This window comes from Nocardioides sp. CPCC 206347, assembly GCF_048654605.1.
In the GTDB taxonomy this organism is placed as follows: domain Bacteria; phylum Actinomycetota; class Actinomycetes; order Propionibacteriales; family Nocardioidaceae; genus Nocardioides.
The window spans coordinates 1,238,836-1,283,651 of record NZ_JBMCYZ010000001.1 but is presented as its reverse complement, the minus strand read 5'-3'; the positions used below and the strand labels follow the sequence as shown (position 1 = coordinate 1,283,651).

The window sequence follows — 44,816 nt, the reverse complement described above, 5'->3', positions numbered from 1 at the left end:
AAGCGGTGAACTAGACAGCTCCACTTCACAACCGGGGGCCCTCACCTGTCAGCCCGACTCACCGCCGGAGGGCGGGACAACCTCCCTGGGCATCACAGCTAGTCGCCCTTCACGTTCACGATCTGCCGCAGCGTGTGCCGGATCTCGACCAGCTCGGTGGCGTCCGCCATGACCTGGTCGATGTCCTTGTACGCCGCCGGGATCTCGTCGATGAACGCGTCGGTGTCGCGGTACTCGATGCCGGCCATCGCCTCCTGCAGCTGCTCACGCGTGAAGGTGCGCCGGGCCCGAGAGCGCGAGTACTCCCGGCCCGCACCGTGCGGCGCGGAGTGGAGCGCCAGCTTGTTGCCGAGCCCGCTGACGACGTACGACGCCGTCCCCATCGAACCCGGGATCAGCCCCGGCCGCCCGAGCTCGGCGTTGATCGCGCCCTTGCGGGAGAGCCACACCTGCTTGTTGAAGTGGGTCTCCTGCTCGGTGTAGTTGTGGTGGCAGTTGATCTCCTCGCACCGCTCCACGTCGTCGACCGACCCGAGTCCGACCCAGTCGGCGAACTGCCGCACGACCCGGTCCATCATCTCCTCGCGGTTGAGCAGCGCGTAGAGCTGCGCCCACCGCATCTCGCGGATGTAGGCCCAGAACTCGTCGGTGCCCTCGGCCAGGTAGGCGAGGTCCTTGTCGGGCAGCGGGATCCACCACTTCTCGCACAGGTCGCGCGCGACCTTGATGTGCTTCTGGGCGATCTTGTTGCCCACCCCTCGCGAGCCCGAGTGCAGGAACAGCCAGACCCGCTGCTCCTCGTCGACGGTGACCTCGATGAAGTGATTGCCGGATCCGAGCGTTCCCAGCTGCAGCTCCCACCGGCTCGCGTAGCGGCCCGGCTCGAAGCCGGCTTCGCTCGCCGCGGCAGCGAGCTGCTCGAGCCGCTGCTCGGTGTGGGGTCGGCTGACCTTGCGGTTGGCCGCGCCGGCTGAGAGCGGGATCGCCCGCTCGATGGCTTCGCGCAGCGGACGCCGATCGGTCGGCAGCTGGTCGGCGGTGAACTGGGTGCGCACGGCGATCATGCCGCAGCCGATGTCGACGCCGACCGCGGCCGGGATGATGGCGCCGAGGGTCGGAATGACCGAACCCACCGTCGCCCCCAGGCCCAGGTGGGCGTCGGGCATCAGCGCGAGGTGCGGGAAGATGAACGGCATCGTCGCCGTCGTCACCGCCTGGTCGCGCGTGCCCTGCTCGAGGATCGAAGCCCAGTTGATGAGCTTCGGCGTGATCTTCTCCATCGTGGTTTCCTCTGGTCTGCCTTTCTGGTTCTCGTCGACCCGCGCACGCGGGCCAACCGATCACGTTAGGTCCGCGGAAATGCCTTGCACACGGCATTTACCGACGCGTACGGCAGGATGGAGCCCGTGAGTGCAGAAGAAGCGCGGGCCGAGCTCCACCGTCTCCGGTCGAGCATCGACAACCTCGACGCCGCCCTCGTGCACCTGCTCGCGGAGCGGTTCAAGTGCACCGAGCAGGTGGGCCAGCTGAAGGCGAAGGCCGGCATGCCGCCTGCGGACCCGGCGCGCGAGTCGGTGCAGATCGCCCGCCTCCGTTCGATGGCGGAGAGCTCCGGTCTGGACCCGCACTTCGCCGAGAAGATCCTCAACGTGATCATCGCGGAGGTCATCCGCAACCACGAGCAGTTCGCCGAGGACGCCGAGGTCTGATCGTTCAGCGCGTCTCGTCGAGCACCCCGCGGATCCACTCGGGCGTCGCCGCGAACGATGACGGGTGCTGCGGGTCGATGACGAGTACGTCGTACTGCTCGGCCACCAGGGCGAGGACGCCGGCTGCCGGACGCTGCTGTACGTCGACGGCCTTTCCCTCGTAGAAGGCGGCGAGCCGGGTGCTGTCGGTGAAGGCCAGTGCGACGCGCTCGCCCCGGCCGTTGCGGATGTGGGTCGGTGCCGTGCCGTCGCCGCCGGGGTCGACCACGACCAGCAGGTCGGCCGTGAGCAGGAGGCGCAGCACGTGGGTGTACGTGTCGTCGTTCTGCTCGGCGCGGTACGCGTCCATCGCGGGTTGCACGTCGGGGGCGGCGATGACCACCTTCGTCGTGATCAGTGCCTGTCCGGCAGGGACCCAGCGCTTGAGGTAGGAGAGGTTGGCCAGCGGAATCCAGGCGCCGATGCCCGGGTGGTCCAGCACGATGCCGCTGACCCCTCGTTGGGCGTACGACGCCAGCCAGTCGAGTGCAGCCGGCATCGGAACGCCCAGGACCGTGCCCTCGCCAGCCGCCGCCTGCGCCCGTGCCTGGTTGCTGTAGACGGCGATGAGCGAGCCGACGCCCTCGAGCTGCAGGCCCGTCGGCCGCGGCTCCTCGGTCGTGCCGTTGTTCACGACGAACCAGAGGCCGAGCCGGGCAGCGGCCTCCCACAGCGCCATCTCGGCCGCCTGGTCCCCGGGAGCGGCGCGACGGGCGTCGTTGCGGCGGTCGAGTTCCTCGATCAGGACGGGTGCGTTGTCGGTCATGCGGACCACCGTGCCCACGAGCCGCGGCGTCAATCTGCTCCGTCGCGCACGTCCGCCAACCGTCCACAGGCATTCCTGTGGCGGTTCCTCCTCCACAGGACCGGTGGCGCCGTGGTTCGGATGTCCGACCTGTCGGCGAACGTCCCTGGTCCGGCACGCGGAGCAGGAGGAGCAGATGACAGATCGGCATGACGTACGGGCGGTGCGTGAGGCATGGCAACGGCTGCTGTGGCGGGCGACGGAAGTGAGACGGCAGCCGACCGCGGAGTCAGACCGGCTGGCGCTGTGGTCGGTGTCAGTCGTTGATCCCGCCGGGGAGCAGATCCTGCTCGAGGTGATCGCTGGCGCCTGGTCGCAGGGCTGGCAACCCGGCGAACTGGTGCACGTCGTGGCGCGGAAGGCCGACCGGATCGCGGCGCGACTCGTCGATCTCGCGATCGTTGCCGACCACGACCGCCGCACGTCCCAGGTGATCGACCCGCGCTGGCAGGCCCAGATCGACCGGCTGGACAGCCGGGGCGAGTCGACCCGCCACGACTGGCTGCGCCAGTGGCGACGGCGGGAAGGACTGGATCGGCGGCGGTGCTACGACGCGGTCGGGGCTGCATGGCGAGTGCTCTCCCGGTTGCCGCAACTTCCCCTGCTCATCCCGCCGCCCGGGGTCGATCCCTCGTTGGTCGCGACGGGTGCCCCGATGCTTGCCGCCGCGGCGGACCCCCTGCTCGACCGGATTCGCAAGCTCCTGGCCAAGGCGGAGTCGACCACCTTCGAGGCCGAAGCAGAACTGTTGACGGCGAAGGCCCAGGAGTTGATGGCCAGGCACGCCGTGGATCGAGTCCGGCTCGAACAGTGCCCGGCGGGAGATGAGCCGTGCATGACGCGAGTGCTGCTCGAACCGCCGTATGTCGTGGTGAAGGGGGCGCTGCTTGCTGCCGTTGCTGATGCCAACAGGTGCCGGGCGATCGGGATCAACGGCCTCGACCTGAGCGTCGTCGTCGGTCATGCCGACGACCTCGCTGCCGTCGAGGTCCTGTTCACCTCGCTGCTCGTGCAGGTCGGCCGTGCGCTCGCCGAGGCCGCCCGCAACGCCGTTGCAGGGGACCGGTCCCGGACCTCTGCCTTCCGTCGCTCCTTCCATCTCGGATTCGCGTCGAGGATCGCGGAGCGTCTGGCCGCGGCGAACGGCGCTGTCCTGGCCGAGGCCGGGGCCGTCGCGTCGCTCCCCGTGCTCCGGAGCCGGGCGCGGGCGGTCGGTGACACGGTCGAGCGCCTGTTCGGAGGCGCATTGACCGAGAGCAGGATCGGCGGCCGCCATGACGCATGGGGTGCGGCCCAAGGACGGTCGGCCGCTGATCTCGCCCTACTCAACGCTGGCGAGCTGTCTGCGTGAGGAGGCACCATGGAACCCATGACCACCCCGACTCTCGGCCCGGGGCACACGCGCGACGACTACTACGCGTTGCCCGACGACGGACTGCGCTACGAACTGCTCGAGGGTGAGATCACCGTGGTCCCCGCACCCTCCTACGACCACCAGCGGATGTCGGCTGAGCTCCACATGGCTCTGCACGCGGCCCGGCCCGAGGGCCTGGTCGTGCTCGCGGCGCCCTTCGATGTCGAGCTCGAGGTCACGTCCGTCGTCCAGCCCGACCTGATGGTGGTGGGACGCCACGTGCCGGAGCAGCGCGGACTGATGGAGCCACCGTTGCTCGTCGTCGAGATCCTCTCGCCGAGCGGGCGTGGCCGCGACCAGGTGCGGAAGAAGCGGCTCTACGAACGTGCCGGTGTGCCGTCGTACTGGATCGTGGACCCCGAGGTTCCCAGCCTGACGGCGTGGGAGCTGCGCGACGGGCGCTACGAGGTCGCGGCGCTGGTCTCTGGCGACGAGGAGTGGATCGCACGGGCGCCGTACGCCGTCCGGATCGTTCCGGCGGAGTTGTACGCCTGAAAGTTCCCGGGTTCGCCATCCGCGAACAACGGAACAGCACGAACCCGGAATGCATTGGAAGGTGCATGACGAACCCTGTGCAGCTTCCCGTGCTGTTCCTCTCCGACGTGGTGGTGCTTCCCGGGATGGTGGTGCGCGTCGAGCTCGACGAGCCGGCCCGGGCCGCCATCGACGCCGCCCAGCTCGCCGCCCGTGAGTCGGGCGACCCCGCCCAGGTCCTGGTCGCCCCGCGCCTCGAGGACCGCTACGCGTCGTACGGCGTCGTGGCGAGCATCGAGAAGGTCGGCCGGTTCTCCGGCGGCGAGCCCGCGGCGGTCCTGAAGGCCGGCGGTCGCGCCCGGATCGGGAGCGGTGTGACCGGTCCCGGTGCGGCCCTGTGGGTCGAGGTGGAGACCGTCGACGGCGGCGTGGTCGACGACGCCGTGCGTGCGCTGGCCGACGAGTACAAGCAGCTCGTCGTCGGTCTCCTGCACCGCCGCGAGGCCTGGCAGGTCGCGGACAACGTGACCCGGATCGAGGACCCGGCGACGCTCGCCGACACGGCCGGGTACGCGCCGTACCTCAGCGACGACCGCAAGCGGCAGCTGCTCGAGACGCCTGCCGTGGCCGAGCGCCTGCAGCTCCTCGTCGACTGGACCCGTGACTTCGTCACCGAGTCCGAGGTCAGCGAGAAGATCGAGTCGGACGTCCGGGAGTCCCTGGAGAAGTCGCAGCGGGACTACCTGCTGCGCCAACAGCTCGCCGCGATCCGCAAGGAGCTCGGTGAGGGCGAGGCCGACACCGATGACTACCGCAGCCGGGTCGAGGCCGCCGACGTGCCCGACCACGTTCGCGAGGCGCTGCTGCGCGAGGTCGACAAGCTCGAACGGGCCAGCGACCAGAACCCCGAGGCCGGCTGGATCCGGACCTGGCTCGACACGGTGCTCGACCTGCCGTGGTCGGTCCGGACCGAGGACGACACGGACGTCGTCGCTGCTCGCGCGGTCCTCGACGCCGACCACCACGGGCTCGACGAGGTGAAGGACCGGATCACGGAGTACCTCGCCGTTCGTGCCCGTCGGGAGGAGCGTGGCCTCGATGTCGTCGGCGGCCGCGGCTCCGGTGCCGTGATCCTGCTGGCCGGTCCTCCGGGAGTCGGCAAGACGTCGCTCGGTGAGTCCGTCGCCCGTGCCCTCGGGCGCAACTTCGTCCGCGTCGCCCTCGGCGGTGTCCGGGACGAGGCCGAGATCCGGGGCCACCGGCGGACGTACGTCGGCGCCCTGCCCGGTCGCGTCGTACGCGCCATCAAGGAGGCCGGTTCGATGAACCCGGTCGTGCTCCTCGACGAGATCGACAAGGTCGGTTCGGACTACCGCGGTGACCCCGCGGCGGCGCTGCTCGAGGTCCTGGACCCCGCGCAGAACCACACGTTCCGCGACCACTACCTCGAGCTCGACCTCGACCTGTCGAACGTGCTGTTCATCGCGACCGCCAACGACATCGGCCAGATCCCCGCGGCGTTGCTGGACCGGATGGAGCTGGTCACCCTCGACGGCTACACCGAGGACGACAAGGTCGCGATCGCCCGGGACTTCCTGGTGCCGCGGCAGCTCGAGCGCGCCGCGCTCGGCACCGACGAGGTGACCATCAGCGACGAGGCACTGCGCGAGATCGCGTCGAACTACACCCGCGAAGCCGGTGTCCGCCAGGTCGAGCGGCTGCTCGCCAAGGCCTTCCGCAAGGCCACCGCCCGTCTCGCGTCTGGCGAGGTGGACCGCGTCGACATCGGCCTCGACCAGCTCAACGACCTCATCGGGCGTCCCCGGTTCACGCCGGACGTCCAGGAGCGGACCTCCGTCCCCGGTGTCGCCACCGGTCTCGCCGTGACCGGCATGGGCGGTGACGTGCTGTACGTCGAGACGTCGGTCGCCGAGGGCGAGGCCGGTCTGACGGTCACCGGTCAGCTCGGTGACGTGATGAAGGAATCGGCCCGGATCGCGCTCTCCTGGGTGCGCTCGCACGCCGCCGAGCTCGGTGTCCCGGCCTCCGCCTTCGAGCGGTCGCTGCACGTGCACTTCCCGGCGGGTGCGATCCCGAAGGACGGCCCGTCCGCCGGCGTCACGATGGTGACGGCGCTGGTGTCGCTGCTGACCGGCCGCCCCGTGCGGTCCGACGTGGCGATGACCGGCGAGGTCACCCTCTCCGGTCGCGTGCTCCCGATCGGCGGCGTGAAGCAGAAGCTGCTCGCCGCGCAGCGGGCCGGGGTCACGGACGTGTTCATTCCCGAACGCAACCGGCCCGACCTGGACGACGTACCGGCGGAGATCCTGGAGCAGCTGACGGTGCACCCGGTCGGCCACGTGACCGAGATCCTCGGCCTGGCGCTGGTCGCCGCGGAGGAACAGGCCGTCAGCGCGGCCTGATCAGACCTGGTCCGCTGACGCGTCCAGGTCGTCGGCGTCGACGATCCGGTACGCGTACCCCTGCTCGGCCAGGAACCGCTGGCGGTTCTGGGCGAAGTCGGCGTCGACGGTGTCGCGGGAGACGATCGTGTAGAACCGCGCGATCTTCCGCTCACCGTCGGGGCCGGGTTCCCCGGGCCGCAGCAGGCGGCCGAGGCGCTGGGCCTCCTCCTGGCGGGAACCGAACGAGCCGGAGACCTGGATGGCGACCTCGGCGCTGGGCAGGTCGATCGAGAAGTTCGCGACCTTCGACACGACCAGCAGTCCGACCTCACCGCTGCGGAACGCCTCGAACAGTCGCTGGCGTTCCTTGACCGGGGTGGCGCCCGTGATGACGGGGGCGTCGAGGGCCTGGGACAGCTCCTCGATCTGGTCGAGGTACTGGCCGATCACGAGCGTCGGCTGGTTGGCGTGGCGCGCGACCAGGTCGCGGACGACCCGGATCTTCTCCGGCGTGCACGCGGCCAGGCGGTAGCGCTCCTCGGCCTCTGACGTCGCGTAGACCATCCGCGCGGAGTCGGTCAGGCTGACGCGCACCTCGATGCAGTCGGCCGGGGCGATCCAGCCCTGTGCCTCGATGTCCTTCCACGGGGCGTCGTACCGTTTCGGGCCGATCAGCGAGAACACGTCGCCCTCGCGGCCGTCCTCGCGCACGAGTGTGGCGGTCAGGCCGATCCGGCGACGCGCCTGGAGGTTGGCCGTCATCCGGAAGATCGGTGCGGGCAGCAGGTGCACCTCGTCGTACACGATCAGGCCCCAGTCGCGGGCGTCGAAGAGCTCGAGGTGCGGGTAGATGCCCTTCCGCTTGGTCGTGATGACCTGGTACGTCGCGATGGTGACCGGCCGGATCTCCTTGACGGTGCCGGAGTACTCGCCGATCTCGTCGGCCGTCAGCGACGTGCGCTTGACCAGCTCGTCCTTCCACTGCCGCGCGCTGACCGTGTTGGTGACCAGGATCAGCGTGGTGGCCTGCGCCTGCGCCATGGCGGCCGCGCCGACGATGGTCTTGCCCGCTCCGCACGGCAGTACGACGACCCCGGAGCCGCCGTTCCAGAACGACTCGGCGGCCTCGCGCTGGTAGGTGCGCAGCTCCCAGTCGTCCTCGGTGAGGTCGATCGCGTGGGCCTCGCCGTCGACGTACCCGGCATAGTCCTCGGCCGGCCAGCCGAGCTTCAGCAGCGCCTGCTTGAGGTTGCCCCGCTCGGAGGGGTGGACTGCCACGGAGTCGGGGTCGAGGCGCTCGCCGAGCATCCCGGCGATCTTCTTGGCGCGCAGGACCTCTTCGAGCACGGGTCGATCGGTCGACGTCAGCACGAGGCCGTGGACGGGGTGCTTCTCGAGCTTCAGCCGGCCGTAGCGCGCCATCGTCTCCGCGACGTCGACCAGCAACGCGTGCGGGACGGCGTAGCGCGAGAAGCTGAGCAGGGTGTCGACGACCTGCTCGGCGTCGTGACCGGCGGCGCGGGCGTTCCACAGGCCGAGCGGCGTGAGCCGGTAGGTGTGGATGTGTTCGGGGGAGCGCTCGAGCTCTGCGAAGGGGGCGATCGCCTTGCGGCACTCGGCCGCCTGCGGATGGTCGACCTCCAGCAGCAGGGACTTGTCCGACTGCACGATCAACGGTCCGTCTGTCACCGCACGAGACTACGCGACCGGAACGACCCGACTGATCCGGTGCACGGCGTAGGTCCGCTCGGCGTCGGGGTCGTCGGCCTCCGCGTCCTGGTCGCGAGCGGTCAGCCGGCCGCCTTCGACGGCGAGGGGTGCGACGGCGCGCTCGCTCACGACGCCCTGGTTGTCGGTGAACCCGATGAGTACGACGCCGCGCCGCTCGATGGCTTCCCGGAGGGCGGACAGCACGCCACCGCCGGGCGCCGAGGCCGAGGCGGGCCGGTTGCGGGCCGCTGCATCGCCCTCCCGCAGGTTCGACACGGCCGTGACCACGTGGGCCGACTGGCGAGCCGCGGCGCGCGCCGGGTCCGCCGAGTCACGGGTCCGTGGTGACCGGGCCCGGAGCGGCTCCGCCGCGCCGACGCGGACGACTCCGTCCGGTCCTTCGACGACCGGCGCGACACCGAGGTCGCGCAGCCGGGGCAGCAGGACGTCGATCGGCACGTTCGAGACCAGCACCGTCGGCGCGATCCGCTGGAGGCCCAGCCCGACGGCGCGCGGGTCGCCGATCAGCCCGGCGAGGGCAGCCTCGTCCTCGGACCTGATGAACGACGACGCGACCCCGACGCGCAGTCGGCCGAAGCTGCGCACGACGTCATCGATCAGGTAGCTCAGCGGCTGGGGCACGGGCGTCCGGGACGCCGCGAGCAGGAAGGCCTGGAGCTCGGCGCCGGTCCAGCCGACGTCCAGTCCGCGCCGCACCGAGTCCGGCGTGAACCGGTAGACCGTCGCCGCTCCGTGGGACTCGATGTCCGCGACCTGGTTGAGGCGGCGGGCGAGGTCCGGTTCGAGCGGCCCGGGGGCCACGGCGGTCAGGTCGGCCTGGATGAGGACGTGGTCGACGGGCGGCGGCAACAGGGCGGCCAGCTCCGGGGCGGGGTCGTCCCCCGTGACCAGTGCCCGGCCGAACGGCGCGAGGACGTCGGCGCCGGTGACGCCGATGACCGCTGCCTCCGTGATCGCCCACGCAACCAGGTCGGGTCGGGTGCGGGGACGGCGCGGTCGTTCCCACGCCAGCCGGGCGACCAGCGACGGCAGTCCGGTACCGGCGGCCAGGCCGTGCCCCTCGGGGAGCTCGGCCAGTGCAGCGAGCGCCATCGCCTTGGCCTCGGGCATGCCGGAGGCCGACAGCTCGGGCGTCAGCGCGTTCCACGGCTTCTGGTCCGGACCGCGTTCGCCGACCAGCGACGGCAGTCGTGCACTCGTCAGCCAGGCACGGGCGATCACGGACCACTTCTCGGCGGTCGGCAGCTCGCGCCACAGGTCGAACTGCTCCGTCGGCACCCACACCGGGTTGCCGTCGGAGTCGGCGCGGGTGCCGAGCAGGCCGGCCTCGGCCGCCACCTCCACCAGCAGTGCCGCGACCGTGTCGGAGACCTGGAGGTACGTCGCCGTCGCCTTCAGCTCCCGCACGCCGAGTCCGGTGGTGCGCAGGGCGGCCGCCGGTCGCACGCCCCACCACTCGAGCAACGTCTCCATCCGTCGTACGACGTCCGTCGCCGCACCGACGGCAGCGCCCTGCGCCAGGCGGGGGGACCGGGCCTCGGCCGCCACGGGCGGTGGCTCGTCGATGGGGGTGGTCGTCGTCCGACCGTTGCGCAGCACGAGGCCGACCTCGCCCGGCACCATCAGCAGGCCCGGCTGCAGGGACCCGCCGGGCAGCAGCAGGCGGTGCGCGATCAGCAGCTCGGCGGGGGTCTCGGTGTCCTCGGGACGCAAGCCGATCCGGGCAGTGCCGGGCTTCGCCGTACCCCCGTTCGCCACGACGTGGTCCAGGAGCGCGCGGGCCTCCGGGGGCAGCGCGGCGACGACCGGTTCGAGCGCGACGGGGTCCCGGCGGCCGGGGGAGCGGGGCCGCAGGCCGCTCACTCCGGCCTCGCCGCCGCCGAGCATGCTGTCGGCGACACCGGTGAGCGGGCGCAGCCCCTCGGGCGACTCCCAGGCGAGCGCCAGGTCCAGGAGCCGAGTGATCGTCGCGGCCACGAAGGACGGGTCGGCCCACACGATCGAGATCAGTTCGGATTCGGTGGTTTGACCGGCCACCACGAGGGCATCAAGCACGGAGAGTTCGCCCCGGGTGAGTCCATCGAGTGTTCGCGCAATCGAGTTCCTCACCGCGGCGCGCGAGGCGAGTTGACCGAAGTCGTGAGGGGCAGGGGTGGCAAGGTCGGGACGTGCTGCGAGCAGGCGTTGGAGCCGCTCGTCGGGCCACGACCGCAGTTGGTCGGCCAACGACCGGTGTCCGATCGGTCCTGGTGCCACGCTGCTCAAACTACCGACCCCGGGCGCGCTCGCATGACCGGGCGCATGATCGGCGTCGACCAGGTCGAGCTGCACCACGGCTCCGCCACCGATGTCGGGCTCGTCCGCTCGGCCAATGAGGACGCCTACCTGGCGAATCCTCCGGTCTTCGTCGTCGCTGACGGCATGGGCGGACACGACCGCGGCGACGTGGCCAGCGGGATCGTCATCGAGGAGTTCGCCCGCCTCGCCGCCGACGGGTACGACGCAGCGCGCGGCGCCGAGGTGATCGCCTCCACCCTGCAGGCGGTCCAGGACCGGATCCTTGCGTACGACGCCGAGCAGCGCGCCAACGGCGCGCCCGCGTCGTTCTCCGCCGGGACGACTGCTGTGGTCGCCCTGCTGGTCGATTCCGACGACGGCCCGCGCTGGCTGCTGGCCAACGTCGGTGACTCGCGGATCTACCGCCACACCGACGGAGTCCTCGAGCAGGTCAGCGTCGACCACAGCCTCGTCCAGGAGATGGTCGACGCCGGCCAGATCAGTGCCGCGGCAGCCGCCGTGCACCCGAGCCGCAACGTCATCACGCGCGCGCTGGGCGGATCGGCCCTGCCGGGCAGCGTGAGTGGCGAGGCCGACTTCTTCCTGATGCCACTGGCCGCGGCCGAGCGGCTGCTGCTGTGTTCCGACGGGGTCAGCGGGATGGTCTCCGACGAGCAGATCGGGGCGATCCTGGGCGGCTGTGAGGACCCCCGGGACGCTGCCGAACAGCTCGTCGCGGCGGCCCTGAGTGCGGGTGGCCACGACAACGCCACCGCAGTCGTCGTGGATGTGGTGGGATTGACCCACACAGATCCGTACGACTCCGATGCGCAGCGGGTGAGTCTGGAGCAGAAGTTGGGAGCTCTCCCATGAGCGAGATCGCCACGGGCGCCACCGGCGCCTGGTCCTACCGAGCTGGATCCTGGTTCGCGGTGTTCGGGAGCAAGGTCACGATCCTGCTGCCCGAGTCGCAGAAGGACCAGGTTGTTTCCCTGTGGTCCCTGGTCGACGGCGGCGCCGGTTTCGACGAGGTGCTCGACGGTCTGCTCGCCTCCGGCTTGAGCAGGATCCCGGGCTTCGTCCTGGTGAGTACCGACGACGGCCCCACCCGGATCCTGCTGCGCGGCCAGGGCGTCACGGCGTCGCTCACAGGTGCCGGCGAGGACGTCGCGCTGGACGGCGCCGCGAGCCACACGTGGGTGGAGCGCGCTGTCGAGGGCGTCACCGCACTGACCGTGACCGTTCCCGGCGACGCCGACGACGACTCCGCAGACTTCCCGATCCTCGGTGGACTGGTCCGCGTCGGGCGCATCGACCGGCCGGCAGCGCAGGCCCCGTCGACCGGCAGCGCGATGACCGACGCCGCCGAGGACGTGCCGATGGTTGCTGCCGTGGACGGGCACGCCGACGACTCCCCGGTCGAGACGCCGGAGGAGATGGCCGAGGAGGACATGGTGGCCGAGGGCGGCCCGGTGGACGGAGGGCCGGTCGACCACGCTCACGGCGACTCGCTTGCCGGTGGACTGGTGGCTGGTGGACTGGTGGCCGGTGGACTGGTGGCCGGTGGCGCCGCCCCCGACGTCGAGGCACCCTGGGAGCCGCCGCCGCCCCCGTCCTTCGGTGGTGCCCACCTGGCCCCCGAACCCGAGACCACGATGGAGCCGGCCGACGCGGACCTGGACGACGCCCCCGTCGAGGGCGACGTCATGGACGAGTCCCTCGCCGATGCCGCGATGGCCGAAGAGGCCGTGGGCGACGACGCGATGGACAGCGCGATGGACAGCGAGATGGGCAGCGAGATGGACAGCGCTGCGCAGGACGTGGGGGCCGAGGCCTCGCCGTTCGACGAAGGTCCGGCCACCGAGGTCATGGACCCCGTGGCCGGCAACCCGCTGACCGATCCGCTGGCCGATCCGCTGGCCGATCCGCTGAGCGACCCGCTGGGCGAGGTCCCGCCGTCCCTCGACGTGCCCGTGGAGGCGCCGGCGGATGCTCCGGACCACGCGGCACCCGACGGGTGGGTCACCCCCTGGGACAACCCGGCCCCGTCCGATGCTCCCGCCGCTCCGCCTGCCGCGGTCGAGCCCGACCCGCTCGCCGAGCCCGACACCCCCGCCGTTCCGCCGCCGCCGTTCCCGCCCCTCGGCGGGGCCACCGAGGTGGCTCCTCCCGGATGGACGCCGCCTCCGCCGCCGATCGACGCCGGTGTGGCCGACGCTCCGCCGCTGCCGATCGGGTCGTGGGAGCCCGTGGGTGGGGCCGTGCCGCCGCCGCCGGGCTTCCCGCTCGAGCACGACGGCCTGACCGTCGCAGGTGGAGGCGAGCCGGCGGTTCCCCCGTCGGGCATCCCCGGCCAGCCGCAGGCTCCGGCGATCACCGCGCCGGTGGCGACCCTCCTCATCTCCGACGGGCAGACCATCGTCGTCGACCGCGCCGTCCTCATCGGTCGCGCGCCGGAGGCACGCCGGTTCACCTCGACCGAGCAGCCCACGCTGGTCACCGTGCCGAGCCGTCTCCACGAGATCTCCTCGACCCATGTGGAGGTCCGCCCGGGCACCGGCGCCGACCACGGCACCGCTGTCGTGACCGACATGGGTTCGACCAATGGCACCGTCCTGGTGCAGCCGGGGCTGGGGCCGGAGGACCTCAAGCCCGGTATCGCTGTCCAGCTGATTCCTGGCGCCATCATCAACCTGGGCGATGGAGTCACCATCCAGGTCACCCGGCCCTGACGGGCCACCGCTACTCGGAGCACATTCATGTCCCTCGTCCCGCCCACGGCGGAGCCGGTGATGTTTCCACCGGCCGAGCTCGATCGACGCTTCTCGGCGTTCGTGCTGGACCGCACGATCGGCTGGGGGATCGCGGCCGGAATCGGCGTCGCGGTCTGGCGCTTCGCTGCGCGTGACGAGGTCTGGATCGCCCTCGCCTCATTCCTCGGTGCGGTGATCCTGATCGGCCTCGTCACGGCCGTGGTCGTGGGGTCGACCGGGCTCACCCCGGGCAAGGCTGTGGTCGGCCTTCGCGTCGTACGACGCACCACTGGTCGCCCGATCGGCGTGATGCCCGCGATCGGGCGCTCGCTGGCGCTGGGTGTGGCGGGGATCCCCACTGTCGGCCTCGGCCTGGCCACGCTGGCCTGGACGGCCGCGGCCGACCCCACGAGGCAGCGGCGTGCCCTGCACGACCAGATCGGCGACGCCGTCGTGGTCGACGTCCGGCCGATGCCGGTCGTGACCGACGAGGTCGACGACCGCCCGCAGCAGATCGTGAACCTCACCGCGATGCGCCTGGTGCCCGTCCCGGCGCCTGAGTCGATCCCGGTACCCACGCCCATGCCGGTGCCCGTCCCGGTCGCTGCCCCTGCTCCTGCGCCGGCGCCCGTCGTACGGCCGGCTCCCGCTCCCGCTCCCGTCCCGGCACCCGCTCCCGCACCCGTCCCGGCTCCCGTACCCCCTCCCGTCGCGGCTCCCGCTCCGACTCCGGTGCGGCCGCCGGTCGCACCGGCACCGGGAGCACACCGGGCCGCGCCCGTGCAGGCCCCGGCCGCCCGTCAGGCCCCGGCAGTGGCACCTCCGGCCGCAGCGCCCGCAGCACCCACGCCCGCGGCACCCGTTGCCGCCGCGCCCCCGACGACCCGCTGGCGGGTGTCGTTCGATTCGGGGGAGGCGTTCGTCGTCGAGGGCCTCGCCCTCGTCGGCCGGCGCCCCGAGCCGCGTCCGGGCGAGCCGGTCCGGCACGTCGTACCCCTGCGGTCCTCGGACATGTCGCTGTCCAAGACCCACGCCCAGTTCCAGGTCGCACCCGACGGCGCGCTGGTCGTGATGGACCGCGGCTCGACCAACGGGTCGTTCGTCGTGCGTGGCGGCATGTCGAAGTCGCTCACGCCCGGGCGCCCGAGCACGCTGCTCGCGGGCGACGTCGTCCGGTTCGGCGACCGGATGATGCGCGTCGAACGAGCTGCTGGCTGACGGCTACAGCGCCGCCCACTCCCGCCGCAGCAGGCCGTAGACGGCCGTGTCGCCCCAGGTGCCGTCGCGATCGGCGAAGTCCTCGCGGGTGTGCGCCTCGTGGCGCATTCCCAACCGCTCGCACAGCGCCGCGGACGCGGTGTTGCGCGGGTCGAGCTGAGCCATCACGCGGTGCAGCGGGTAGTGCCCGAACGCGAGGTCGATGAGGGCACGCGCGGACTCGGTGGCGAACCCGCGGCCGGCGTGCTCCGGTGCGAAGACCCAGCCGAGCTCACCGATCGACGGGGCGTCGGCGGGGCCGTGGCTCGCGGTGAAGCGCAGCATCAGGTCGCCGACGAGCACGCCCTCGAACTCCACGGCCAGGGCGAGGAACTCCCCGACGGTCGAGGGTGCGGTCGCCCCGACGAGGCGACCCATCCGGTTCGTCAGGCCCTCGTCGTCGAGCGCGGGGAACGGCAGGTAGCGGGTCACCTCGGGCTGCGCGCAGTAGTCCCCGATCGCTGCGCGGTCGCTGGCGACCACGGTGCGCAGCACGAGGCGGTCGGTCCACAACGGCAGCGGAGGGGGCGGAAGTTGCGGCGGTGACGGTTCGCTTCCCACGTCCGCGAGGGTACGACGTCCGCCCCGATCACCCACGCCCACTAACATGTGGGCTCGCGAGCCGTCAGGCGCGCGGCAACTGCGTGATCAGTGAGGAAGGTCGAGACCGTGCCGAGTGGCAAGGTGAAGTGGTACGACACGGAGAAGGGCTTCGGCTTCCTCTCCCAGGACGGCGGGGCGGACGTCTACGTCCGGTCCGACGCGCTGCCCGAGGGCGTCACCACCCTCAAGGCGGGCACCAAGGTCGAGTTCGGGATCGCCCAGGGCCGCCGCGGCGACCAGGCGCTCCAGGTCCGCCTCATCGACGCACCCGCATCGGTCTCCCGCAACCAGCAGCAGGCCCGCCGCAAGTCGCCGGAGGACATGGTCCTGATCGTCGAGGACCTGATCCGCCTGCTCGACGGCGTCGGCGAGGCCTACCGCCACGGCCGCCATCCCGATCGTCGTACGGCGCAGCCCGTCGCCAAGGTGCTCCGCGCCCTGGCCGACGAGCTGGAGCTGTGACGCCGTAGCCACTCAGGCGGGGACGGGCGGGCTCTGCTTGCTGCCCCGCTTGTGGGGCGCGCTGCGCAACACGAAGACCGCCCAGGCGGTCACCAGCACCGCGGCGAACGCCAGCCCGAAGTCGTTGACCGCGGGGTAGGACAGGATCACGCCGAGGAATCCGCCGACCACCCACGCCAGTTGCAGGGTGGTGTCGCCCTTGGCGAACGCGCTGGCATGGGCGCGTGCCGGGACGCCGGTCTGGATGGTCGAGTCGAGGGACACCTTGGCGAGGTACTGCATCAGCCCGACCGTCAGGCCGAGGATGACCAGCGGCAGTGCGCTGTAGACGATGGTCGCGAACAGCAGCGCCACGATGTCGGCGAGCAGCGCGACGACCACCATCACGACCGGGTTGATCTTGCGCGCGAGCGACGCGACGAAGATGCCGATCGTGTTGCCCAGCCCTGCGCCGCCGATCACCAGGCCGAGGAGCACGGTCGACTTCGTCGTGGTCTCCCACCCCTCGAGGGGCTCGGTGGCCAGCACGAAGGTCATGAACATGGTGAGGAACCCCGAGAGCAGCCGGGGGCCACAGTTGGCGCGGAGCGCGAAGGCCACCTTCGGCGGCAGTCCGGTCGTACGACGTGCGCCGGTGACCGCGTCGCGCGGGGCCTCGACCGACTCCTCGCCCGTCGACGAGTCGACCTGTCCCGGCAGCAGGATCGCGGCGATGGTGCCGACGGCGAACACGACGAAGGCATAGCGGCAGGCCCACTCGGGGCCGATCCAGTAGGCCGCACCCGCGAGCGGGGCGGACACGCACGCTCCCACGACGCCGGCGAGGGCAACCCGGCCGTTCGCCTTCACCAGGGTGATCTCGTGGGGGAGCAGGCGGGGCACGGCCGAGGCCTTCGCGACGCCGTACGCCTTCGACGAGACGAGGACGCCGAGCGCGGCGACGTAGAACCAGGGTGAGCCGTCGGCGAGGGTCCCGGCCAGCACCCAGCACAGGAACGCGCGCAGGGCGAAGGTCGAGCCGATCGCCCAGCGCCGGCCGTGGCTGAACCGGTCGAGGAACGGTCCGATCAGCGGGGCGACGATGGCGAACGGCACCATCGTCAGGCCGAGGAACAACAAGACCGGTCCGCGTTCGCCGCTGGTGGCGCCGGCGAAGAAGACCGTGCCGGCCAGCGCGATGGCGAAGGCGGAGTCGCCGGCGGCGTTGAACGCGTGCAGCTCGATCAGTCGCTTGAGCCCGGACCGCTCGGCTCCCTGGGCGCCGGCGGCCTTGCGGGCCTGCCGGAACGTCGCACGGCTGGCGCGCCCGGTCACGGCGGCGGTGGCCTTGAGGCCGCGGGCCGTGGCCTTGGCGCCGGTCCCGAGCCCCGCCCCGACGGCACGCATCGACCCCGTTTCAGTCAGTTCGGCGTCCGACACCCCACCCGAACCGTCGCTCGGACCGTCGCTCGGAGGCGGCGGGGGAGGAGGTGGTGGAGGCGGATAGCTCACGACGTCCATCTTGCCTGCTGGTGTCGAAGCCACGCCCCCCGACTTCCCGGCACGTCCCCCGACGTGACGAGCATCGCCCGAATGAGGGATGCTGTGCCCCGTGTCCACACTCGAGCGCAAGTTGACCGACGCCGTCACGGCCGACGCCGTTGATGAAGCGCGCACCGCGCTGCTCGACGAGGTCGACGCCGCCGACGTCGGTGACCACCTCGGCCACCAGGTCGACGGCCTGCGGGTCGTCACCCACCTCTTCGCGTGCAACCGCAAGGGCTACCACGGCTGGCAGTGGGCGGTGACCCTCACCCGGGCGTCCCGCCAGCGCAAGGTCACCGTCGTCGAGGTCGTGCTGTTGCCTGGCGCCGAAGCGATCATCGCTCCCGCCTGGGTGCCCTACCGCGACCGCCTCCAGCCCGGTGACCTCTCGCCCGGCGACCTGCTGCCCGTCTCCGACGAGGACCCGCGCCTCGTGCCGACGTACTCCTTCGGCGACGACCCGCTCGACACCGACGAGAAGGCCCAGATCCGTGAGGTCGCCAAGGACCTCGGCCTCGGCCGGGTCCGCGTGCTCTCACCGGAGGGTCGCGACATCGCCGCCGAGCGCTGGTACGACGGCGAGTCCGGTCCCGATGCCCCGATCGCGAAGTCGGCCCCGCACCAGTGCTACTCCTGTGGCTTCCTGGTCCGCCTCGCCGGCCCGCTGTCGGAGATGTTCGGCGTCTGCGCCAACGGTGACGCCAACGACGACGCCCGCGTCGTCGCCTTCCAGCACGGCTGCGGCGCGCACTCCGAGGTCCGCCTCAGCAAGCGCCAGCAGTCGCAGCCGCCGGCCCCGCCGGTCATCGACACCATCGGCACCGACGACCTAGAGGTCTTCTAGGCGCGAGACGCGTCTCGCGCCAGACTGAGCAGCCAGACGGCGTAGTCGTCGTCGACCGGGCGCAGGTCGTAGCCACCGAACCGGTGGTCGATCCGGAGACCCGCTGATGCTGCGTCGGCGATGAATTGGTCGGGGGAGTAGGGCCGGGCCGAGCTCGGCCCACCGCGGAGGTGGAAGCCCGCGAGGATCCGCCCACCCGGCGCCAGCAGGTCGCGCAGGCGCCGGAGCACGGCCACCTCGGTGCCGTCCGCGACGAAGGTCAGCACGTTCCCGACGCACACCACCAGGTCGAACCCGTCGGGTGCACCGGCTGCCGCCATGGCGTCGCGGGTGAGGGCGAGGATCTCGAGCGGCACCACGTCCAGTGCGGGGTAGGTCCGTCGCGACTGCTCCACGAGCTCGGGGTCGGGCTCGGCGGCGACCACGTGGTGGCCCTGCGCCTGGAGGTACCCGCCGACCCGGCCCATGCCGGAGCCCGCGTCGAGGATCCGCGCCCCGCGGCCGACGAGGGTGTCGGCCAGGCGAGCCTCGCCGTCGACGTCCTTGCCCTGGCTGATCAGCTCCGCGAAGCGCTCGCCGTAGCCACTGTTCCTCGCCCCGCCGAGCGCCCAGCGGGTCGGTGGGAGCTCACTCGCCATCGGCGGCGCGCTCGGCCCTGATCCCGCGCCGGCGCTTGCAGTACTCGGTGCCGAGCAGGCCGAGGCCGACGCCGGTCAGGCACATCCACAGCAACCAGGTCTGGCCCTCCTCCTCGAGGCGGCCCCAGAACGGAAGCAGCCCGAGGAAGGCCAGCAGGAAGAGCCCGGTGCCGACCTGGACGGTCCGTACCCCGTCGACGTCGAGTGGTTCGACGGGGGCGATCAGGTAGGTGCGGTTGCCGATCTCGTGCTGGGTCGGCTGTTCGTCACGGAGCTCCACGGTTCGATCGTACGCCGCCTCGACAGTGCCGTGGGTGTGCCGTGCATGCGAACGGGAATAGTTACGCAAGGTAATGACTTAGACTAACGACATGCCGATTCTGGAGAAGCACGTGCGCTCGACAGCAGGGCTCGCCACTGAGCTCCGCTTCTCGGTCATGCGCCTGCGGCGCCGGCTGGTGCGCGAGCGCCACCCGGACAACGACCTCAGCCTGACCGCGATGGCGGTGCTGTGGGTCCTGCACGGTCGGGGCGACCAGACCGTGGGAGCACTGGCCACGCGCGAACAGGTGCGGCCGCCGACCATGACCCGCACCGTCACCGCACTGGGTGAGCGGGGACTCGTCGAACGCCATGACGATCCCGATGACGGCCGACAGGTCGTCGTACGCATCACCGACGCGGGACGCGAGGTCGTCCTCCGCGACGCCGCCCGTCGCGACCGCTGGCTGTCACGTCGCCTGGAGGAGCTCACCGCCGACGAGCGCGACGTCCTGCGCCGCGCCGCCCCGATCCTCCAGCGGCTCGCCGAGTCCGAACAGTCCCTGTGACCGCCCACCCGCCCACCCGCTGACCGAAGGAGCCCACCACGAGCCCCCGATTCCGTTCCCTGGCCCACCACAACTACCGCCTGTACTTTGCCGGCAGCCTGGTCTCCAACATCGGGACCTGGATGCAGCGCATTGCCCAGGACTGGCTGGTCCTCACCATCCCCGGCAACGGCGGCACCGAGCTCGGCATCACCACCGGGCTGCAGTTCGTCCCCGTCCTGCTCCTGTCGCCGTACGCCGGCGTCGTGGCCGACCGCTTCTCGAAGCGCCGCCTGCTGCAGGTCACCCAGGCCGTGATGGCCGGCGCCGCCCTGACCCTCGGCGTGATCGCTGCGCTGGGGGTCGCCGAGACGTGGCACGTCTACCTGCTGGCGCTCGTCTTCGGCGTCGGTGCTGCCTTCGACGCGCCCGCCCGGCAGGCGTTCGTCTCCGAGATGGTCGGGACCGACGACGTGGCCAACGCGGTCAGCCTGAACTCGGCCGCCTTCAACGCCGCCCGGATGATCGGCCCCGCGCTGGCCGGGCTGCTCATCGGGCTGGGTGGCGGCGGCATGCGGGCGACCGGGTGGGTGATCCTCGTCAACGCCGTGTCCTACGCCGCGGTGATCCTCCAGCTGCGCCGGATGGATGCGGCCGAGCTGCACTCGCCGCGCCCCGTGGCCCGCGCCCCCGGGATGCTGCGCGCCGGCTTCTCCTACATGCGGAGCGAGCCGAAGATGCTGATGATCCTCGTGCTCGTGTTCTTCGTCGGGACCTTCGGCATGAACTTCCAGATCACCTCGGCGCTGATGGCGACCGACATCTTCGACAAGGGCGCGACCGAGTACGGCGTCCTCGGCTCGGCCCTCGCCGTCGGCTCGCTGACCGGGGCGCTGGTCGCTGCCGGCCGCACGCGGGTGCGCGTCCGGCTGCTGATGGTGGCCGCCGTCGCCTTCGGCCTGATCGAGATCGTGGCCGGCCTGATGCCGTCGTACCTCGCCTTCGTGCTGCTGTGCCCCCTGCTCGGGTTCTCGGTGATCACCGTGCTGAACTCCTGCAACGCCCTGCTCCAGGTCGAGTCCGACCCGGCCCTGCGCGGGCGCGTGATGGCGATCTACATGACCATCGTGATGGGCGGAACGCCCCTCGGTGCCCCCGTGATCGGCTGGATCGGGGAGCAGTACGGCGCCCGCTGGACCCTCGTCGTGAGCGGTACGCTGGTGCTCGTGGGGGTGGCCGCAGCGGTCGCCGTACGGGCTCTGGCGGAGCGCCGGGTGCGCCCGGGCGTCCCCCAGCCCGATCCGGCCGGTGCACCGGCATTTTGACCCCTCCCTGAGGGGCCGGTAATCTCGATTCTCGTGTCTGGGGTGACCCGGCACGTCGAGCATGCCCTCAACGCGATCACACCCCTCAGTTCGAGTTTTCCAGGGGAGCGAACGACCAGAGGCCACTCATTCGGCACGCAGTAACGCAACACATCCGTGCCCGGCAAGGCGCCGGCACGTGAGAGCAAAAGGAAAGGGAACCACCAGGTGCCCACCATTAATCAGTTGGTCCGAAAGGGCCGCCAGGACAAGGTGTCGAAGTCCAAGACGCCTGCCCTGAAGGGTTCGCCCCAGCGTCGCGGTGTCTGTACCCGCGTCTACACCACCACCCCGAAGAAGCCGAACTCCGCTCTGCGCAAGGTCGCCCGTGTGCGCCTGTCCAGTGGCGTCGAGGTCACCGCTTACATCCCGGGTGAGGGTCACAACCTGCAGGAGCACTCCATCGTGCTCGTCCGCGGCGGTCGTGTGAAGGACCTCCCCGGTGTTCGCTACAAGGTCATCCGCGGCGCACTGGACACCCAGGCCGTGAAGAACCGTAAGCAGGCTCGCAGCCGCTACGGTGCCAAGAAGGAGAAGAGCTGACATGCCGCGCAAGGGCCCCGCGCCGAAGCGGCCGATCGACATGGACCCGGTCTACGGGTCGCAGCTGGTGAGCCAGCTCGTGTCGAAGGTGCTGCAGGACGGCAAGAAGCAGGTTGCACAGCGCATCGTCTACACCGCGCTCGAAGGCACCCGCGAAAAGACCGGTATCGACCCGGTCATCACGCTCAAGCGTGCGCTCGACAACGTGCGCCCCTCCATCGAGGTCAAGTCCCGCCGTGTTGGTGGCGCGACCTACCAGGTCCCGATCGAGGTCAAGGGCACGCGTGGCACCACGCTGTCGCTCCGCTGGCTCGTGGGCTACGCCGCCGACCGTCGTGAGAAGACGATGGCCGAGCGCCTGCAGAACGAGATCCTCGACGCAGCCAACGGCCTCGGTGCCGCTGTGAAGAAGCGCGAGGACACGCACAAGATGGCCGAGTCCAACAAGGCCTTCGCTCACTACCGCTGGTGATTTCGTCGGAGCGGGCCCGCCACGGCGGCGCCCGCTCCGGCACCCACCTTCTCCATCCCAAGATCTAAGGAACGCTGACTCACGTGGCAGTCGACATCACGACCGACCTGAACGTCGTACGCAACATCGGCATCATGGCGCACATCGACGCCGGCAAGACCACCACCACCGAGCGCATCCTCTTCTACACCGGCATCACGTACAAGATCGGTGAAGTCCACGAGGGCGCGGCCACGATGGACTGGATGGAGCAGGAGCAGGAGCGCGGCATCACGATCACGTCCGCCGCGACGACCTGCTGGTGGAAGAAGCACCAGATCAACATCATCGACACCCCCGGCCACGTGGACTTCACGGCCGAGGTCGAGCGCTCCCTGCGCGTCCTCGACGGCGCCGTTGCGGTGTTCGACGGTGTCGCCGGTGTCGAGCCGCAGACGATGACGGTGTGGCGCCAGGCCAACAAGTACTCCGTGCCCCGGATGTGCTTCGTCAACAAGCTCGACCGCACCGGAGCGGACTTCTTCCGCTGCGTCGACATGATGGTCGAGCGCCTGAACTCCAACGTGCTGGTCCTCCAGCTCCCCATCGGCGCCGAGGGTGACTTCATCGGTGTCGTCGACCTCGTCGAGATGCACGCCAAGGTGTGGCGCGGCGAGACCGTCATGGGTGAGGACTACGTCGTCGAGGAGATCCCCGCCGACCTCCTCGAGCAGGCCCAGGAGTACCGCGAGAAGCTCGTCGAGACGGTCGCCGAGGCCGACGACGACATCATGGAGGTCTACCTCGAGGACGGCGACACGTTCGACGTGCCGACCCTCAAGGCCGCCATCCGCCGCGCGACCCTGGCCGACAAGCTCAACCCGGTCCTCTGTGGCACCGCCTTCAAGAACAAGGGCGTCCAGCCCCTGCTCGACGCGGTCGTCGACTACCTCCCCTCGCCGCTCGACATCGACGGCATCGTGGGTCACGACCCGCGCAACGAGGAGAAGGAGATCACCCGTCAGCCTTCCGACGACGAGCCGTTCTCCGGCCTGGCGTACAAGATCGCCACGGACCCGCACCTCGGCAAGCTGATCTACGTCCGCGTCTACTCCGGCAAGCTCGAAGCCGGTTCGACCGTGGTCAACTCGGTCAACGGCCGCAAGGAGCGGATCGGCAAGGTCTACCAGATGCACGCGAACAAGCGTGAGGAGATCGCGTCGGTCGGCGCCGGCCAGATCGTGGCCGTCATGGGCCTCAAGGACACCAAGACGGGTCACACGCTGTCCGACCCGAACAACCAGGTCGTCCTCGAGTCGATGACGTTCCCGGCCCCGGTGATCGAGGTCGCCATCGAGCCGAAGACGAAGTCCGACCAGGAGAAGCTCGGTACGGCCATCCAGCGCCTGTCCGACGAGGACCCGACGTTCGTCGTCAAGACGGACGAAGAGACCGGTCAGACGATCATCGCGGGCATGGGCGAGCTCCACCTGGAGATCCTCGTCGACCGGATGAAGCGCGAGTTCAAGGTCGAGGCCACCGTCGGCAAGCCGCAGGTCGCCTACCGCGAGACCATCCGCCGCAAGGTCGCGAACCACTCCTACACCCACAAGAAGCAGACGGGTGGCTCTGGCCAGTTCGCCAAGGTCGTCATCTCGCTCGAGCCGAACACCGACCCCGAGACCGGTCTCGGTGCGGGCTACGAGTTCGTCAACAACGTCTCGGGTGGACGCGTTCCGCGCGAGTACATCCCGTCCGTCGACAACGGCGGCCAGGAAGCCATGGAGTTCGGCGTCCTCGCCGGCTACCCCATGGTCGACGTGAAGTTCACCCTCGAGGACGGCGCCTACCACGACGTCGACTCGTCCGAGCTCGCGTTCAAGATCGCCGGCATCCAGTCGTTCAAGGAGGCCGCTCGCCAGGCGAAGCCGTGCCTGCTCGAGCCGATGTTCGCGGTCGAGGTCACCACCCCCGAGGGCTTCCTCGGTACGGTGATCGGTGACATCAACAGCCGTCGCGGCCAGATTCGCGCACAGGAGGAGCGTCACGGCGACATCGTCGTGAACGCCCTTGTGCCGCTGTCCGAGATGTTCGGGTACGTTGGCGACCTGAGGTCCAAGACCTCTGGTCAGGCGTCGTACTCGATGGAGTTTGACTCGTACGCCGAGGTTCCCACGAACATCGCCGACGAGATCATCAAGAAGGTTCGTGGCGAGTAGTCACCCGACTGCTCACCGCGTTGCCCTCGGCGCAGCACCCAACCAGTACGAGTCAAGTAACAATCCCAGGAGGAGCCAGCAATGGCTAAGGCCAAGTTCGAGCGGACCAAGCCGCACGTCAACATCGGCACCATCGGTCACATCGACCACGGCAAGACCACGCTGACCGCGGCGATCTCGAAGGTCCTGCACGACAAGTACCCGACCCTCAACGAGGCCTCGCCGTTCGACCAGATCGACAAGGCTCCCGAAGAGCGTCAGCGCGGCATCACGATCTCGATCGCGCACATCGAGTACCAGACCGAGGCGCGCCACTACGCGCACGTCGACTGCCCCGGTCACGCGGACTACATCAAGAACATGATCACCGGTGCCGCGCAGATGGACGGCGCGATCCTGGTGGTTGCCGCGACCGACGGCCCCATGCCGCAGACGCGTGAGCACGTGCTGCTCGCCCGCCAGGTCGGCGTTCCCGCCCTGGTGGTTGCGCTCAACAAGTGCGACATGGTCGACGACGAGGAGCTCATCGAGCTCGTCGAGATGGAGGTGCGCGAGCTCCTCTCCGAGTACGACTACGACGGCGACGACATCCCCGTCGTGCGCGTTGCTGCCTTCCCGGCGCTCCAGGGCGACGAGAAGTGGGGCAACTCGATCGGCGAGCTCATGGACGCCGTCGACGCGAGCATCCCGCAGCCCGAGCGTGAGGTCGACAAGCCGTTCCTCATGCCCGTCGAGGACGTCTTCACGATCACCGGTCGTGGAACCGTCATCACCGGTCGTATCGAGCGCGGCATCGTCAAGGTCAACGAAGAGGTCGAGATCATCGGCATCCGCGAGACCTCGCTGAAGTCGACGGTCACCGGCGTCGAGATGTTCCGCAAGCTGCTCGACGAGGGCCAGGCTGGCGAGAACGTCGGTCTGCTCCTCCGCGGCACCAAGCGCGAAGACGTCGAGCGCGGCATGGTCGTTGTGAAGCCGGGTACCACCACCCCGCACACCAACTTCGACGCCTCGGTCTACATCCTGTCGAAGGAGGAGGGCGGCCGTCACACGCCGTTCTTCAACAACTACCGCCCGCAGTTCTACTTCCGGACCACCGACGTCACCGGCGTCGTCACCCTCCCCGAGGGCACGGAAATGGTCATGCCGGGCGACAACACGGACATGGCCGTTGAGCTGATCCAGCCCATCGCCATGGACGAGGGTCTGAAGTTCGCGATCCGTGAAGGTGGCCGTACCGTCGGCGCCGGCCGGGTCACCAAGATCACCAAGTGATCTGACCTGATTCATCAGGAACCCCCACACCTTCGGGTGTGGGGGTTCCTGCGTTTTCTGCTCTTTCTTGGTGGGGCGGCGCTGGCGCCTGCCGGACCCACCCCTCGCTGGCTTAGGAGCGGCCCCCGCCGTCGGCGCCCTGGCTTTCGCCATTGCGTGACCTTGGTACGGCGGGCGCCGACGGCAGGGACCGAAGCGCCCTCGAGGGGTGGGTCCGGCCTGCGCCAGCGCCGCCCTCTCGTTTTCGCTCCCTCTCGTTCGGTCGGGAGAATGTGCGGGTGAATGACGGAGTGCGCCCGGCCCGGCCCCATCAGAAGTTGACCGAGGATGGTCGGCGGACGCGGGAGGTGTTGACCTATGCGCGGCGGGGGAGTCGGTTCACGCCCAAGCAGCAGCGGGGTTGGGACGAGTACGCCGACGGGTGGGTCATTCCGGACGAGGCGGTCGATGCTCCCGGGTTCTCCTTCTCCTCGTGGTTCGATCGGGACGCCCCGCTGATCGTGGAGATCGGTGGGGGTGTGGGGGAGGCGACGGCTGCTCTGGCGGCGGCGCGGCCGTCGTACAACGTGCTGGCGCTGGAGGTCTGGCTGCCGGGGGTGGCGGAGAGCCTTGGGCGGGTGGGTGACGCGGGGGCCACCAATGTGCGGTTCTGCGGGGTCGATGCGGTGTGGACCTTCGAGCACCTGTTGGCCGCGGACAGCATCAGTGAGGTCTGGACGTTCTTCCCCGACCCCTGGCACAAGACGCGCCACAACAAGCGGCGCCTCGTCAACGTCGAGAACGCGCACCTGGTGGCGTCGCGGCTGGAGCCGGGTGGGCTGTGGCGGCTGGCGACGGACTGGGCCGACTATGCCGAGCAGATGGAGGCCGTGCTGGGAGCCGAGCCCCTGCTCGATGGTGGGCCCGTCGAGCGCTGGGACGAGCGCCCGGTGACGAAGTTCGAGCGCAAGGGGTTGGCCAAGGACCGCGTCATCGCGGACTTCGCGTACCGGCGTGTCACCGGACATTAACTTCCGCGATGCGGCGTGGCGCCCTCATCAGTTGGATGACGGGCGTACTTTCCGATCAGTGGCAGGTGGGGAAGCCGGCCACATCGGGAGGCCCGACGTGAACCATCACGACTGTGCAACCCGGTCCGTCTACCAGGGATAGGGCCGGGGCCCTACAGGGGCGCGGTCCGGTGAGGTTTCACGTGTCGAACACGAAGGCCCAGGCCACCACCCGTCGTACCTATGTCCTCGACACCAGCGTGCTGCTGGCAGACCCGGCCGCCCTGCGCCGGTTCGAGGAACACGAGGTCGTCCTGCCGGTGGTGGTGATCACGGAGCTCGAGGCAAAGCGGCATCACCCGGAGCTGGGGTACTTCGCCCGCAGCGCGTTGCGGATGCTCGACGAGTTGCGGGTCAAGCACGGTCGGCTGGACTCACCTGTCCCAGTGGGCGACGACGGCGGAACCATCCGCGTCGAGCTCAACCACACGGACGCTTCCTCGCTGCCGTCGGGCTTCCGGCTCGGGGACAACGACACGCGGATCCTCGCGGTGGCGCGCAACCTCGCCGACGAGGGCCACGAGGTCATCCTGGTCTCCAAGGACCTGCCCATGCGGATCAAGGCCTCGGCGGTCGGGCTGGACGCCCAGGAGTACCGCGGGGAGACCCTGGGCGACTCCGACACCGGCTACTCCGGGATGGCTGAGGTCGAGGTCTCCGCCGAGGCCCTCGACGAGCTGTACGACGACGGGACCCTCGATCTCGCCGAGGCACGCGAGATGCCCTGCCACGTCGGCCTGGTCATGTTGTCCGAACGCGGCTCTGCGCTCGGGCGGGTGGGGCCGGACAAGCAGGTGCACCTCGTCAAGGGCGACCGCGAGGCGTTCGGCCTGCACGGACGCAGCGCCGAGCAGCGGGTCGCACTCGACATCCTGCTGGACCCCGAGGTCGGCATCGTGTCCCTCGGTGGCCGGGCCGGCACGGGCAAGTCGGCGCTGGCCCTGTGTGCCGGCCTCGAGGCGGTGATGGAGCGCCAGCAGCACAAGAAGGTCGTGGTGTTCCGCCCGCTCTTCGCCGTCGGCGGCCAGGAGCTCGGCTACCTGCCGGGCTCGGAGTCGGAGAAGATGTCGCCCTGGGGCCAGGCCGTGTTCGACACCCTCGGCGCCCTGACCTCGAAGGACGTCGTGGACGAGATCCTCGACCGCGGCATGCTGGAGGTCCTCCCGCTGACCCACATCCGGGGCCGGTCGTTGCACGACTCGTTCGTGATCGTCGACGAGGCGCAGTCCCTCGAGCGCAACGTGCTGCTCACCGTCCTGTCGCGAATCGGAGCGAACTCCAAGGTCGTGCTCACCCACGACGTCGCCCAGCGCGACAACCTGCGCGTCGGACGCCACGACGGTGTCGTCGCGGTGGTGGAGAAGCTCAAGGGCCACCCGCTCTTCGCCCACGTGACGCTGACCCGCTCGGAGCGCTCGCCGATCGCCGCGCTGGTCACCGAGATGCTGGAGAACGTGGTCGTGTAGCGCACCGGCTGACGCCGGGACGTCATACGTTGCGAGGGCTCTCGCCCACGGTTCGTATGACGTCCCCGGCAACCCGGGGCCGCGCATCACCCCGGTGGGACGAGTGGGGCGTACGTGACCACCGTGGTCAATGGGGTCGAAATGAACCGGGGAAACGGGCGCTTCGGTTTGCCTGAGCGAGATCCCTCAGGCATGGTGGTCGCTGGTCGCCGGCGGTGCTGACAATGGAGTCGGGCCCGATCGGGCGGTGATCAAGGTCCTGCTGTCGAGCCCGAGATTCGAGCACTTGTCGAAGCACGCGAACCCTTCACCGAAGCACCGTGGAGCACCGAAGCATGCCCACCTTGCCCAGGCGCCTCGCAAGGCTGCCCGCAACGTGGTCGTACTGTCGTCGGTGGCCGTAGCCGTCACGGGTGTCTCCGTGGCCGCTGGAGTCCTCGGCCAGGATGCTGCTCCGCCCGCCGCGAGCGCTGACCTCGACGCCCTCACCGCTGCCGGGACGGCCGATGTCGCCGTCCCGACCGAGCGGCGCGAAGTGATCTCCCGCAATGACCGCCGCCCCGAGGCCGACCCCGCGAAGGCCGCCGGCCTCGACGAGTCCGGTCCGGCAGCGCTGACCGACGAGCGCAAGCTCTCCGAGTCGGACCCCAGGGACATCGCCCGCGCGCTCCTCGGTGAGTTCGGCTTCTCGGCCGACCAGTTCGGGTGCCTCGACTCGCTGTGGACCCGCGAGTCGGGCTGGCGCTGGAACGCCGACAACCCCTCGTCGAGCGCCTACGGCATCCCGCAGGCCCTCCCCGGCTCCAAGATGGCCTCGGCCGGCGCCGACTGGCAGAGCAACCCGGCCACCCAGATCCGCTGGGGACTGGGCTACATCCAGAACCGTTACGGCAGCCCCTGCGGCGCCTGGGCGCACAGCGAGTCCCACAACTGGTACTGAGCCGGTCACGCCGCGCCTGCGCAGGTAAAGGCGTGAGCGGGTGCATGATGCCCTCATCGCGGGACATCGGTGTCCCGCGCGACGGAAGGGCACTTCCATGCTCTGGACCATCATCGTCACCCTTGTCGGCGGCACGATCATCGGACTGATCGCCAAGGCCGTCGCGCCGGGTGACCGCGACAAGATCCCGCTGTGGCTGACCACGGTCTGCGGCATCGTCGGCATGCTCGCCGGCAGCTATCTCTACTGGGCCGTCGCGGGCAGCAACAACCCGAACTTCGACGGACACGAGGCCACGGCCGACAACGTGACCAACGGTATCGACTGGCTGCGCCACCTCTGGCAGGTCGCCGTCGCGGCGGTCGCCGTGATCGCGGCGGCTGCGATCACCGGCCGCAACAAGTCCGGAGCCTGATCGAGGCGGTGGCCCGCTCCCGTCAGGGGCGGGTCATCGCATCCAGGTCGAGGGCCGCGTCGAGCTCCTCGAGCGTCAGGACTCCCTGGTCGACGTACCCCATCGCGAGGACGGTCTCGCGGATGGTGCTCCCGGTGGCCAGCGCCTGCTTGGCGACCTTGGCGGCGGCCTCGTAGCCGAGGTGCTTGTTCAGCGGCGTCACGACGGACGGTGATGACGCCGCGTACCGCCGCATCCGCTCCGCGTCCGCGGTGATCCCGTCGATGCAGCGCTGGGCGAGGGTCGTGGTCGCCGTCGAGAGCAGCCGGACCGATTCCAGAACGTTGCGCGCCATCACCGGCATCGCGACGTTGAGCTCGAAGGAACCGCTGGCCCCGGCGGCCGTGACGGCAGCGTCGTTGCCGATCACCTGCATGCAGACCATCACGGTGGCCTCCGGCAGCACCGGGTTCACCTTGCCCGGCATGATCGAGGACCCCGGCTGCAGGTCGGGGAGGTGGATCTCGGCCAGGCCCGTCGTCGGTCCCGAACCCATCCAGCGCAGGTCGTTGCAGATCTTGGTCAGGCCGACCGCGATCGTGCGCAGCACGCCGCTGAGCTCGACGAGCGAGTCCCGGGTGCCCTGCGCCTCGAAGTGGTTGCGCGCCTCGGTGAACGGCTCGCCCGTGGCGGCGCTCAGTGCCCCGATGGCGGCCGCGGCGAACCCGGGCGGCGTGTTGATGCCCGTCCCGACCGCTGTGCCGCCCAGGGGCAGCTCTCGAACGCGAGGCAGCACGGCCTCCAGCCGCTCGATGCCGTAACGCACGGTCGCGGCGTACCCGCCGAACTCCTGGCCGAGGGTGACCGGGGTGGCGTCCATCAGGTGGGTGCGGCCCGACTTCACCAGCGAGGCGAACTCGGTCGCCTTGGCCTCGAGCGAGCCGGCGAGTACGGCGAGCGCCGGCACCAGGTCGCGGACGACGGCCAGGCTCGCGGCCACGTGGATGGCCGTGGGGAAGGTGTCGTTGCTCGACTGACTGGCGTTGACGTGGTCGTTCGGGTGCACCACGACGCCGGACCGTGCGGCGAGGGTGGCGACCACCTCGTTGGCGTTCATGTTGGAGCTGGTGCCCGATCCGGTCTGGAAGACGTCGATCGGGAACTGGTCGTCGTACCGGCCCTCGGCCACCTGTCGGGCAGCCGCCTCGATGGCCGCGGCGAGGTCGGCCGCGAGTACGCCCAGCTCGCCGTTGGCGTGGGCGGCGGCGGCCTTGACCTCGCCGAGGGCGTGGATCAGTGCCGGCTCGATCGGCGTGCCGCTGATCGGGAAGTTCTCGACTGCCCGCTGCGTCTGCGCCTGCCAGAGGGCCAGGGACGGGACCCGCACCTCGCCCATGGAGTCGTGCTCGGTCCGGAAGCTGGCGTCGCTCGTCACGTCCACGACGCTACTCGGCAGGCCATGCCGCGGCCACTGGTGGCGGAGTCAGCCAGCGACGGAGGCGGGTGCGGTCGCCAGTCGGGGCGCCGACCACTTCTGGACGAACTTCGTGGCCTCGGCCGCGGGAAGCGGCCGGGAGTAGTGGTATCCCTGGGCGAAGTGGCACCCGAGCCGGACCAGCTCGTTGCGCTGCTGCTCGGTCTCCACCCCTTCCGCGACGACATCGAGACCGAACGTCTCGCCGAGACGGACGATGGCCTCGACAAGCGCCTGGTCATCGCCTGAGGTGCCGACCCCGTCCACGAAGCTCCGGTCGATCTTCAGGATGCTCACGGGGAACCGCCGAAGGTAGCCGAGCGCCGAGTAGCCGGTCCCGAAGTCGTCGATGGCCAGGTGGACGCCGACTTCGTGCAACTGGGTCATCGCCCGGACGATCTGGGGGTCCCCGCCGGCGAGGATGCGCTCCGTGATCTCCAGTACCAGGGCCTCGTGCGGCAGGCCGTGGCGCTCCAGTGCGGTGATGACGACGTCGACGAATTCCGGATGGGCGAACTCGTGCGGCGTCACGTTCACTCCCATCTTCAGCAATCCGCTGTCGGGCCCGGTGCCTTGCCACTGGGCGGCCTGTTCGACCGCCCGGTCGATCACCCAGGCGCCGACGGCGATCGCGAGGTCGCTGTCCTCGACGACGTCGATGAAGTCGGCGGGAGCAAGCAGCCCACGCTCCGGATGCTGCCAGCGGATCAGGGCCTCGAACCCGACCACGACGGAGGCGTCGAGACCGATGATGGGCTGGTAGTGGAGCACGAACTGGTCCTGTTCCACGGCGAGGTCGAGCTCGCCGGCGGTCCGTGCCCGCAGCTGCATCACGTCGATCAGGGCCGGCCGGAAGAACTGCACGCCGCCCTTTCCGGCGTCCTTCGCCGCGTACATCGCGAGGTCGGCCTGCAGCAGCAGTTCCGCCGCCTGCTGGCCGTACGTGCTGGTCGTGACACCGAAGCTGGCCCCTGCATGAACGCTCTCTCCGCCGATGTCGAACGGCAGCCGGAAGTGCTCGAGCAGGCGCGAGGCGAGCTCGCAGGCCTCCTGGTCGCTCGCCACGCCCTCGACGAGGACCGCGAACTCGTCACCGCCGAGACGCGCACACGAGTCCGACGGCCGCAGGGCGGCCTGCAGCCGCTGCCCGACGCTGGCGAGCAGCGCGTCACCCGCGGCGTGGCCACGGGTGTCGTTGATGATCTTGAAGTTGTCCAGGTCGATCAGGAGGACGGCGATCGGCTTGCGCTCGGGATCGCTGCACGCGAGGGCGCGTTCGACGCGGTCGAGGAACATGGCCCGGTTGGGCAGCTGGGTCAGGGAGTCATGGAAGGCTTGGTACGCGAGGTCGCTCTCGAGCTGGCGGCGTTCGGTGATGTCGTGGAGCGTGACGACCACGCCGCTGACGCTCGGGTCGTCCATCAGGTTCCGGCAGGAGACCTCGAACAGGCGGACCCGGCCGCCGCGGTCCACGATCCGCCACTCGTCGCTCGGTCCGTGCCCCGAGCGGCGCTCGCCGAGCAGGACCCGGCTGAGGAGCAGACGGGCCCTGGAGGCGTCGCCGGCGATCACCATCGACTCCACGGTCCGGTCACGCGGTCCCTCTGGCTCCCATCCCAGCACGGTCTGCGCAGACGGCGTGTTGAACCGGAGCCGGAGCTGTTCGTCGAACACGAGGATGATGTCGGCTGCGTGCTGGAACAACGACCGGAAGTGCGCCTCGCTCCTCCGCTCGGCAACCTGGGCCGTGAGCTCGATGCTGTCGAGGGCAAGCATCATCTGGGACGCCAGGGCGCAGATGGGGTCGATGGTCTCCGGCCGGTCGACGCCAGGGCCGTGGACCATCAGCAGCCCGCTGATCCGCTCCTCACGCACCATCGCGGCCAGCAGCACGGTCTCACCTGCGCCGAGTGCCGCAGCGAGGGCGGGACCGCACGCCGCCGCAGTGGTGAGGACGAACTGCTGGCTGAGCAGCTCGTGCTCGTGGCACTGAAGGAGCGGGTCGAGGCCCTCGTCGGCCGTGCTCCGACGCCTGTCGCTGGAGTCGAACACCACCCGCAGGGGATGGCCGGTCGCGACGAGGAGGCGAGCCGAGTCGCAGGTGACGTCGGTCAGGGCCGCCAGGCCGACACGGTAGACGGTGTCCGGGTCCGAGGCGGCGACCAGGGCCTCGCCGGTACGGCGCATGGCGTACTCCCGGTGGGTCGCCTCGCGGGCCGCGCTGACCAGGCCCTTGAGGCGCAGCGACACCAGGAGGAAGAGCACCGCCGCGGTCGCCGCGGTCTCGAGAACGTGGCCGGAGCGGCCGTGCGAGAGCTCCCACAGCAGCAGGCCGGGAGCGGCGAGCGGGACCAGGGTGAGCAGGAGCAGGCGTCGGCTCGAGATCGGCTGTGGTGTCGGCCGCACCGGCTCGGTGAGGCGCGTCATGTCCGGTGACAGGGCCGCCGCGCCCCAGGCTCCGTAGAACACCATCCAGCCGAGGTCGACGACGCTGCCGGTCGACCAGCTGCCGTTCAGCTGGATCAGCCCGTAGACGGTGTCGGACGCGAGCAGGCCGACGGTGCCGATGCTGAGCAGCCACAGCGAGTGTGGTCGTCGCCCGGTGCCGATGAGGAGTCGCGCCAGCACGGCGAGGATCAGGACGTCTCCGAGCGGGTAGCCGATCGACACCGCCTTCTGGCCCCAGGTCAGCGTCGCGTCCTGTGTGTAGGGCTCGATCAGGTAGACCCAGACCAGCAGCCCGAGGGCCACGGTGACGATGCTGGCATCAATGGCGGCATGCTTGTCGCCGAGGGGCTTGACCACCCGGACCAGCACGAGCAGCCCGCCCGCAACCAGCGGGTACATCGCGAGATAGAACCCGTCGGCCGCGGAAGGGTACGGGTTGACCTGGCCGAACACGCTCGTCAGCAGGTCGTACGTCGTGTCTCCAGCCATCAGGGCGGAGACCCCCAGGGTCGCCAGCCACCAGGGCAGGCGTCGCCGTGGCCGGTTCACGACGGTGCCGACGACCAGACCGGTGAGCGAGAGCAGCCCGATGGCGGTCCACAGGTAGCGCGGTGCGTCAGGCAGCGCGAGGTACGACACGTACAGCGGAACCGCGACCAGCAGGTAGAGCACGAGCCATGACCTGGGTCGTCGGGGAACCACCGCGAGCGCTCGCGCGCTGTGGGGAGTGGTCCGGCGGCCCGGTCGCTGTTCGAGCATGACAGTCCTTGCGTGACTCGTCGCGACGGTCTTGTCGTGACAGTCCCCAGATCGGCCCGGGTGCAGGGGTCAGTCGCATTTCACCGGAACTGGGGACCAAGGACCCAGGAGAAGTGGCCCGAACGGGCCACGGCGCCTCAGTCGAAGAGCTCGCTGAGCCAGGACTCCTTCTTGCGCTTCTTGTTGTAGCCGTGCTGCTGCTGCGGGGCGTACTGCTGCCGCGGCTGCTGGTAGCCGTCGTACTCGGGCTGGCGCTGCGGAGGGGCTGCCTGTGCACGGGGCTGCTCGGTCTCGACGGAGCGGTCGATGATCTTGTCGAGCTCACCCCGGTCCAGCCAGACGCCGCGGCACTGGGGGCAGTAGTCGATCTCGATTCCGCTCCGCTCGCTCATGACCAGAGTGGTTTCGTCGACGGGGCAACGCATCAGCAGGGTTCCTTTCGAAGGGGGTACACCCGCGTCAACGGACGGCGGTTGCCCGCAGTTCCTGCCGAACGCCGCCAGGGGTCCCAAAACAAGCAGAAGTGCTTGCTTCGCTGATGTGACGTGGCTTACGTTCTGCGCGAACCCGTCACCGAGGAGACACATTGAGCTCGTCCAGCACCGTCTGCCAGGCCTTCCAGCAGACCGCGAAGGTCAACCCCGACGCCGTTGCCGTCCGTACCCCGGGAGACAAGGTCTCCGTCACCTGGCGCGAGCTGTCCGACCGCGTCCGCAAGGTCGCAGCGGGCCTGGCGAGCCTCGGCGTCAAGCGCGGCGACACGGTCGCCATCATGGTGACGAACCGGCCGGAGTCGGCCTGGATCGACGCCGGTGCGATGCACCTGGGCGCCACTGCCTTCTCGATCTACAACACCTCGGCGCCGGAGCAGGTCGCCTACCTCTTCAGCAACGCCGAGAACAGGGTCGTCTTCACCGAGACCGCCCTGCTGCCGACCATCCTCGCGTCCGGCGCGCCGCTCGAGCACGTCATCGTGGTCGACGGGAAGCCCGAGGGCGCCACGATGACCCTGGCGGAGCTGGAAGCCGCCGGCGACCCCGACTTCGACTTCGACGCCGCGTGGAAGGCGGTCACGCCCGACGACCTGCTCACCCTCATCTACACGTCCGGTACGACGGGCCCGCCGAAGGGCGTGCAGCTGACCCACGGCAACCTGATGAGCATCCTGGAGTCGGTGACGGCCAACTTCCCGATGCCGTTCGGTGGCCGGATCACCTCGTTCCTGCCGATGGCCCACATCGCTGACCGCGCCACGTCGCAGTACGGCCTGTGCGCCCGCGGCACCCAGGTCACCTACATCGCTGACCCGCGCACGATCGCCGCCGCCCTCCCCGATTGCAAGCCGACCATCTGGTTCGCCGTCCCGCGCGTCTGGGAGAAGATCAAGGCCGGTGTCGAGGCCAAGGTCGCGAACGAGCCCGACGACAAGAAGCGGAAGATCGCCCAGTTCGCGCTGGGGATGGCCGAGAAGAAGGCCGACGCCCGGCTGGCCGGCAAGGGCCTGAACCCGATCGACTCCGTGAAGTTCGCCGTCGCCGACAAGCTGGTGCTGTCGAAGATGCGCGAGGCCCTCGGCATGCAGGAACTGGTCTGGGCCTGGTCGGGTGCGGCTGCGATCTCTCCCGAGACCCTCAAGTTCTTCATCGGTCTCGGCATCGAGGTCTGTGAGCTGTGGGGCATGTCCGAGACGTGCGGCGGCTCGACCCTCAACCCTCCGGGCAAGCAGAAGCTCGGCACGGTCGGTCCGGCGATCCCCGGTGTGGAGATCAAGCTGGCCGAGGACGGCGAGCTCCTCGTCCGCGGCCCGGGCAACATGATCGGCTACCGCAAGGACCCCGAGAAGACGGCCGAAGCCCTGGACGCCGACGGCTGGATCCACACCGGTGACATCGGCACGGTCGACGAGGACGGGTACTACTCGATCGTGGACCGCAAGAAGGAGCTGATCATCAGCGCCGCCGGCAAGAACATGTCGCCGTCCAACATCGAGAACACCCTCAAGGTGACCACGCCGCTGGCCGCCGCAATCGTCTGCATCGGTGACGCCCGGGCCTTCAACACCGCGCTGGTCGTCCTCGACCCCGACGCCGCGGCGGCGTACGCCGAGAAGGCCGGCGTCGCTGCCGACCCGGCCGTGCTCGCCAAGGACCCCGGCCTTCGGGCGCTGATCCAGCAGGGCATCGATGCCGGCAACGCGAAGCTCTCCCGCGTCGAGCAGGTGAAGAAGTTCGAGGTCGTCCCGTCGTTCTGGATGCCCGGTGGCGACGAGCTCACCCCGACCCTCAAGCTCAAGCGGAAGCCGATCGCCGAGAAGTACTCGGCGCAGATCGACGCGCTCTACGCCTGACCAGGAAGCAGCACAGCGCATGGGGCGCGAACCTCAGCAGGAACGGAGCCGGGCCACCCGTGAGAGCCTTCTCGACGCAACGATCGAGAGCCTGGCTGAAGTCGGGTGGCACGGCACCACCGTCGTGGCGGTGGCGGCGCGCGCGGGCGTCTCCCGCGGCGCCGCCCAGCACCATTTCTCGAGCCGTGACGACCTCGTGCGCGACGCGGTGGAGCGGGTGAGCGAAGGACTCGGCGAGCGGTTGCGCACTCGACCGGTCGACGAGCAGGACGACGACAACCCGGTGCTCGACGTCCTGACCCGCTTGACCAGCGTCTGGACCGACGTGGTCGGCCGGGCCGCGCTGAACCTCTGGGTGGCGGCGGCCTCGGACCCGACCCTGCGGGCGCTGGTCGTCCCGATAGAGCGCCAGTTCAGCCGTGACATGGAGGCGCTCACCATCGAGCTGCTGCACGCCGACCCGAGCCGGCAGGAGGTCCAGTCGTCGGTACGGCTGACCCTGGACGTCGCGCGCGGGATCGGCCTCGGCGCGGCGGTCCGTCAGGACCTCCAGCAGCGCAAGGCCGACCTGGCCCAGTGGGCCGCGATCCTCGGCACCATGCCCGGCATCGGCGGCGGACTGGGCCTCTGACCTACTCGGCGGAGCGCACCCGGATCCCGCCGAGCGGCACGGTGACGGCGCCGGACGGATCGGTGAAGAAGTCGTTGCCCTTGTCGTCGACGACGATGAACGCCGGGAAGTTCTCGACCTCGATCTTCCAGACCGCTTCCATGCCGAGCTCGGGGTACTCCAGCACCTCCTGGCTCTTGATGCAGTCCTGGGCCAGTCGTGCGGCCGGGCCACCGATCGAACCGAGGTAGAACCCGCCGAACTCGTTGCAGGCCTCGGTGACCTGCTTGCTGCGGTTGCCCTTGGCGAGCATCACCATCGAGCCGCCGGCGGCCTGGAACGCCTTGACGTAGGAGTCCATCCGGCCGGCAGTCGTCGGGCCGAAGGACCCGGACGCCATGCCTGCCGGGGTCTTGGCGGGGCCGGCGTAGTAGACCGGGTGGTTCTTGAGGTACTCCGGCATCGGCTGGCCCGAGTCGAGCAGCTCCTGGATCTTGGCGTGCGCGATGTCGCGCGCCACGACCAGCGGACCGGTGAGCGAGAGCCGGGTCTTCACGGGGAACTGCGAGAGCTGGGCGAGGATCTCGCTCATCGGGCGGTTCAGGTCGACCTCGACCACCTCGCCGCCGGAGATGTCCTCGGCGACGCCGGCATCGGGCATGTACTGCGCGGGGTCGGTCTCCAGCTGCTCCAGGAACACGCCGTCCGCGGTGATCTTGCCCAGTGCCTGGCGGTCGGCCGAGCAGGAGACCGCGATCGCCACGGGGCAGGACGCGCCGTGGCGGGGGAGGCGGACCACGCGCACGTCGTGGCAGAAGTACTTGCCACCGAACTGTGCGCCGATCCCGAACTCCTGGGTGAGCTTGAAGACCTCCTCCTCGAGCTCGAGGTCGCGGAACCCGTGGGCGCTCATGCTGCCCTCGGTGGGGAGGTTGTCGAGGTAGTGCGCCGAGGCGTACTTCGCGGTCTTGAGGGCGAACTCCGCGCTGGTGCCGCCGATGACGACCGCCAGGTGGTACGGCGGGCAGGCGGCCGTGCCGAGCGAGCGGATCTTCTCGTCCAGGAACTCCAGCATCCGCTTGGGGTTCAGGACGGCCTTGGTCTCCTGGAACAGGAAGGACTTGTTGGCCGAGCCGCCGCCCTTGGCCATGAAGAGGAACTTGTACTCCGGCCCCTTCTCGCCCTGGGCCGTCGAGTAGAGCTCGATCTGGGCCGGCAGGTTGGTGCCGGTGTTCTTCTCGTCGTACGTCGTCAGCGGGGCGAGCTGGCTGTAGCGCAGGTTCAGCTTCGTGTAGGCGTCGTACACGCCCCGGCTGATCGCCTCGCCGTCGTCGGCGCCGGTGAGGACGCCTTCGGACTTCTTGCCCATCACGATCGCGGTGCCGGTGTCCTGGCACATCGGCAGCACGCCGCCGGCGGAGATGTTGACGTTCTTGAGCAGGTCGAGCGCCACGAAGCGGTCGTTCCCCGAGGCCTCGGGGTCGTCGATGATCTTGCGCAGCTGCTTGAGGTGCGCCGGGCGCAGGTAGTGGCTGATGTCGTGCATCGCCTCGGAGGTGAGCCGCTGGATCGCGGCCGGATCGACCTGGAGGAACGTGCGGCCGTCAGGCCCCTCGACCGTCGAAACGCCTTCGGTCGTGATCAACCGGTAGGGGGTGTCGTCCTTGCCGGTCGGAAGGAGGTCGGAATACCGGAACTCTGCGTCAGCCACGACTACCGAGGATATCGCTGATCCGGAATGACGAAGGGGCTGGGTCGCATTGCGACCCAGCCCCTCAGTTCTTTGCGTCTACTTGATCAATCCCGATCAGGGAGCTGCGGCGATCGGCGTGATCGAGGTGCTGGCCACACCGAGCTCGATCACGGCACCGACCGGGAGACCGGCCTGTGCGGTGCTGAGCGTGATGCGCACGCCGTCGATGCGGTTGAGGTACGCGCCGCCCGGGTGCTTGCGCTGCAGGTTGATCGCCACCTCGCCGAGCCCGGCCACGTTGATGACCGTGTTCGGGGAGACGTTGATCGGGATCGTCTTCCCGGCGATCACCAGGTTGACCAGCTCCATCTTCATGTCACTGGTCCAGACGCCGTCCTGCAGCTTGCCGCTGGCCGTCACCTTGATGGCGGTGGCCTTGATCAGGCCGCCGAGCAGGTTGAGGCCGGCGGTCCTGTTGGTGTTGACGATCTCGGCGTTGCCGAAGACATCCCTGGTGGAGGTCGTCGTCGAGGTCACCACACCGGTGGTGAGGACACCGGGGACGTTCACTCCGGCGGTGGTGTTGGTGAGGGTCTTGCCGTTGCTGGAGCCGTACGGCGTACCGACGCGAGCGGTCGGGTCACTGATGACCTGGATGCTGTCGCCCACCGAAGCGTCGACGCGGGTGCCGTAGGCCGTACCGGAGAGACCGGCGCCCGAGGACGGGTCGACCTCGGAGAGGTACTGGTTGACCGGGTTGACCAGGATCGTGACGCCCGCCGGGTAGCCGCCGCGCGGCTGGAGCAGCGTGACGCCGAGCGCCCAGCCGATGGTGCCGGCGGTGCGGTCGACCTTGCCGTGGATCGACATGTTGAGGCTGATGCTGGCAACGCCCGGGATCGTGACGCCGTAGTTCTTCGGGATGTTCAGCGGCAGGTTGACGCCGACGATCTTGATGCCCGCGAACTGGGTGTTGGCGGTGTGCGAGGCGGTGCCGTCAGCGCGACCGACCGTGGAGATCGTCGTCGTGAGGGCGTCGACCCGGATGAGGCCGCCGAGGAGGTCCACCTTGGCGGTGCGCGCCCACGAGTTGAGCGTCGTGGTCTTGGCAACCTTGTTGACGTTCGCGCTGGTGGTGGTTTCGATGGCGCCGACCGAGAGCAGGCCAGCAACATTCGCCGCAGCGGTGCTGTTCTTGGAGGAGGAGGAGTTGGCTCCTCCGGTGACCGAGGACTGGGCCGTGAGGTCTGAGTTGACCAAGCTGTCCTGGACCTTGACGTACGTTCCGCCGGTGCTGGCGGCGTAACTCCACAGAACAGGCTCTGCAGCCTGCGCCGGTGTGGCCGTCAGGCCCGCGCCCAGGAGGGCGAAGGTGACTACCGAGATTATCTTCCGCGCGTTCACGGGACCCCATTCCCATTGATGGCAAGTATTGAGTTACAGACTATGGAGATCACTCTCCGCCTGTTCCTGCCGAAATCCGAGTACTTTCCGCAGATTTAACGAAGGGTAGCCATAGAAGGTCACGCTCGGGAAACCGGTGCGACTTCCGGGACATGGCATAGACCAGCGGATCTGGCTGTTCCACCACCGTGAAGGTGTACGACGTCGTGGTGATCGGAGCCGGCCAGGCCGGCCTGTCGGCGTCGTACCACCTCACCCGGCTGGGCCTCGAACACGTCGTGCTCGACGCGAATGCGCGCCCCGGCGGCGCCTGGCAGCACCGCTGGGACTCGCTGAGCATGGAGGACGTCCACGGGGTCGCGGACCTGCCCGACGCGACGGCGCCCCGGAGCTCGTCCGAACGGGCGAACGCGGTCCTGCCGGACTGGTTCGCGCGCTACGAGGCGGAGCGGGGCCTGCCAGTCGTCCGTCCCGTCCGGGTGGACCGGGTGACGTCCGAGGGTGACCTGCTGGTGGTGCACGCGGGCGCCCGGACCTGGTGGACCCGCACCCTGATCAACGCGACGGGGACGTGGACGCAGCCGTTCGTGCCGCACTACCCGGGCGTGGAGTCGTTCCGCGGCGAGCAGCTGCACACGGTGGACTACCCCGGCCCGGAGCACTTCGACGGCAAGCGGGTGCTGGTGGTCGGCGGTGGCGCGTCGGCGGTGCAGTTCATCGGCGAGCTCGCGCCCCGGACCGACGTGCTCTGGGTGACCCGGCGTCCGCCCGTGTGGCGTGACCACTTCGACGAGCGCACCGGCCGCGACGCGATCGAGCTGGTCCAGGAACGCGTGCGCGCCGGCCTGCCGCCGGCCAGCGTGGTCAGCGTGACCGGTCTGGGGCTGCGCCCGCAGGAGCAGGAGGCCTCGCGGCTGGGCGCCTATGACCGTCGTCGGCCGATGTTCGCCCGGATCGAGGCTGACGGGGTGCGCTGGGCGGACGGCAGCTTCGAGCCCGTGGACGTGATCTTGTGGGCCACCGGCTTCCGGCCGGCCGTCGCGCACCTCGCGCCGCTGCACCTGCGCAGCGAGCTCGGCGGGATCGCGCTGCTCCAGACCGGCGCCGACGTCCAGACGGCCACGACGGTCGAGCGCGATCCCCGGGTGCACCTGGTGGGCTACGGGCCCTCGGCCAGCACCATCGGCGGCAACCGTGCCGGGCGTGCGGCCGCCGTCGCCGTACGCCGCCAGCTGGCGGAGCTCGACGGTCCGCTATCGTCGGCGACATCCATCCCACGGGAGTCCGCAGCAGCGGGCTGAGAGGGAGCTGAAGCTGCTCCGACCGTCGAACCTGATCCGGCTCATACCGGCGAAGGAAGAGAAGGAGCAGCCCATGCGCTTTTCACCGGTCCCCCGGTTGACCTGTCTGGTCTCCGAGCACGACGACCTCTCGGTCCTGACCCGACTGGCCGAGCTCGGCGTCGACGGGTTCCAGGTCCGGTCGAAGGCGTACGACGCCCGCGGGTTGATCGAGCTGACCCGGACCGTGATCGCTGCGGTCCGTCCGTCCGGGGCGTCGGTGATCGTCAACGACCGCGTCGACGTCGCGGTCGCGGCCGGGGCCGACGGTGCACACCTCGGGTCCGGCGACCTGCCGGTCGCGGTCGCGCGATCCCTGGCGCCGGGGCTCCTCCTGGGGGCGACCTGCCGCTCGCTCGCCGAGGTCGAGAGTGCAGCCTCCGAGGGTGCGGACTACGCCGGCGTCGGGCCGGTCTTCGCCACGACCAGCAAGATCGGGCTGCCCGAACCGCTCGGCACCGCGGGCCTGCGGGGAGTGGTCGGCCGCCTGCCGGTGATCGCGATCGGCGGAATCACTGCCGCTGACGCGGCGGACGTGCTGGCAGCCGGAGCGTCCGGCGTGGCCGTCATCGGCGGCATCTGGCGACCGCCCGATCCGGTCCGGGCAGCAGAGGAGCTCCTCGCGGCGATCGGGTGAGCGGCATGCGCGTCACCGTCCTCGGCGCCGGCATCATCGGCCTGGCCGTGGCCGACGAGCTGATCCGTCGTGGCCACGCCGTCACGGTCGTCGATCCGCAGCCGGCCCGCGGGGCGTCGTACGCGGCAGCCGGGATGTTGAGCCCGGCGGCCGAGGTCTGGCACGGCGAGGAGGAGGTCCTCCGGCTCGGCACGGCCTCCCTCGCACTGTGGCCCGCGCTGGCCGATCGGCTGGGCGTCGAGCTGCGGACCGCCCCCACCCTTCTCGTCGGGTACGACGCCGGCGACCTGCAGCAGGTCGAACGGCAGGTGTCGCTGGTCGGTGGCCTGGGCGGCCGGGCGACGCTGCTCGACCGCGCGGCGGTGCGGGCGTGCGAACCGGTGCTGGCGCGGGTCGCCGGTGCGGCGTCGCTCGCGGGGGAGATGAGTGTCGACCCGCGGGCGGTGTGCGCGGCGTTGCTGGGCAGGGTGGCCGTCGTACCGCAGGATCCGGGCGGAGCGGACGTCGTGGTCATCGCCACCGGCGCGCGCCTGCCGGAGCCGTGGACCGGACTGGTTCGGGGTGTGCGCGGCGAGGTCCTCCGGGTCCGGAGCGACGATCCGCCGACCCACACCGTCCGCGGCTGGGTCGGCGGCGAGCCGGTCTACCTGGTGCCACGACGCAACGGCGAGGTCGTCGTCGGCGCCACCTCCGAGGAGCACCTGGCTCCTCCCGTCGTGACGGCCGGTGGTGTCCACCGGTTGCTCACGGCTGCCCGCACGCTGTGGCCCGGGCTCGATCGCGCCGAGCTCGTCGAGTCGACGGCGCGGGACCGGCCGGCGACGACGGACGGCCGTCCCCTGATCGGGCCCAGTGGTGTCGACGGCGTCCTCCTCGCGGCGGGCCACCACCGCCACGGCGTGCTCCTCGCTCCCCTCACGGCCCGACTCGTGGCCGACCACCTCGACGGCGCCCCGGTCGACCCCTCGGTCGACCCGCGGCGGTTCACCAGCACGCCAGGAAAGGAACGACATGACCATCACGCACAACGGTGAGGCACTGACCCTGGAGGCCCGCGCGACCGTGGCGGACCTGCTCACCCTCCGCTTCGACGACCCGCGTCCCCACGGCATCGCGGTCGCCGTCAACGGCGAGGTGGCGCCACGTGGCGACTGGCCCGGCTGGGTGCTCGTCGAGGGCGACGTCATCGACGTCGTGACCGCGGTGCAGGGCGGATGACGACCCCACGCAGCGATGACCTGGTCATCGCGGGGGAGGTCCTGTCCTCCCGGCTCTTCCTGGGGACCGGGGGACTCCCGCAGGTCGCCCTCGTGGCGCCGATCCTGGCCGCGGCCCGGCCGGCCGTGGTCACCGTGTCGATCCGGCGCACCTCGTCGGTCGGGGAGGGCGGACTGCTCGCGGTGCTGCGCGACGCGGGGGTGCGGCTGCTTCCCAACACTGCCGGGTGCCTGTCGGCGCGCGAGGCCGTGATCACCGCGGAGCTGGCGCGGGAGGCGCTCGAGACCAACTGGGTGAAGCTCGAGGTGATCGGCGACGATCGGTCGCTGCTCCCGGACGTCGTGGAGCTCCTCGACGCCGCCGCGGAGCTGGTTCGGCGCGGATTCACGGTCCTGCCCTACTCCACCGACGACCCCGTCATCGCCCGTCGACTCGTCGACGCCGGCTGCGCTGCCGTGATGCCGCTCGGATCACCGATCGGTTCAGGCCTCGGGGTGCTGAATCCCCACGCGATCGAGGCCGTGCGTGCGGCGGTGGACGTGCCCGTGGTGCTCGATGCGGGCGTCGGCACTGCCAGCGACGCCGCACTCGCCATGGAGCTCGGCTGCGACGCCGTGCTGGCGGCCACCGCTGTCACCCGCGCCGACGACCCGGTCGCGATGGCCCGCGCGCTTCGCCTGGGTGTCGATGCCGGGCGGATCGCCCGACAGGCGGGGCGGATCCCGCGGCAGGCCACGGCCCGCGCCTCCAGCCCCGTCACCGGACGCGTCGGGGCGACCGGATGAGCGCCCGCCTGCTGCTGCTCACCGATCGGACCCTCCTGCCGCCCGGTCGCACGCTGGACGACGTGCTGCGCGCGGCAGCGGCCGGTGGCCTCACCCGGGTCGTGCTGCGCGAGACCGACCTTCCGGACGACGAGCGGCAGGAGATCGCCGACGCAGCCCGCAGCGCCGGCCTGGACGTCATCGCCGCGCATCGGCCGGTCCTGCGGAGCGTGGGACTCCACGTCCCGGCGGGCGCCTCGCCGGCGGTCCGGGCGACGCGATGGGGACGTTCGTGCCACAGCCGGGCCGATGTCGCCCGCGCGGCGAGCGACGGCGCCTGGTGGGCCACCTTGTCGCCGTACACCTGGACGGAGAGCAAGCCGGGCCACGGCCCGCCGTTGCCCGAGGGCGCGTTCACGGGGTACTCCATCCCGACCTATGCGCTCGGCGGCGTGACGCCGGACAACGCGGAACAGGCCCGGAAGGCGGGGGCGTACGGCGTCGCGGTGATGGGCGCCGTGATGCGGTCCGAGGACCCGGGAGCCGTCGTGGCCGCCCTGCTGCAGGCGGTGACGCCGTGACCCCACCCGTCGTCGTCACCATTGCCGGCACCGACTCCGGCGGAGCTGCCGGGATCGCGGCGGACCTGACCACGTTCGCCGCACTCGGTGTCCACG

41 protein-coding genes and 1 riboswitch (1 of these 42 running past the window's edge) are annotated in these 44,816 nt (G+C 70.3%); of the genes, 28 read left to right on the top strand and 13 right to left on the bottom strand.

Translation table 11 applies throughout. The features are described 5' to 3' along the window. Window positions 1-98: 98 nt before the first annotated feature. Entirely contained in the window at window positions 99-1,280 is a 1,182-nt protein-coding gene (locus ACOACQ_RS06110; protein ID WP_420287859.1) for an RtcB family protein, read from the bottom strand. 117 nt (window positions 1,281-1,397) lie between these two features. Here ACOACQ_RS06110 and ACOACQ_RS06105 point away from each other — a divergent pair, with 117 nt between their 5' ends. Continuing rightward, complete coding sequence (locus ACOACQ_RS06105) at window positions 1,398-1,709, top strand: chorismate mutase (RefSeq protein WP_378601647.1); 312 nt, start codon at window positions 1,398-1,400, stop codon at window positions 1,707-1,709. A gap of 4 nt (window positions 1,710-1,713) precedes the next feature. On the opposite strand, the gene ACOACQ_RS06100 is transcribed toward ACOACQ_RS06105, so the two are convergent. Then, window positions 1,714-2,514, bottom strand: a complete 801-nt coding sequence (locus ACOACQ_RS06100; protein ID WP_378601635.1) for an SseB family protein — start codon at window positions 2,512-2,514, stop codon at window positions 1,714-1,716. Window positions 2,515-2,689: 175 nt separating this feature from the next. On the opposite strand from ACOACQ_RS06100, the gene ACOACQ_RS06095 reads away from it, so the two are divergent. From ACOACQ_RS06095 to lon, 3 genes are all read left to right on the top strand, one after another. Then, a complete protein-coding gene (locus tag ACOACQ_RS06095) occupies window positions 2,690-3,904 on the top strand; it encodes a DUF2786 domain-containing protein (RefSeq protein ID WP_420287858.1) in 1,215 nt (404 codons plus the stop codon). 18 nt (window positions 3,905-3,922) lie between these two features. After that, complete coding sequence (locus ACOACQ_RS06090) at window positions 3,923-4,462, top strand: Uma2 family endonuclease (protein ID WP_420287857.1); 540 nt, start codon at window positions 3,923-3,925, stop codon at window positions 4,460-4,462. 65 nt (window positions 4,463-4,527) lie between these two features. After that, window positions 4,528-6,864: an endopeptidase La gene (gene lon, locus ACOACQ_RS06085; protein WP_420287856.1), complete on the top strand. Its 2,337-nt coding sequence runs from the start codon at window positions 4,528-4,530 to the stop codon at window positions 6,862-6,864. Here the strand turns inward: lon and ACOACQ_RS06080 are convergent, their stop codons facing one another. After that, on the bottom strand, window positions 6,865-8,535 hold the full coding sequence (locus tag ACOACQ_RS06080) for a DNA repair helicase XPB (protein WP_378601620.1): 1,671 nt from the start codon (window positions 8,533-8,535) through the stop codon (window positions 6,865-6,867). It abuts the gene before it with no gap. 9 nt (window positions 8,536-8,544) lie between these two features. Next, on the bottom strand, window positions 8,545-10,632 hold the full coding sequence (locus ACOACQ_RS06075) for a helicase-associated domain-containing protein (RefSeq protein WP_420287855.1): 2,088 nt from the start codon (window positions 10,630-10,632) through the stop codon (window positions 8,545-8,547). 234 nt (window positions 10,633-10,866) lie between these two features. Here ACOACQ_RS06075 and ACOACQ_RS06070 point away from each other — a divergent pair, with 234 nt between their 5' ends. The 3 genes from ACOACQ_RS06070 to ACOACQ_RS06060 are packed head-to-tail and all read left to right on the top strand — an operon-like array spanning window position 10,867 to window position 14,825. Beyond that, entirely contained in the window at window positions 10,867-11,727 is an 861-nt protein-coding gene (locus ACOACQ_RS06070; RefSeq protein ID WP_378601617.1) for a PP2C family protein-serine/threonine phosphatase, read from the top strand. Next, window positions 11,724-13,586 carry a hypothetical protein gene (locus tag ACOACQ_RS06065; protein WP_420287854.1) on the top strand — a complete coding sequence of 621 codons (1,863 nt, stop codon included), beginning with the start codon at window positions 11,724-11,726 and terminating at the stop codon, window positions 13,584-13,586. Before ACOACQ_RS06070 ends, ACOACQ_RS06065 begins: the two co-directional genes overlap by 4 nt. A gap of 27 nt (window positions 13,587-13,613) precedes the next feature. Next, window positions 13,614-14,825 (top strand): RDD family protein, encoded by a 1,212-nt coding sequence (locus ACOACQ_RS06060; RefSeq protein WP_420287853.1) that lies wholly within the window; start codon window positions 13,614-13,616, stop codon window positions 14,823-14,825. Between the two features lie 3 nt (window positions 14,826-14,828). On the opposite strand, the gene ACOACQ_RS06055 is transcribed toward ACOACQ_RS06060, so the two are convergent. Beyond that, on the bottom strand, window positions 14,829-15,425 hold the full coding sequence (locus tag ACOACQ_RS06055) for a GNAT family N-acetyltransferase (protein ID WP_420287852.1): 597 nt from the start codon (window positions 15,423-15,425) through the stop codon (window positions 14,829-14,831). A gap of 108 nt (window positions 15,426-15,533) precedes the next feature. On the opposite strand from ACOACQ_RS06055, the gene ACOACQ_RS06050 reads away from it, so the two are divergent. Beyond that, window positions 15,534-15,929, top strand: a complete 396-nt coding sequence (locus ACOACQ_RS06050; RefSeq protein ID WP_378606079.1) for a cold-shock protein — start codon at window positions 15,534-15,536, stop codon at window positions 15,927-15,929. A gap of 12 nt (window positions 15,930-15,941) precedes the next feature. On the opposite strand, the gene ACOACQ_RS06045 is transcribed toward ACOACQ_RS06050, so the two are convergent. Then, on the bottom strand, window positions 15,942-17,315 hold the full coding sequence (locus ACOACQ_RS06045; protein ID WP_378606077.1) for an MFS transporter: 1,374 nt from the start codon (window positions 17,313-17,315) through the stop codon (window positions 15,942-15,944). A 205-nt stretch (window positions 17,316-17,520) separates the two neighbouring features. Here ACOACQ_RS06045 and ACOACQ_RS06040 point away from each other — a divergent pair, with 205 nt between their 5' ends. Then, the gene (locus tag ACOACQ_RS06040) at window positions 17,521-18,297 is read left to right on the top strand and encodes a DUF3027 domain-containing protein (RefSeq protein ID WP_420287851.1); all 777 of its coding nucleotides are present in this window, start codon (window positions 17,521-17,523) and stop codon (window positions 18,295-18,297) included. On the opposite strand, the gene ACOACQ_RS06035 is transcribed toward ACOACQ_RS06040, so the two are convergent. Both ACOACQ_RS06035 and ACOACQ_RS06030 read right to left on the bottom strand, forming a co-directional pair. Beyond that, a complete protein-coding gene (locus tag ACOACQ_RS06035) occupies window positions 18,294-18,935 on the bottom strand; it encodes a class I SAM-dependent methyltransferase (protein ID WP_420287850.1) in 642 nt (213 codons plus the stop codon). The genes ACOACQ_RS06040 and ACOACQ_RS06035 overlap by 4 nt on opposite strands. Continuing rightward, window positions 18,925-19,215 carry a DUF2530 domain-containing protein gene (locus tag ACOACQ_RS06030; protein WP_378606066.1) on the bottom strand — a complete coding sequence of 97 codons (291 nt, stop codon included), beginning with the start codon at window positions 19,213-19,215 and terminating at the stop codon, window positions 18,925-18,927. The genes ACOACQ_RS06035 and ACOACQ_RS06030 overlap by 11 nt, the downstream gene beginning before the upstream one ends. Before the next feature lie 91 nt (window positions 19,216-19,306). Here ACOACQ_RS06030 and ACOACQ_RS06025 point away from each other — a divergent pair, with 91 nt between their 5' ends. From ACOACQ_RS06025 to ACOACQ_RS05980, 10 genes are all read left to right on the top strand, one after another. Then, window positions 19,307-19,765: a MarR family winged helix-turn-helix transcriptional regulator gene (locus ACOACQ_RS06025; RefSeq protein ID WP_378606063.1), complete on the top strand. Its 459-nt coding sequence runs from the start codon at window positions 19,307-19,309 to the stop codon at window positions 19,763-19,765. 59 nt (window positions 19,766-19,824) lie between these two features. Next, the gene (locus ACOACQ_RS06020) at window positions 19,825-21,069 is read left to right on the top strand and encodes an MFS transporter (protein WP_378606091.1); all 1,245 of its coding nucleotides are present in this window, start codon (window positions 19,825-19,827) and stop codon (window positions 21,067-21,069) included. Between the two features lie 207 nt (window positions 21,070-21,276). Next, window positions 21,277-21,651, top strand: coding sequence for a 30S ribosomal protein S12 (rpsL, locus tag ACOACQ_RS06015; RefSeq protein WP_056708632.1), 375 nt, complete (start codon window positions 21,277-21,279; stop codon window positions 21,649-21,651). 1 nt (window position 21,652) lies between these two features. Continuing rightward, window positions 21,653-22,123, top strand: a complete 471-nt coding sequence (rpsG, locus tag ACOACQ_RS06010; protein WP_056708627.1) for a 30S ribosomal protein S7 — start codon at window positions 21,653-21,655, stop codon at window positions 22,121-22,123. 83 nt (window positions 22,124-22,206) lie between these two features. Further along, complete coding sequence (gene fusA / locus ACOACQ_RS06005) at window positions 22,207-24,321, top strand: elongation factor G (RefSeq protein WP_420287849.1); 2,115 nt, start codon at window positions 22,207-22,209, stop codon at window positions 24,319-24,321. A gap of 81 nt (window positions 24,322-24,402) precedes the next feature. Beyond that, a complete protein-coding gene (gene tuf, locus ACOACQ_RS06000; protein ID WP_378606056.1) occupies window positions 24,403-25,596 on the top strand; it encodes an elongation factor Tu in 1,194 nt (397 codons plus the stop codon). 278 nt (window positions 25,597-25,874) lie between these two features. Beyond that, window positions 25,875-26,606 (top strand): tRNA (guanine(46)-N(7))-methyltransferase TrmB, encoded by a 732-nt coding sequence (gene trmB / locus ACOACQ_RS05995; RefSeq protein ID WP_420287848.1) that lies wholly within the window; start codon window positions 25,875-25,877, stop codon window positions 26,604-26,606. 182 nt (window positions 26,607-26,788) lie between these two features. Next, complete coding sequence (locus ACOACQ_RS05990; protein ID WP_420287847.1) at window positions 26,789-28,111, top strand: PhoH family protein; 1,323 nt, start codon at window positions 26,789-26,791, stop codon at window positions 28,109-28,111. A 286-nt stretch (window positions 28,112-28,397) separates the two neighbouring features. After that, window positions 28,398-29,051, top strand: coding sequence for a lytic transglycosylase domain-containing protein (locus ACOACQ_RS05985; protein WP_420287846.1), 654 nt, complete (start codon window positions 28,398-28,400; stop codon window positions 29,049-29,051). Between the two features lie 97 nt (window positions 29,052-29,148). Beyond that, window positions 29,149-29,466: a GlsB/YeaQ/YmgE family stress response membrane protein gene (locus ACOACQ_RS05980; RefSeq protein ID WP_378597644.1), complete on the top strand. Its 318-nt coding sequence runs from the start codon at window positions 29,149-29,151 to the stop codon at window positions 29,464-29,466. A 22-nt stretch (window positions 29,467-29,488) separates the two neighbouring features. Here the strand turns inward: ACOACQ_RS05980 and ACOACQ_RS05975 are convergent, their stop codons facing one another. The 3 genes from ACOACQ_RS05975 to ACOACQ_RS05965 form a co-directional block, all read right to left on the bottom strand. Next, window positions 29,489-30,880, bottom strand: a complete 1,392-nt coding sequence (locus ACOACQ_RS05975; RefSeq protein WP_378597643.1) for a class II fumarate hydratase — start codon at window positions 30,878-30,880, stop codon at window positions 29,489-29,491. A gap of 48 nt (window positions 30,881-30,928) precedes the next feature. Then, on the bottom strand, window positions 30,929-34,039 hold the full coding sequence (locus ACOACQ_RS05970; protein ID WP_420287845.1) for an EAL domain-containing protein: 3,111 nt from the start codon (window positions 34,037-34,039) through the stop codon (window positions 30,929-30,931). A gap of 224 nt (window positions 34,040-34,263) precedes the next feature. After that, entirely contained in the window at window positions 34,264-34,518 is a 255-nt protein-coding gene (locus tag ACOACQ_RS05965; RefSeq protein ID WP_378597641.1) for a zf-TFIIB domain-containing protein, read from the bottom strand. 194 nt (window positions 34,519-34,712) lie between these two features. Here ACOACQ_RS05965 and ACOACQ_RS05960 point away from each other — a divergent pair, with 194 nt between their 5' ends. Next, a complete protein-coding gene (locus ACOACQ_RS05960) occupies window positions 34,713-36,473 on the top strand; it encodes an AMP-binding protein (protein WP_378597640.1) in 1,761 nt (586 codons plus the stop codon). 19 nt (window positions 36,474-36,492) lie between these two features. Then, window positions 36,493-37,104 (top strand): TetR/AcrR family transcriptional regulator, encoded by a 612-nt coding sequence (locus ACOACQ_RS05955; protein WP_420287844.1) that lies wholly within the window; start codon window positions 36,493-36,495, stop codon window positions 37,102-37,104. 1 nt (window position 37,105) lies between these two features. Here the strand turns inward: ACOACQ_RS05955 and ACOACQ_RS05950 are convergent, their stop codons facing one another. Both ACOACQ_RS05950 and ACOACQ_RS05945 read right to left on the bottom strand, forming a co-directional pair. Further along, window positions 37,106-38,794 (bottom strand): fumarate hydratase, encoded by a 1,689-nt coding sequence (locus tag ACOACQ_RS05950; protein WP_378597638.1) that lies wholly within the window; start codon window positions 38,792-38,794, stop codon window positions 37,106-37,108. Window positions 38,795-38,890: 96 nt separating this feature from the next. Beyond that, window positions 38,891-40,180 (bottom strand): choice-of-anchor P family protein, encoded by a 1,290-nt coding sequence (locus tag ACOACQ_RS05945; RefSeq protein ID WP_420287843.1) that lies wholly within the window; start codon window positions 40,178-40,180, stop codon window positions 38,891-38,893. A 188-nt stretch (window positions 40,181-40,368) separates the two neighbouring features. Between ACOACQ_RS05945 and ACOACQ_RS05940 the strand changes: the two genes are divergently transcribed. From ACOACQ_RS05940 to ACOACQ_RS05910, 7 genes are all read left to right on the top strand, one after another. Next, window positions 40,369-41,481, top strand: coding sequence for an FAD-dependent oxidoreductase (locus ACOACQ_RS05940; RefSeq protein ID WP_420287842.1), 1,113 nt, complete (start codon window positions 40,369-40,371; stop codon window positions 41,479-41,481). Then, a riboswitch (TPP riboswitch) is annotated at window positions 41,447-41,556 on the top strand. Its footprint overlaps the gene before it by 35 nt. Further along, entirely contained in the window at window positions 41,555-42,157 is a 603-nt protein-coding gene (gene thiE, locus ACOACQ_RS05935) for a thiamine phosphate synthase (protein WP_378597634.1), read from the top strand. (Overlaps the previous riboswitch by 2 nt.) Window positions 42,158-42,162: 5 nt before the next feature. Next, the gene (locus ACOACQ_RS05930) at window positions 42,163-43,191 is read left to right on the top strand and encodes an FAD-dependent oxidoreductase (protein WP_420287841.1); all 1,029 of its coding nucleotides are present in this window, start codon (window positions 42,163-42,165) and stop codon (window positions 43,189-43,191) included. Then, entirely contained in the window at window positions 43,169-43,375 is a 207-nt protein-coding gene (gene thiS / locus ACOACQ_RS05925) for a sulfur carrier protein ThiS (protein WP_378597632.1), read from the top strand. Before ACOACQ_RS05930 ends, thiS begins: the two co-directional genes overlap by 23 nt. Then, window positions 43,372-44,160 carry a thiazole synthase gene (locus ACOACQ_RS05920; RefSeq protein WP_420287839.1) on the top strand — a complete coding sequence of 263 codons (789 nt, stop codon included), beginning with the start codon at window positions 43,372-43,374 and terminating at the stop codon, window positions 44,158-44,160. The genes thiS and ACOACQ_RS05920 overlap by 4 nt, the downstream gene beginning before the upstream one ends. Further along, window positions 44,157-44,720 carry a thiamine phosphate synthase gene (locus ACOACQ_RS05915; protein WP_420287838.1) on the top strand — a complete coding sequence of 188 codons (564 nt, stop codon included), beginning with the start codon at window positions 44,157-44,159 and terminating at the stop codon, window positions 44,718-44,720. Before ACOACQ_RS05920 ends, ACOACQ_RS05915 begins: the two co-directional genes overlap by 4 nt. Beyond that, window positions 44,717-44,816, top strand: the beginning of a protein-coding gene (locus ACOACQ_RS05910) for a hydroxymethylpyrimidine/phosphomethylpyrimidine kinase (protein ID WP_420287837.1). It continues 572 nt past the right edge of the window; only the first 100 of its 672 coding nucleotides appear in the window; it begins with the start codon at window positions 44,717-44,719; its stop codon lies off the right edge, out of view. The genes ACOACQ_RS05915 and ACOACQ_RS05910 overlap by 4 nt, the downstream gene beginning before the upstream one ends.

What these genes read in the sequence shown, in the direction of transcription:
- tuf (WP_378606056.1), top strand. Translation starts at nt 24,403, where the DNA reads ATGGCTAAGGCCAAGTTCGAGCGGACCAAGCCGCACGTCAACATCGGC.
- ACOACQ_RS05955 (WP_420287844.1), top strand. Translation starts at nt 36,493, where the DNA reads ATGGGGCGCGAACCTCAGCAGGAACGGAGCCGGGCCACCCGTGAGAGC.
- ACOACQ_RS05915 (WP_420287838.1), top strand. Translation starts at nt 44,157, where the DNA reads ATGAGCGCCCGCCTGCTGCTGCTCACCGATCGGACCCTCCTGCCGCCC.
- ACOACQ_RS05920 (WP_420287839.1), top strand. Translation starts at nt 43,372, where the DNA reads ATGACGACCCCACGCAGCGATGACCTGGTCATCGCGGGGGAGGTCCTG.
- ACOACQ_RS06070 (WP_378601617.1), top strand. Translation starts at nt 10,867, where the DNA reads ATGACCGGGCGCATGATCGGCGTCGACCAGGTCGAGCTGCACCACGGC.
- ACOACQ_RS05930 (WP_420287841.1), top strand. Translation starts at nt 42,163, where the DNA reads ATGCGCGTCACCGTCCTCGGCGCCGGCATCATCGGCCTGGCCGTGGCC.
- ACOACQ_RS05965 (WP_378597641.1), bottom strand. Translation starts at nt 34,518, where the DNA reads ATGAGCGAGCGGAGCGGAATCGAGATCGACTACTGCCCCCAGTGCCGC.
- ACOACQ_RS06045 (WP_378606077.1), bottom strand. Translation starts at nt 17,315, where the DNA reads ATGCGTGCCGTCGGGGCGGGGCTCGGGACCGGCGCCAAGGCCACGGCC.
- ACOACQ_RS05980 (WP_378597644.1), top strand. Translation starts at nt 29,149, where the DNA reads ATGCTCTGGACCATCATCGTCACCCTTGTCGGCGGCACGATCATCGGA.
- ACOACQ_RS06035 (WP_420287850.1), bottom strand. Translation starts at nt 18,935, where the DNA reads ATGGCGAGTGAGCTCCCACCGACCCGCTGGGCGCTCGGCGGGGCGAGG.
- ACOACQ_RS06025 (WP_378606063.1), top strand. Translation starts at nt 19,307, where the DNA reads ATGCCGATTCTGGAGAAGCACGTGCGCTCGACAGCAGGGCTCGCCACT.
- thiE (WP_378597634.1), top strand. Translation starts at nt 41,555, where the DNA reads ATGCGCTTTTCACCGGTCCCCCGGTTGACCTGTCTGGTCTCCGAGCAC.
- ACOACQ_RS06090 (WP_420287857.1), top strand. Translation starts at nt 3,923, where the DNA reads ATGACCACCCCGACTCTCGGCCCGGGGCACACGCGCGACGACTACTAC.
- rpsG (WP_056708627.1), top strand. Translation starts at nt 21,653, where the DNA reads ATGCCGCGCAAGGGCCCCGCGCCGAAGCGGCCGATCGACATGGACCCG.
- ACOACQ_RS06065 (WP_420287854.1), top strand. Translation starts at nt 11,724, where the DNA reads ATGAGCGAGATCGCCACGGGCGCCACCGGCGCCTGGTCCTACCGAGCT.
- ACOACQ_RS06095 (WP_420287858.1), top strand. Translation starts at nt 2,690, where the DNA reads ATGACAGATCGGCATGACGTACGGGCGGTGCGTGAGGCATGGCAACGG.
- lon (WP_420287856.1), top strand. Translation starts at nt 4,528, where the DNA reads ATGACGAACCCTGTGCAGCTTCCCGTGCTGTTCCTCTCCGACGTGGTG.
- ACOACQ_RS06105 (WP_378601647.1), top strand. Translation starts at nt 1,398, where the DNA reads ATGGAGCCCGTGAGTGCAGAAGAAGCGCGGGCCGAGCTCCACCGTCTC.
- ACOACQ_RS06100 (WP_378601635.1), bottom strand. Translation starts at nt 2,514, where the DNA reads ATGACCGACAACGCACCCGTCCTGATCGAGGAACTCGACCGCCGCAAC.
- ACOACQ_RS06110 (WP_420287859.1), bottom strand. Translation starts at nt 1,280, where the DNA reads ATGGAGAAGATCACGCCGAAGCTCATCAACTGGGCTTCGATCCTCGAG.
- thiS (WP_378597632.1), top strand. Translation starts at nt 43,169, where the DNA reads ATGACCATCACGCACAACGGTGAGGCACTGACCCTGGAGGCCCGCGCG.
- ACOACQ_RS06060 (WP_420287853.1), top strand. Translation starts at nt 13,614, where the DNA reads ATGTCCCTCGTCCCGCCCACGGCGGAGCCGGTGATGTTTCCACCGGCC.